Source organism: Haloglomus halophilum, from assembly GCF_024298885.1.
Classification (GTDB): Archaea; Halobacteriota; Halobacteria; order Halobacteriales; family Haloarculaceae; genus Haloglomus; species Haloglomus halophilum.
Genome location: NZ_CP101166.1, coordinates 952,945 through 1,009,624, shown reverse-complemented (window position 1 = coordinate 1,009,624; position 56,680 = coordinate 952,945). Strand labels below are relative to the sequence as shown.

49 protein-coding genes, 3 tRNA genes and 1 pseudogene (2 of these 53 running past the window's edge) are annotated in these 56,680 nt (G+C 69.4%); 25 read left to right on the top strand and 28 right to left on the bottom strand.

Translation table 11 applies throughout. The annotated features are described in order from the left end of the window. Together NL114_RS05000 and NL114_RS04995 are read left to right on the top strand one after the other, a co-directional pair. Positions 1-2,308, top strand: the 3' portion of a protein-coding gene (locus NL114_RS05000) for a PAS domain S-box protein (protein WP_254823698.1). 68 nt of this gene lie to the left of the window's left edge; the window shows 2,308 of its 2,376 coding nt (coding positions 69-2,376); its start codon lies off the left edge, out of view; the stop codon is at positions 2,306-2,308. 138 nt (positions 2,309-2,446) lie between these two features. Further along, a complete protein-coding gene (locus tag NL114_RS04995) occupies positions 2,447-2,863 on the top strand; it encodes a hypothetical protein (protein WP_254823697.1) in 417 nt (138 codons plus the stop codon). Positions 2,864-2,932: 69 nt separating this feature from the next. On the opposite strand, the gene NL114_RS04990 is transcribed toward NL114_RS04995, so the two are convergent. Next, on the bottom strand, positions 2,933-3,100 hold the full coding sequence (locus NL114_RS04990; RefSeq protein WP_254823696.1) for a hypothetical protein: 168 nt from the start codon (positions 3,098-3,100) through the stop codon (positions 2,933-2,935). A 229-nt stretch (positions 3,101-3,329) separates the two neighbouring features. Between NL114_RS04990 and NL114_RS04985 the strand changes: the two genes are divergently transcribed. Continuing rightward, entirely contained in the window at positions 3,330-3,554 is a 225-nt protein-coding gene (locus NL114_RS04985) for a hypothetical protein (protein ID WP_254823695.1), read from the top strand. A 42-nt stretch (positions 3,555-3,596) separates the two neighbouring features. Here NL114_RS04985 and NL114_RS04980 read toward each other — a convergent pair whose 3' ends face one another. Beyond that, positions 3,597-4,658, bottom strand: coding sequence for a zinc-dependent alcohol dehydrogenase family protein (locus NL114_RS04980; RefSeq protein WP_254823694.1), 1,062 nt, complete (start codon positions 4,656-4,658; stop codon positions 3,597-3,599). Positions 4,659-4,834: 176 nt separating this feature from the next. On the opposite strand from NL114_RS04980, the gene NL114_RS04975 reads away from it, so the two are divergent. After that, a complete protein-coding gene (locus NL114_RS04975) occupies positions 4,835-7,081 on the top strand; it encodes a DUF7289 family protein (RefSeq protein WP_254823693.1) in 2,247 nt (748 codons plus the stop codon). Positions 7,082-7,107: 26 nt separating this feature from the next. Here NL114_RS04975 and NL114_RS04970 read toward each other — a convergent pair whose 3' ends face one another. Further along, on the bottom strand, positions 7,108-7,419 hold the full coding sequence (locus tag NL114_RS04970; RefSeq protein ID WP_254823692.1) for a DUF1330 domain-containing protein: 312 nt from the start codon (positions 7,417-7,419) through the stop codon (positions 7,108-7,110). 154 nt (positions 7,420-7,573) lie between these two features. Here NL114_RS04970 and NL114_RS04965 point away from each other — a divergent pair, with 154 nt between their 5' ends. After that, a complete protein-coding gene (locus NL114_RS04965; RefSeq protein ID WP_254823691.1) occupies positions 7,574-8,185 on the top strand; it encodes an SAM-dependent methyltransferase in 612 nt (203 codons plus the stop codon). 97 nt (positions 8,186-8,282) lie between these two features. Here NL114_RS04965 and NL114_RS04960 read toward each other — a convergent pair. Beyond that, positions 8,283-8,353: transfer RNA gene (locus tag NL114_RS04960), tRNA-Pro, on the bottom strand. A gap of 96 nt (positions 8,354-8,449) precedes the next feature. Here NL114_RS04960 and NL114_RS04955 point away from each other — a divergent pair. Beyond that, the gene (locus tag NL114_RS04955; RefSeq protein WP_254823690.1) at positions 8,450-9,355 is read left to right on the top strand and encodes a mechanosensitive ion channel family protein; all 906 of its coding nucleotides are present in this window, start codon (positions 8,450-8,452) and stop codon (positions 9,353-9,355) included. A 76-nt stretch (positions 9,356-9,431) separates the two neighbouring features. Here the strand turns inward: NL114_RS04955 and NL114_RS04950 are convergent, their stop codons facing one another. Together NL114_RS04950 and cmk are read right to left on the bottom strand one after the other, a co-directional pair. Then, positions 9,432-10,409 (bottom strand): RNA-guided pseudouridylation complex pseudouridine synthase subunit Cbf5, encoded by a 978-nt coding sequence (locus tag NL114_RS04950; protein WP_286671098.1) that lies wholly within the window; start codon positions 10,407-10,409, stop codon positions 9,432-9,434. Between the two features lies 1 nt (position 10,410). Beyond that, positions 10,411-10,989 (bottom strand): (d)CMP kinase, encoded by a 579-nt coding sequence (gene cmk, locus NL114_RS04945; RefSeq protein WP_254823689.1) that lies wholly within the window; start codon positions 10,987-10,989, stop codon positions 10,411-10,413. Positions 10,990-11,867: 878 nt separating this feature from the next. Here cmk and NL114_RS04940 point away from each other — a divergent pair. From NL114_RS04940 to NL114_RS21730, 3 genes and pseudogenes are all read left to right on the top strand, one after another. Beyond that, on the top strand, positions 11,868-12,332 hold the full coding sequence (locus tag NL114_RS04940) for a PaaI family thioesterase (protein ID WP_254823688.1): 465 nt from the start codon (positions 11,868-11,870) through the stop codon (positions 12,330-12,332). Positions 12,333-12,415: 83 nt separating this feature from the next. Next, positions 12,416-14,077 (top strand): class I adenylate-forming enzyme family protein, encoded by a 1,662-nt coding sequence (locus NL114_RS04935; protein ID WP_254823687.1) that lies wholly within the window; start codon positions 12,416-12,418, stop codon positions 14,075-14,077. Between the two features lie 133 nt (positions 14,078-14,210). Beyond that, positions 14,211-14,693: pseudogene (locus NL114_RS21730) on the top strand (HTH domain-containing protein). A gap of 17 nt (positions 14,694-14,710) precedes the next feature. On the opposite strand, the gene NL114_RS04920 reads toward NL114_RS21730, so the two are convergent. After that, a complete protein-coding gene (locus tag NL114_RS04920; protein ID WP_254823684.1) occupies positions 14,711-16,534 on the bottom strand; it encodes a threonyl-tRNA synthetase editing domain-containing protein in 1,824 nt (607 codons plus the stop codon). A gap of 85 nt (positions 16,535-16,619) precedes the next feature. Between NL114_RS04920 and NL114_RS04915 the strand changes: the two genes are divergently transcribed. The 6 genes from NL114_RS04915 (at position 16,620) to NL114_RS04890 (ending at position 25,596) form a co-directional block, all read left to right on the top strand. Continuing rightward, a complete protein-coding gene (locus tag NL114_RS04915; protein WP_254823683.1) occupies positions 16,620-17,150 on the top strand; it encodes a 2'-5' RNA ligase family protein in 531 nt (176 codons plus the stop codon). A 48-nt stretch (positions 17,151-17,198) separates the two neighbouring features. Further along, positions 17,199-18,236, top strand: coding sequence for a Glu/Leu/Phe/Val dehydrogenase family protein (locus NL114_RS04910; RefSeq protein ID WP_254823682.1), 1,038 nt, complete (start codon positions 17,199-17,201; stop codon positions 18,234-18,236). A gap of 95 nt (positions 18,237-18,331) precedes the next feature. Continuing rightward, a complete protein-coding gene (gene thrS, locus NL114_RS04905; protein ID WP_254823681.1) occupies positions 18,332-20,257 on the top strand; it encodes a threonine--tRNA ligase in 1,926 nt (641 codons plus the stop codon). 562 nt (positions 20,258-20,819) lie between these two features. Continuing rightward, complete coding sequence (locus tag NL114_RS04900; protein ID WP_254823680.1) at positions 20,820-21,743, top strand: MBL fold metallo-hydrolase; 924 nt, start codon at positions 20,820-20,822, stop codon at positions 21,741-21,743. A 61-nt stretch (positions 21,744-21,804) separates the two neighbouring features. After that, entirely contained in the window at positions 21,805-23,790 is a 1,986-nt protein-coding gene (locus NL114_RS04895) for an NAD-binding protein (RefSeq protein ID WP_254823679.1), read from the top strand. A 111-nt stretch (positions 23,791-23,901) separates the two neighbouring features. Continuing rightward, positions 23,902-25,596: an aldehyde ferredoxin oxidoreductase family protein gene (locus NL114_RS04890; protein ID WP_254823678.1), complete on the top strand. Its 1,695-nt coding sequence runs from the start codon at positions 23,902-23,904 to the stop codon at positions 25,594-25,596. A gap of 416 nt (positions 25,597-26,012) precedes the next feature. Here NL114_RS04890 and proS read toward each other — a convergent pair whose 3' ends face one another. Beyond that, positions 26,013-27,479 carry a proline--tRNA ligase gene (gene proS / locus NL114_RS04885; RefSeq protein WP_254823677.1) on the bottom strand — a complete coding sequence of 489 codons (1,467 nt, stop codon included), beginning with the start codon at positions 27,477-27,479 and terminating at the stop codon, positions 26,013-26,015. A gap of 8 nt (positions 27,480-27,487) precedes the next feature. Between proS and NL114_RS04880 the strand changes: the two genes are divergently transcribed. Then, positions 27,488-27,637 (top strand): hypothetical protein, encoded by a 150-nt coding sequence (locus NL114_RS04880; RefSeq protein WP_254823676.1) that lies wholly within the window; start codon positions 27,488-27,490, stop codon positions 27,635-27,637. A gap of 1 nt (position 27,638) precedes the next feature. Here the strand turns inward: NL114_RS04880 and NL114_RS04875 are convergent, their stop codons facing one another. From NL114_RS04875 to NL114_RS04860, 4 genes are all read right to left on the bottom strand, one after another. After that, a complete protein-coding gene (locus tag NL114_RS04875; protein WP_254823675.1) occupies positions 27,639-27,875 on the bottom strand; it encodes a DUF2061 domain-containing protein in 237 nt (78 codons plus the stop codon). 101 nt (positions 27,876-27,976) lie between these two features. Continuing rightward, a complete protein-coding gene (locus tag NL114_RS04870) occupies positions 27,977-28,318 on the bottom strand; it encodes an AzlD domain-containing protein (protein ID WP_254823674.1) in 342 nt (113 codons plus the stop codon). 28 nt (positions 28,319-28,346) lie between these two features. Beyond that, entirely contained in the window at positions 28,347-29,153 is an 807-nt protein-coding gene (locus NL114_RS04865; RefSeq protein WP_254823673.1) for an AzlC family ABC transporter permease, read from the bottom strand. A gap of 6 nt (positions 29,154-29,159) precedes the next feature. Next, entirely contained in the window at positions 29,160-29,690 is a 531-nt protein-coding gene (locus tag NL114_RS04860; RefSeq protein ID WP_254823672.1) for a cupin domain-containing protein, read from the bottom strand. Between the two features lie 981 nt (positions 29,691-30,671). On the opposite strand from NL114_RS04860, the gene NL114_RS04855 reads away from it, so the two are divergent. The 6 genes from NL114_RS04855 (at position 30,672) to NL114_RS04830 (ending at position 36,782) form a co-directional block, all read left to right on the top strand. After that, positions 30,672-31,793: a pyridoxal phosphate-dependent aminotransferase gene (locus NL114_RS04855; protein ID WP_254823671.1), complete on the top strand. Its 1,122-nt coding sequence runs from the start codon at positions 30,672-30,674 to the stop codon at positions 31,791-31,793. 95 nt (positions 31,794-31,888) lie between these two features. Beyond that, a complete protein-coding gene (locus NL114_RS04850; protein ID WP_254823670.1) occupies positions 31,889-32,134 on the top strand; it encodes an AbrB/MazE/SpoVT family DNA-binding domain-containing protein in 246 nt (81 codons plus the stop codon). 81 nt (positions 32,135-32,215) lie between these two features. After that, positions 32,216-32,569: a PIN domain-containing protein gene (locus NL114_RS04845; protein ID WP_350355414.1), complete on the top strand. Its 354-nt coding sequence runs from the start codon at positions 32,216-32,218 to the stop codon at positions 32,567-32,569. A gap of 103 nt (positions 32,570-32,672) precedes the next feature. Continuing rightward, a complete protein-coding gene (gene gatB / locus NL114_RS04840; RefSeq protein ID WP_254823669.1) occupies positions 32,673-34,166 on the top strand; it encodes an Asp-tRNA(Asn)/Glu-tRNA(Gln) amidotransferase subunit GatB in 1,494 nt (497 codons plus the stop codon). Positions 34,167-34,412: 246 nt separating this feature from the next. Beyond that, positions 34,413-35,039: an ArsR/SmtB family transcription factor gene (locus tag NL114_RS04835; RefSeq protein WP_254823668.1), complete on the top strand. Its 627-nt coding sequence runs from the start codon at positions 34,413-34,415 to the stop codon at positions 35,037-35,039. A 51-nt stretch (positions 35,040-35,090) separates the two neighbouring features. Continuing rightward, complete coding sequence (locus NL114_RS04830) at positions 35,091-36,782, top strand: S8 family peptidase (protein WP_254823667.1); 1,692 nt, start codon at positions 35,091-35,093, stop codon at positions 36,780-36,782. Between the two features lie 67 nt (positions 36,783-36,849). Here the strand turns inward: NL114_RS04830 and NL114_RS04825 are convergent, their stop codons facing one another. From NL114_RS04825 to NL114_RS04800, 6 genes are all read right to left on the bottom strand, one after another. Then, positions 36,850-37,497 (bottom strand): hypothetical protein, encoded by a 648-nt coding sequence (locus NL114_RS04825; RefSeq protein ID WP_254823666.1) that lies wholly within the window; start codon positions 37,495-37,497, stop codon positions 36,850-36,852. A gap of 82 nt (positions 37,498-37,579) precedes the next feature. Beyond that, positions 37,580-39,595 carry a hybrid sensor histidine kinase/response regulator gene (locus tag NL114_RS04820; RefSeq protein WP_254823665.1) on the bottom strand — a complete coding sequence of 672 codons (2,016 nt, stop codon included), beginning with the start codon at positions 39,593-39,595 and terminating at the stop codon, positions 37,580-37,582. A gap of 366 nt (positions 39,596-39,961) precedes the next feature. Then, positions 39,962-40,046 (bottom strand) — tRNA-Leu (locus tag NL114_RS04815). Between the two features lie 162 nt (positions 40,047-40,208). After that, complete coding sequence (locus NL114_RS04810; RefSeq protein ID WP_254823664.1) at positions 40,209-40,550, bottom strand: ferredoxin; 342 nt, start codon at positions 40,548-40,550, stop codon at positions 40,209-40,211. 560 nt (positions 40,551-41,110) lie between these two features. Next, positions 41,111-41,641, bottom strand: coding sequence for a DUF5812 family protein (locus NL114_RS04805; RefSeq protein WP_254823663.1), 531 nt, complete (start codon positions 41,639-41,641; stop codon positions 41,111-41,113). A 72-nt stretch (positions 41,642-41,713) separates the two neighbouring features. Next, on the bottom strand, positions 41,714-42,169 hold the full coding sequence (locus NL114_RS04800; protein WP_254823662.1) for a hypothetical protein: 456 nt from the start codon (positions 42,167-42,169) through the stop codon (positions 41,714-41,716). Between the two features lie 163 nt (positions 42,170-42,332). On the opposite strand from NL114_RS04800, the gene NL114_RS04795 reads away from it, so the two are divergent. Further along, positions 42,333-43,037, top strand: coding sequence for an HAD-IIB family hydrolase (locus tag NL114_RS04795; RefSeq protein WP_254823661.1), 705 nt, complete (start codon positions 42,333-42,335; stop codon positions 43,035-43,037). Positions 43,038-43,289: 252 nt separating this feature from the next. Continuing rightward, positions 43,290-45,146 carry an ABC transporter substrate-binding protein gene (locus tag NL114_RS04790; RefSeq protein ID WP_254823660.1) on the top strand — a complete coding sequence of 619 codons (1,857 nt, stop codon included), beginning with the start codon at positions 43,290-43,292 and terminating at the stop codon, positions 45,144-45,146. Between the two features lie 143 nt (positions 45,147-45,289). Here NL114_RS04790 and NL114_RS04785 read toward each other — a convergent pair whose 3' ends face one another. The 3 genes from NL114_RS04785 to NL114_RS04775 form a co-directional block, all read right to left on the bottom strand. Then, positions 45,290-45,592 carry a putative quinol monooxygenase gene (locus NL114_RS04785; RefSeq protein ID WP_254823659.1) on the bottom strand — a complete coding sequence of 101 codons (303 nt, stop codon included), beginning with the start codon at positions 45,590-45,592 and terminating at the stop codon, positions 45,290-45,292. 68 nt (positions 45,593-45,660) lie between these two features. Then, the gene (locus NL114_RS04780) at positions 45,661-45,891 is read right to left on the bottom strand and encodes a hypothetical protein (protein ID WP_254823658.1); all 231 of its coding nucleotides are present in this window, start codon (positions 45,889-45,891) and stop codon (positions 45,661-45,663) included. Between the two features lie 154 nt (positions 45,892-46,045). Continuing rightward, entirely contained in the window at positions 46,046-46,258 is a 213-nt protein-coding gene (locus NL114_RS04775; protein WP_254823657.1) for a hypothetical protein, read from the bottom strand. A gap of 263 nt (positions 46,259-46,521) precedes the next feature. On the opposite strand from NL114_RS04775, the gene NL114_RS04770 reads away from it, so the two are divergent. Further along, positions 46,522-47,556, top strand: a complete 1,035-nt coding sequence (locus NL114_RS04770; protein ID WP_254823656.1) for a sensor histidine kinase — start codon at positions 46,522-46,524, stop codon at positions 47,554-47,556. A gap of 43 nt (positions 47,557-47,599) precedes the next feature. On the opposite strand, the gene NL114_RS04765 is transcribed toward NL114_RS04770, so the two are convergent. From NL114_RS04765 to NL114_RS04735, 7 genes are all read right to left on the bottom strand, one after another. Further along, complete coding sequence (locus NL114_RS04765) at positions 47,600-48,841, bottom strand: hypothetical protein (RefSeq protein ID WP_254823655.1); 1,242 nt, start codon at positions 48,839-48,841, stop codon at positions 47,600-47,602. Between the two features lie 397 nt (positions 48,842-49,238). Continuing rightward, positions 49,239-49,313: transfer RNA gene (locus tag NL114_RS04760), tRNA-Ile, on the bottom strand. Positions 49,314-49,388: 75 nt separating this feature from the next. Further along, positions 49,389-51,263, bottom strand: a complete 1,875-nt coding sequence (locus tag NL114_RS04755) for a hybrid sensor histidine kinase/response regulator (protein ID WP_254823654.1) — start codon at positions 51,261-51,263, stop codon at positions 49,389-49,391. A gap of 96 nt (positions 51,264-51,359) precedes the next feature. Then, positions 51,360-53,405: a purple acid phosphatase family protein gene (locus tag NL114_RS04750; RefSeq protein ID WP_254823653.1), complete on the bottom strand. Its 2,046-nt coding sequence runs from the start codon at positions 53,403-53,405 to the stop codon at positions 51,360-51,362. 2 nt (positions 53,406-53,407) lie between these two features. Beyond that, positions 53,408-55,597, bottom strand: coding sequence for an alkaline phosphatase D family protein (locus NL114_RS04745; RefSeq protein ID WP_254823652.1), 2,190 nt, complete (start codon positions 55,595-55,597; stop codon positions 53,408-53,410). Between the two features lie 260 nt (positions 55,598-55,857). After that, a complete protein-coding gene (locus NL114_RS04740) occupies positions 55,858-56,376 on the bottom strand; it encodes an FxsA family protein (RefSeq protein ID WP_254823651.1) in 519 nt (172 codons plus the stop codon). A gap of 217 nt (positions 56,377-56,593) precedes the next feature. Further along, positions 56,594-56,680, bottom strand: partial view of a LiaF transmembrane domain-containing protein gene (locus NL114_RS04735; RefSeq protein ID WP_254823650.1) — the 3' portion only. 606 nt of this gene lie beyond the right edge of the window; only the last 87 of its 693 coding nucleotides appear in the window; the start codon falls outside the window, past its right edge — the gene reads right to left on this strand; the stop codon is at positions 56,594-56,596.

The window sequence follows — 56,680 nt, the reverse complement described above, 5'->3', positions numbered from 1 at the left end:
CGTGAACGCCGCGGCCGAGCGGATGGTGTTCGACGTCCACGATGCCGACTCGGGCGAGCACGCGGTGGATCTCGTCAGAGAGGGCGTCGCCGAGGCGATCGTCAGCCGGTACTCGCTGTCGGACGGCGACGGGCTCGAGTTGCTGCGCACTGTCCGCGACGTGGATACCGACATCCCGTTCGTGCTGGTCGCCGCCGACGGCGACGAGCAGGTCGCGAGCGAGGCGGTCGCGGCCGGCGTGGACGGGTATCTCCCGGTGGACGACGTGGATGCCGTGGACGCCGTGGTGGAGCGGGTGACCGAGCTCCTCCAGTCCACCGTGTCGCGGACCAGCGAGGGTGAACGGCGCTATCGGAACCTGCTGGAGGCGTCACCGGCGCCCATCAACGTCTTCGACAGGACGGGCGAGATCCTCTACTCCAACCAGGCCGTCGCCGACCTGCTCGGTATCGACCACCCGGCCGACCTCGAGGGTGATTCGATATTCGACTACATCGAGGTCGCGGACCGCGAGGTCGCCCGGGCGGAACTGGCCAGCGTCATCGAGGAGGGGGAGACGGTCGGGCCGACACAGATGACGGTCTGCCCTGACGACGGGCCCTGCCGGGATATCCAGGTCGCCACGGCGCCCGGTGAGTTCCGCGGGGAACCGGTCGGGCAGGCGGTCATCATCGACGTGACCGAACTCCGGGAGGCCGAGCGGGAGCTGCGGTCGGAGCGACGGTTCATCGAGAACGCGCTCGATACGCTGGACGACGGGTTCTACGTCGTCGACCCGGAGGGGCGGCTCGTCCGGTGGAACCGGGCGCTCGCCGAGACGACCGGCTACACCGAGACCGAACTCGACGGGATGTCCCTCGACCGGCTGATCGTCGGGCGGGACATCCCGGACTTCGAATCCGGGCTGCAGACGGCGCTGGACGAGGGGCAGGACACCCGGGAGCTGACGATGGTGACGAAGGAGGGCGAGACGATGCCGATAGAGGCGCGGACCCGGCGGCTGACCGACGAGGCGGGGACCGTCATCGGTGCCGTCGGCATCTCCCGCGGCATCGCCGAGCGCCGCGAGCGGGAGCGCCAGCTCACCGCCCAGCGCGAGCAACTCTCGATGCTCGCCCAGACCAACCAGCTGGTCAGGGAGATCAACGCGGCCCTGGTCACGGCGGAGTCCCGGGCGGAGGTGGAGTCGCTCGTCTGTGAGCGACTCGCCGGGACCGGGCCGTACCAGTTCGCCTGGATCGGAGCCCCCGACCGGGGCCACCAGCGGATCGTGCCGCGAGCGGCCGCCGGAACGGACGAGGGGTATCTGGACGCCATCTCGATATCGCTCGACGACGAGCAACAGGCCCCCGTCGTGCGGGCGATACGGACGAACGAGGTGCAGACGAACGAGATCACGGACGCGGCGTTCGAGCCCTGGCGCCAGGCAGCGCAGGCCAGGGGTTTCGAGTCGGTCATCACGATCCCGCTGAGCTTCCAGAACGCCCGCTACGGCGTGCTGGCGCTGTACTCGGGCCACCGGAGCGACAACATCGAACTGGAGGAGGGCGTCCTCGGTGAACTCGGCGAAACGGTCGGTGCGGCCATCAACACCGCCGAGCGCAAGCGGGCCCTGCTCGCAGCGCCGGTGGTGGAGCTGGAGCTCGAGATCGCCGACGAGACCGAGTTCTTCAACCGGTTCGCCGCGGCGCTGGACCGGGCGATCACGCTCGAACGCATCACCCCCTGCGAGGACGGTGCTACCACCATGTACCTCTCCGTGGCGTGCCGGGAGACCGACCGGGTCGAGGCCGTCTGCGAGCAGTTCCCCTCTATCGACGACTGGGGCTGGGTCACCGACGGCCGTGACACGTCGATCCTGAAGCTCGAGACCACCGAGGGCGGCGTCGTCGATAGGCTCGCGACACACGGGAGCGTCCTCGAGTCCCTGTCGGCGACCCCCGAGCACTGTACGCTGACCGTGCAGGTCCCATCGAGTACCGACGTGCGGTCGTTCGTGAAGATGCTGGACGACAGCTACGACACCGTGCGGCTGCGGTCGCGCCAGCAGCGGACCGGCCGCTCACAGCCCGCGCTCGGGACGCAACTCGACGACCTGCTGACCGACCGCCAGCAGCAGGTTCTCGAACTGGCCTACGGCGGCGGGTACTTCGAGTCGCCCCGGGTGCAGACGGGACAGGACCTGGCTTCGGACCTGGGTATCTCCGGACCGACCTTCCACACGCATCTCCGGGCCGCACAGCGGCACATCTTCGGCGAACTCCTGTCGTCCGAATCCCACTCGGAGACGGAATCGGAGTCGGAGTGACCGACCGGTCGCCGGCAACGTCGGCTCCGCACCGGGCCGTTCTTCACCTCGGTCTAGCTGGAAAGCCATCCGAGCGGATGGGGGTAACAGGCTAGTGCGCACGAGGATGGGTCGCCGAGCGGAAGGAAGCAGTGCAACATGAGTTTCCCAATCAAGACCTCGACCATCGCGGTCGGTCTGGTCGCACTGGTGGTGGGTGCCGGGTTCGCGGCGGCAGCGGTGACCATCTCCCAGGCCAATCCGAACGAAGTCGCCCCCGGTGAGGGGCAGGTCACGGGTTCGACCAACCTGTCAATCGACTCGCAGAGTCTCTCGTACTCCGGCGTCAACGCGACGGGCGTCACCGTCGATGTCAACAACACCGGCATGACCGACCACACGGGCGACGTTCACATCTCCATCAAGAAGTCGGACGGCACCATCGTGGACAGCAAGACCTACACCGGGAAGACGTTCACGCAGGATTCGGTGACATCGGTCACGTACGACTTCCCGAGCGAACTGCCGATAGATTCGTTCTCGAAACTGGAAGTCCTCGTCGAGCAGACCGCCTGACGACGCTTCCGACGCTGATTCTTTGCGGTCTGCTGTATCGATGTCGTGACGCCGAGCGCCGGCCGGCGCTTACTCGCGGTCCATGTGGACCGCCTCGAAGTGCGCGACCACGGCCTCGAACCGCGACTCGCCGGGATCGGGCTGGACGACCGCACCGCAGAGGTCGCACGTCTCCGTGGCGGGGCCAGGGCCGACATCAGCGGCTGCAACGTCGTCCACGCGGGTCTCTGTCGTCATGATATCGTAACAACGGCTGGAAACTGTGTAGGGGTTGTGGCTTCGGTTGCCGGTGGGTTCTTCTACCGGTCCCCTGTCGGTGACGCTGGCGGTGTCCCCGGGACCGTGCGTTCGGACGGTGGTCGGTGTCCGATACCCGGCACCGGCTCTGCGGATGGTGAGAGACGCGGCACCGCCCCTGCGGGTGGCAGAAAACCATTAGTACCGATACTGCAACAATCTAGCATTCATGACGAGCAGGAGCGAGGCGACCGAACTGGCGGGTGAGCACCTGGACAAGATCGTCGGCGGGAACGTGAGCTACACCATCACCAATACGAAGCACGATATCGTCCGGTATCTGGTCTACGCGGACGTTCGCCACCCTGACGGCACCGTGGACCGCTACCGGGTCTCCGTCAGCAACAGCTCCGTGAACGGGAGCAAGAAGATCGCCTCCGACGTGGACTCGTAGCGTTCCCGCCGGGGTCCGTCTCGCGAGGGCGGGCGTGCCGGTTCAGAACGAGTCGACGACCGGAATCCCCTCGGTCTCGAAGTCGGTCATCGCCGCCAGTTTGTCGCTGACATCCTCCAGCCCGACGGTCTCGCTGACGACGGCGCCCGGGGTGATCTTGTCGGTGGCGACCATCCGGAAGATCTCGTCGTAGCGCGTCGGCGGCAGGCCCAGCGAGCCGACGAACTCGATCTCCTGCATCACCATCAGGTCCGAGGGGATGGAGAGGTCGCCCTGCTCGGCCTCCGTGGTGAGGCCAATCTGGACGTGCGTGCCGCGCTTGCCCAGCCCGAGGATGGAGTTGCGGCAGGTCTCCTCGATGCCGAGCGCGTCGACGGAGACGTGGCAGCCGCCGTCGGAGATACCCTTTATCTCCCGTGGAACGCGCTCGGTCTCGCCGGCGTTGAGGGTCTCGGTCGCCCCGAGTTCGGCCGCCTTCGAGAGCTTGTCGTCGTCGAGGTCGACCGCGACGACGTTCGCGCCGAGTGCGTCCGCGATGTGGACCGCCGAGAGCCCCACGCCGCCACAGCCGTGGACCGCGACCCAGTCGCCCGCGCTGACAGGCGCCTGGTGGGCCAGCCCGTGGAACGCGGTCATGAACCGACAGCCGAGTCCGGCCATGTCCGTCGAGGAGACGCCCTCGGGCAGGTGGACGGCGTTGTGGTCGGCGTGGGGGACGTGCAGGAGTTCGGCGAACGCGCCGGGTGCGCTCTCGACGAAGCCGAGCGGCGTGGTGTTGTCGCAGGTGTTCCCGTGGCCGGTGCGGCACTGCTCGCAGGTGCCGTCGCCGAGATTGAACGGGACCGCGATGTGGTCACCCTCGCGGACCTTCTCGACCTCCTCGCCGACGGCGACGACGTGGCCGGCGGGCTCGTGGCCGAGGATCTGTCCGGGCGACGTTTCGAGGCCGAGCCAGCCCCAGTCCCCCTGCCAGCCGTGCCAGTCCGACCGGCAGATGCCACACGCCTCGATCTCGACGACGACGCCGTCCGGGTCCGGCTCCGGGGGGTCGACCTCGGTCACGTCCAGTGGTTCGCCGTGTTCTCGCAGGACTGCTGCACGCATGGCTGCAGGGTCGGGTGTCGACGACAAAGGGGTTCGGGTGGGTGGGGGAGGGTCCCGCCCGGTCCGGCCGTTGTCACCACGACCTCCGTTTCATTCACCGATGACAGCCCCCGATATAGACGGCCTGGGGGGGAGTGGTCGATTCCCTGTTTATTACGTGCGTCCAACGGCGAGCAATGCCGGATACCGGGGGCGACGGGGGCGGGCGTCGAGCACAGGCTACGGTCCTTGGCGTCGCGCTGTTGCTGGGCATCACGGCGCTCGGCGTCACGCTGGTGGTCGTTATCGGCGCGGCCGGGCTGAACGACATCGAGGGGTCCATCGAGCAGGGGCAGGCCGAGACGGCGCTCACGCAGCTCGACGCGAAGGCGGCACGGGTCGCGCTGGGTGACAGCCAGGTCCAGACGGTGCCCCTGACCCGGAACGGTCGCGGGGGTGCGCTCACCGCGGCGGCGACGGGTCGCATCGTCGTCGAGGCCCAGGACGGGACCGAGTACCTCAACCAGACACTCGGGACTGTCACGCGGGAGACGAGCGACCAGGTCGTCGCGTACCAGGGTGGCGGCGTCTGGCGCGGCACGGGCAACGCGAGCCGGATGATCTCGCCGCCCGAGTTCCACTACCGGGCGGGGACGCTCACGCTCCCCATCGTCGCCGCCACCCCGGGCGAGTCGGGGACGGGCGAGGAGGTCACCATCCAGGCGGCCGGGTCCCGGCAGGGGCTCGGCCCGGGTGTCGTCCGGGAGCAGGTTCTCACGGTCAGCGTCACCAGCGACCACTACGTCGCCTGGGCGGACTACTTCCGCGACCGCATCGACGGCGTCTCGGTCACGGTCCACCACAGCAACCGGACCGTCGAGGCGGACCTCGCGCGCCTCGACCTCGACGGGACGTACCGCGACGGCCTCGTCGCCGACGGCGATATCAGCGTGAAGACCCCGAAGACCGTCGATACGGCCGTCGTCTCGGCGGGGAGCGTGAGCGACAAGCACGGGAGCATCGAGTGTGCCGCCGGGAGCGGTTCGGACTGCACCACGACGAACACCGACACCCGGTGGATGGCCCTCGACGCCGGCATCGGGGTCCTCCTCGACAACGCCGAGGACGACCACCCGGACGCCGACATCGACGGCGATACGACGCTCACCGCGGGGTCGTACTACAGCGAGGGGTTCGGCCTCAGCGGCGACACGCTCACCCTCGACCTCTCGTCGGGCAACGTCACGCTGTTCGTCGACGGCAACATCGGGCTGGACAACGGGCGGATCGCCGTCGAGAACGGCGCCGGCACCGACCACTACGCCCGGGTGTACACGAACGGTGATGTCGCGATGGCGAAGGGCCAGTCCGGCGTGACCGTCGCGTCGGGCAACGCGAGCCGCTTCCAGCTGTACGGGACCTCGGAGATGCAGTTCGCGATGGGGCAGAGCAACAACGGGTTCACCGGGGCCGTCTACGCGCCGCGTGACGAGCCCGCCGAGGGGTCGAACGACGCCGTCGGGGAGTACGGGCTCACCTCGGCGACCGCCGCCTGTCCGACGGACGTGGACACCTGTCTGGGGCAGGGGAGCGGCGAGGTGAACGGCGCCATCATCGGCGGTCCGGCCAGCATCCAGCAGGGGACCAGCTTCGAGTACGGCGACGAACTCCGGGCCGTCGAGCCACGGTTCCCCGAGGGGACCGCGCTCCCGCCGCCGGTCACGTACCTGCACATCTCGGTCAACCGCATCGAGGTCGACGGTGCCAGCGCCACACGCGGAACGGTGCCGCTCCCGGGCCGGACCATCATCGCGAACCTCGCCGTCTCCGAGCGGAGCGACGGCGACGAGTACCGGTTCGACGCCGCCGGGACCACCGAGGCCGACCGGGTCGACGAGTACCGCTGGGACTTCGACGCCGACGGCACCGTCGACGGGACGACGGCCGACCCGACGACGACGGTCGCGTGCGACGCCGGCGTGATCGACTGCGACAGCCTCCCGGACGAGGCCAGTGTGACGGCCGTCGACACGAGCGAAGGCGAGTCCGAGACCGCGACCGCGGACTACCCCGCGTCGGACCCCGGTCCCGGCGGTGACAACGCGCCGACCGTCGACTCGTTCGGCGTCACGGACGACAGCGAGTGCTCCGACATCAATCCCGGACACGGTGATTGCAAGAACAAGGCCGCGACGGATCACGCCGAGTTCGAGATCTCCTGGAGCGTATCGGACGCCGACGGCGACCTCGACTCGGTGACCGTCGAGGTCCGGCGGGACGGGAGCCTCGTCCAGACCTACAGCGGCTACAGCGGGACCGAGACGTACCATCGGGAGGGCGCGTATGGGGACGCGTACTCGTTCACGGTCGTCGCCGAGGACGCCGCGGGCAACAGCGACAGTGACACCATCGACGACCCGGCTGCGGACGGGAGCGACCCGTAGCGGGCCGTGGATTCCCGATCCCCGTCTCAGCCGTCGAACGCCGGGAGCATCGCGATGTCGTTCCACGCGGCCGCCTCGTGGCGTGCACTCATCGCCTCGACGTACTCCTCGTCCTGCATGAACGCGTAGGCGTCGGCTTCGGACGGGAACTCGATGACCACCGTCCAGTTGCCGTCCCACTCCCCCTCGAGTTCTTCGGCCTCCTCGGTCGCCACCAGTACCTCGCCGTCGTGGGCGGTGATGCGCTCGAACGTCGTCGGGATGTACTCGGACTCGTAGGTGTCCCAGTCCTCGACCTGGATCTGTGCGACGATGTAGACGGTCTCGGTCTCGCTCATCGGTCTGTCAGCGGGCGGCGGGGGAATAAAATCGTGGGCTGGCGTCCGGACACCGTTCCGGAACCGAGACGGGGTTCCGCGGACGTTCGGGGTCCCGGAGCGCCTGCCCCTCGACGTCGGGGGATTTACGCTCGTGGCCGCTGCCCACTCAGACGTGTCGGGGAAGGACGAATCCAGCGGCGATGGTCCGGCGGCCTGGTGGGACGAGCGCTACGAATCGGAGGAGACGCCCTGGGACACCGGCGAACCGCAGCCGGCGCTCGTCGATGCGGTCGCGGAGTACGGGCTCTCGGGGCAGGTGCTCGACATCGGCTGTGGAACGGGGACCCACGCGCTCTGGGCCGCCGAGCAGGGCCATCCTGCCGTCGGTATCGACATCTCCGAGCGCGGCATCGAGCGGGCGCGGGAACGGGCGGCCGACCGTGACCTCGATATCCGGTTCCGGGTCGGCAACGCGCTCGACCTCGATGCCGACGGCGAGGCGTTCGAGACAGTGCTCGACAGTGGCCTGTTCCACGCTTTCGAAACCGAGGGACACGCCGCGTACGCCGCGGAGGTCGGCGAGGTGCTCCGTCCCGGTGGCCGGCTGTTTCTGGTCGGTTTCGGCCCGGACGCGCCGACGGATTTCGGCCCGGTTCCGATGGTCCCGGCGGACGTCCGGGAAGCGTTCGCGGACGGGTGGACCGAGCTGGTCTGTCGCGAAGCCGTGTTCGAGACCCAGGCGATGGACGTTCCGGGGCTGCTCGCGGTGCTGGAGCGGGAGTGAGTACGGGCGCAGCGACGAGCACCGTCGGTCCGAGGTGAGAGAACGGGACCGCCGAGAGACTGCGTCTCTCGTGGACTCGTCTCTACAACGGAGAGAACGGGACCGCCGAGAATTGAACTCGGGTCCTACGGACCCCATCCGCAGAGGATACCACTACCCCACGGTCCCTTGCATCCGAGGAAATGCGGGTCCGGGTAAAGAGCGTGTCGTTTCGGTCGCCGGGGCCACTACCATTACGGCCCCGCGCCGAGTTCGCCGGCCCGTATGCTCCCTGTCCTGCCGCTGCAGACACTGGGCCAACGCATCGACACGCTGTTCAACAACCTGATCGCGGGCGGGGTCGCGTTCGCCGGCGACCTGCTCGTCTTCGTCGCGACGGTCGTGGTGTTCTACCTGCTCGGGCGCATCGTCGTCGTCCCCGTCGTCACGCGCCTGCTGAAGGCCCGCAACGTGCAGCCGACGCTGGCGAAGCCGGCCCGGAAGCTGACGCTCGCGGCGGTCGTCTTCGTGGCCGTCGCGGTCGGGTTCGCAATCGCCGGGTTCGGCGACCTGCTCACGTCGCTGGCGACCATCGCCGCGGCGCTGACGCTGGCCATCGGCTTCGCCTCGCAGGACGTCATCGGCAACCTCGTCGCCGGCGTGTTCCTCATCGCGGACCCGAAGGTCCGCATCGGTGACTGGGTCGAGTGGAACGACGAGAAGGGCATCATCGAGGACATCAGCTTCCGCGTCTCGCGCGTGCGGACGTTCAACAACGAACTCGTGACGGTCCCCAACTCCGAGCTCGCGAACACGGCCATCACCAACCCCGTCGCGAAGGACAAGCTCCGCGTCCCGTTCACGTTCGGTGTCGGCTACGGGGATGACCTCGACCACGCGCAGGACGTCATCATCGAGGAGGCCGAGCGCCACGACGATATCCTCGACGAGCCCGCGCCCTCGACGCGCGTGACCGAACTCGCGGACTCGTACGTCGGCATCCAGTCGCGGTTCTGGATCGACAGTCCCTCGCGCTCGGACTGGGCGAAGGTCCGCTCGGAGTACGTCCAGGCGGTCAAGGAGCGCTGTGACGCCGAGGAGATCGACATGCCGTACCCCCACCAGCAGCTGCTGGGCGGTATCGACGTGGAGATGCAGGGGGGCGAGGTGGAGGCACCCGCCGACGACTGAAGAGATAATCCGGATACTTCGAGCAGCCATCGCGAACATCCCTATCTCGCGACGAAACTCGGTATCCGACAGAGAATCACACGAGTACGCGTTCGAGGTCGACCACGACGCCACGCTCTGCGTCGGGGGCCCCCACGAGTCGGCCGAGGCAGACGGCCGTGCCGCTCGGGACGTAGCCGGCCACGAGCGGCGCGTCCTCGCCGTCGCCGGGCGCGGGCATCTCGCCGGCATCCGGGCCCTCCGCGGGCGGATCGATGCCCAGCACGCCGGGTGCGTAGACGGGCGCGCCGGTGGCCACCTGCTGGGCGGCACTGGGCGCGACCGTCACGCGCGGGAGGTGCCGGAGCGTCCGCTCGGCCGGCTGGACGACCTCGCGGATGGGGCCCTCGTGGCCGTCCTCGCGCCAGACCGCCAGCGCGTCGACGTAGTCGTGGAGCGTGACGAGGTCGGTGTCGTCGAAGGTGCCGGTGGCGGTCCGGCGGAGGTCGCCCATGTTCGCGCCCGTCCCCAGCGCCAGTCCGAGGTCGTGACAGAGCTTCCGGACGTAGGTGCCGGCCTCGCACTCGATGCGCAACAGTGCGCGCCGGTCCTCGCGTTCGAGGAGGTCGAGTTCGTGGACCGTCCGCGTTCGGAGCCGCCGGCTCACGGCCGATTTCCGCGGCGGCTTCTGGAGCAGCGGCCCCTCGAACTCGGCGACGGTCCCCTCGAGGTCTGCCGGGGCCGGGCGGTGGAGTTCGAGGACGGTGACGTACTCCTTGTCGGCGTCGTCGAACGCCTGTGCGAGGCGGGTGGCGTCGCCGAGCATGAGCGGCAGGCAGCCCGTCACCTTCGGGTCGAGCGTGCCCGCGTGGGCCGCGCGGTCGACGTGCGTGTCGGCGTCCGCGGCCGCGAGCGCGTCGTCGGCGAGGTCGCGCGTCCACGCCGCGACCTGGTGGGCGGAGGGGCCGGGCGGCTTGTCGAGGTTGCAGACGCCGAACGCGAGCAGTTCCGGGACCGACCGCTCGTCGGGCGCGGGCCGGAGGTCGATGTCGACGGTCGCGTCGGCGTCGTCCATCTCAGAACTCGTAGCGGATGCCCTCGACGGGGGTCTTCCCCTCGTCGCCCTCGGGCGTGTACGCCTCGACGACGGCGCGGAGCGCGCCGACGACGCCGTCGGGGTCGAGCCGGGAGGTGTTCAGCACGAGGTCGTAGATGGAGAGGTCCTCGATGTCGATGCCGTAGTACTCCCGGTAGCGCGAGGCTTCGGACTCGGCGCGGGCGCGGGTCTCCTCGCGGGCGCGGTCGACGGCCTTGTCCTCGCGCTCGGCGATGCGCTGGGCCCGGACCGCGAGCGGCGCGTTCAGCCACATCTTGAAATCGGCGTGTTCGCCCGCCATCCAGCCCGCGAGCCGCGACTCGAGGACGAGGTCGTCGCGCTCGCTGGCGGTCTCGCGGAGCCGGCGGTCCAGATCGCGGTCGATGGCGTCGTCCTCCTCGGCCGCCCGGTTCAGCTCGAGCGGCGTCATCCCGCGCTCGTCGGCCAGCGCCCGGAAGATGTCACCCCCGCTGACGTGCTCGTAGCCGAGCGCCTCGGCGAGTCCGGCCGCGGCAGTGGATTTCCCACTGCCCGCGGGGCCGGAGATGGTAATCAACATGTGCTCTCTGGGTCGGTGGCGTTCAAAATCGTTGTCCTTGCCGGGGCAGTTTGCGGGCCTGTGGCGGGGTGGCACTGGAGCACGACCGGCCCGACGAACTGGCACAGGCCCGCCCCGACGATCACGACAACGGAGCCACCTACGAAGCCCTCGCGCTCTCTCACGGTGACAGCGACTACAACGGAGCCACCTACGAAGCCCTCACGCTCTCTCACGGTGACGGCGACTCCAACGGAGCCACCTACGAAGCCCTCACGCTCTCGACCATCCGGGACTCGCTGCGCTCCTCGCTCCCTTCGGTCGCTGCGGTGCTTGCGTCGTCCGGGATGGGTCGAGAGCGCTCGCCCTTCGAGTCCGCCAGGATTCGGCTGTTCCACGGGCGCTGTGGCCCTGCCCTTCCCCGGGTCGCGCGGGTTCGGCCGCGAGGGCCTCACCACGCGCTCCCGGCCGAAGAGCGGTTGGTCGGCGGGCTGGTTCCGGGACCAGGAAGCGCGCGGGCGCCATCCCCGTGGAGACCGCGAGCGGAGCGAGCGTGTCGGAACACTCGCGGCGCCCGCGCGGGGAGGTGTGGGGACACTAGCACTCCGCTGGAACCACTACGCGCGAACGCTCGGTGCGGCGGGCAACAGGGCGGGACTGAAAGGGGCCGCCCGCCTCGACCCGCCCCGGAGGAAGCAAGCACCGCAACGAGCGACCGAAGGGAGCGACGTGAGGAGCACAGCGACTCCCGGGCGGTCGAGCGGGCGGGGGCTTTCTATCCGGCTTCGTCGTCGGTCAGGTCGTCACAGGGAGGGGACGCGAGAAGTTCGCAGCAATCCCACCCGTGCCATCGCCCCGGTCCCGGCACCGTTTTCCCCGCGCCCGCCACCCGACACGGTATGACCGACGAAGACGACACGAGCGGCCCCGACCCGGCCCACTTCCGCGCACTCGAGGAGATGTACCACCAGGCCCCCTGCAACGACCGCCTCGACCCCACGCTCAGCATCGATACGGCCGAGGCGACGCTCGAGTTCGACGTGGACGAGTCCACCCACCACGCGGCCGGCGGGATGCACGGCTCGTACTACTTCAAGGCGCTCGACGACGCCGCCTTCTTCGCCGTCAACTCGCTCGTCGAGGACGTGTTCGTCCTGACGACGGGCTTCGATGTCCACTTCGAACGCCCGGTGAGCGAGGGGACCGTCCGCGCCGAGGGGGTCGTCGTGAACGCGAACCCGAACCAGCTGCTCGCGAGCGCCATCGCCGAGGACGGCGAGGGCAACGAGATCGCACGGGGTACGGGCCGGTTCGCCCGGAGTCGCGTCGAACTCGACGAGAGCGTCGGCTACGTGCGGGAGTAGCCGGTGCGATGGCCGTTGGTTAAAACGGCACCGGCAGAACAGGGGTCAGAGTTTAGTCGGGGGGCTCCGCGTCACCGTGGCACATGAAGTACCACCAGCAGGAGCCGCTTCGCCACGTCGGAGCGATTCCGGCGATGGGGGCCGACCGATACGGCGAGAAACGGGCACTGGAGTACCGCGGGGAGGAGTACTCCTACGCCGACCTCGACCGGCGAGCCGACCAGGTGGCGTCGGCGTTAGTGGAGCTGGGCGTCGAGCCGGGCGACCGCGTGGCGATGTACGTCGCCAACTCGCTGCAGTTCCCGGAGACGTTCTTCGGCATCGTCCGCACGGGCGCCGTCGCGGTGCCGCTCAACCACCGGATGGACAAGGGCCGGCTGGAGTACATCCTCGACGACGCCGGCGTCGACGTACTGGTGGGCTCGGAGGTGTTCCCGTCGGTCGTGAAGGACCTCTCCGCGCACGTCGAGACGACGCTCATCCCCGGCGGCAACGAGGACGCCGGGCTGCTGAACTACGACGAACACGTCGACTCCGCGAGCGACGAGTTCGACCGGCCCGAACGCGACTTCGAGGACGTCTGCCTGCAGTGCTACACCTCCGGGACGACGGGCGACCCGAAGGGCGTCCTGACGACACACCGGAACGTCATCTCGACGGCCCAGTCGTACACGGAGACGGGCGCGGGCGACCCGGAGGAGGACACGACGCTGCTCGTGCTGCCGCTGTTCCACATGTACGGGCTGAGCGTCGTCCTCATCAACGGGCTCTACAACGGTATCGACATCGTGCTCAAGACCCTGCCCGTCGCGTCGGCGCTGCTGGGCGCCATCGACGACGAGGACGTGACCCAGTTCGCGGGCATCCCGGCCATCTTCATCGAGATGCTCAACGAGTACGAGTCCAACCCGGAGGCGTACGACCTCTCCAGCATCGAGACCGTGGGGTCGGGGGCCGCGCCGCTCGCGGACGACACCCGCGACCGCGTCGAGGAGATGTTCGGCGCGCAGCTCATCGAGGGCTGGGGGATGACCGAGACCACGCCCGCGGGTACGACGAACTCCGTCCGGGGCGTCATCAAGGGTGCCGGCTGCATCGGCCGGCCGAGCCCGGACATCGAACTCAAACTGGTCGACCCGGTGACCGGCGAGACCCGCGTCGAGGCCGAATGGCTCGACCCGCAGGCGCCCGTCGATATCGAGGAGCACGTCGACTTCGATGACGAGGAGTCCTACACCGGCGAGATGGCGGTCCGTGGACCACAGGTGTTCGAGGGCTACCACAACCTGCCCGAGAAGAACGAGCAGGTGTTCGACGACGAGGGCTGGTTCTACACGGACGACATCGCGCGCGTCGACGAGGACCGCTTCCTCTGGATGGTCGACCGCGCCGACGACATGATAATCGTCGGCGGGGAGAACGTCTACCCCGCGGAGGTCGAGAACGCGCTGTTCGACCACCCCGCCGTCGCCGAGGCCGCGGTCGTGGGCGCCGACCACGAGGTGAAGGGGCAGGCCCCGGTCGCGTTCGTCGTCCTCGCGAACGACGCGGACCCCGAGGAGATAACGGAGCGCGCGCTCCGCGAGTTCGCGCTCGACCGCGTCCCCACGTACGCCCACCCCCGGCGGGTGTTCTTCGTCGACGAACTCCCGCGCTCGGGCACCCGGAAGGTCCAGCGCTACAAACTGGAGGACGAGGCCGCCGACCGCCTCGGCGGGCCGCTATCCTCCAGCGAGGAGCTGTAGGCGCCATCCCTCGCCAGGGACAGCGCCCCCGAACGCCGCTGGGTGGTGGGTAGCGGGCTCTCCCACCACCCCGTGTGGGTCGGTGTCGAACACGGAAGAAACGGTTAAGCTACCGCCTTTGGTACTGTATCACATGAACCTCTCCTCGAGCCAGGCGTCCGGTACCGACCGCACGGCGGTGACAGCTGTCCACCTGTTCGTCCGCTCGCTCTCGCCCGACGGTGACGGCGGGCGCGTCGAGGAACTCGTCGCCCGACTGGACGACCTCGCCGAGCCCATCGATACGACCGTCCACATCTGGGGCGATGCGGTCGGGCTGGAGGGCCCCCTTGCCGAGGCACCGTCGGGCCGGTTCATCCTCTAGGAGGTCGCCGACTTCCGCGACTGGGCCGCCCGTAACGGGGCCGGACTGGTCGGCTTCGAGACCCACGAGACGGCCTGTGCGTTCACCGACCGGGAGTGCCGGTTGCTCTCGCTCCCGACGGTGGCCCTGGCGACCACCCGTGGCGACGACCTCGTCGGGGTCGCGCCGGTCCGGGTCGGCGACGACCTCGTCACCGTCGAACACCTGCTCGATGCGGTGGTTCCGTCCGGGAAGCGACTCGCCGCGCACTGACGGCCGCGGAGCCGACCCTATCCCTCCCGGTTCGCTCGTTCCGTTCCTCTGAGCGGCCCGTCCGCGACGAGAAACGGCAGGTACCGCTCCCGTCGAGGGGCCCCATCGACCGCGTTCTCGACGCGGGCCACGAGCGCTTCGACCGACAGCGCACGCTCGGTCCCCGCCCGACGGTCCCAGACCTTCAGCGGCGGCTCGTCGACCGTCGCCTCACGGTTCCCGACCACGACCACGAACGGCACCCGGTCGCGCTCGGCCCGGTCGAGCCGCTCGTCGACGGGCTCGGGGCGGTCGTCCACGTCGGCGCGGAGGCCGGCCTCGGTCACCTCGCTCGCCAGCGCCGTCGCCCGGTCGCGGTGGTCGGCGGCGACCGTGACGAACCGGACCTGTGTCGGGGCGAGCCAGGCCGGCGGCGATTCCCAGAGCGTCGTGTGCGCGATATCGAGACTCCCGAGCGGCTCGCAGTCGACGATGACCGGGTGGTCGTGGCCGTCCTCTGGCTCGCCCCCGGCTCGGTCGAACGCGATTCCCGCCCGCTCCGCGAGCCCGGGGCTCAGTCGGACGTGGGGTACGTCGCCCGGGTCGCGCCGGCGGTCGTGGAACTCGAGGCGGACGGTTCCGGATGCGGCGGCCGCCTCGTCCGCGAAGCGGTGGACCAGCAGCGGGCGGTCGAGCGCCGCGGCGAGGTCGTCGAGGCGGGCCGGTGGAACGGCCTCGCCGGCGTGACAGACCGGCACCGCGTCAAGTCCGCAGTCGCGGTTCAGGCCCGTGACGAGCGCCGCGAACTCGGCGAGCGACTCCCACGCCGTATCGCGGCCGGCCGTCACCGCGTGGGCGGTCGGGACGGTCGCCGCGTCCCCATCCCGGGCGACGAGGCCGGTCTCGGCCAGCCGGAGCGGGCAGTCCCCGGGCCGGAGGTCGGCGTCCCGGAGGAAGGCGAGGGCCCCGAGCCGTGCGGATGGCCGGAGCCGTGCGCCCCGCTCCGGGTACGCGTCGACCGTCCCGAGCGCGCCCAGCAGGCGCGCCGTGTCCGGGTCCGAGGGGTCGTACGTGACGGCGGTCTCGACAGGAGCGGCGCCGGCGTCGAGCAGGCGCTCGTGGACCCGGTCGGTCAGGAGGTCCTGTACGAGGCGCCCGGCCGGGAGCAGGCGGCGGCCGCCGAGGCCGTCGGACTCGGCGAGCGAGGAGTGCCCGCCGTCCCGGTCACCTCGCGCGATGCGGTGGTCGACGGTGGGGCCGTCCATCGCCAACTCGAACGCCTCGCGCGTGTGCTCGTCCAGGTCCGGGCGCACAGCGTCGAGGTCACGGCGCTCGCCGTCGACGACGACGGTCCACTCGGACTCGACCGCTTTCACCTCGACCGTGCCCGTGAAGCGGTTCACCGACTCGGCGAACGGGTGGCCAGCGCTCTCCAGCGTGAGCGCGTGGTGCCAGCCGACGGGCGCCCGGAGCACGTCGAGGCCGTCCCCGTCGCCGTCCCCTCGGTCGTCGAGCGCCCGCGCGAGCGCCCGACAGCACGCCACGCTCGTCTCGTTGTCGCTCGCTCGCTCGCTGAGTGCGGGACACGGGTACACGAGCAGCCGCGAGAGCCGCAGGTCCTCGGCCCGGTCGGCGAGGTGGTCGGCAACCTCGGCCGCGACGGCGTCGGGGTCGTGTGCGTCGTCGCCCTCTATGGCGACGAAGGCGACGAGGCAGTCGTCGAAGCCCCCCTCGCTCGGAACCGGTAGCGTGTCGTCGGCCGGGTCGGGGGTCGGCTCCTCGGGGTCGGGGGCGTCCTCGGCGGGCGGTGCGGCGACCCTCTCGAACGAGCAGTGGTCGGCGTGGACGTCGAGGACGCGCATGGGGGCCGGTCGGCCGGTCGCGGCAAAGCGATTGTGGGTGGGTCCGGGAGGCGGGATTTTTGGGCCCGCGCCGTGCCGGTCGGCCATGGCCATCATCGTCGGGCCGACCCTCCCCGAACCGTACTTCGAGCGCGTCGAGGCCGTCTGGGACGAGTTGGCCGACCGGTTCGGCATCGACCGCTACCCCAACCCGTACCCGCACGCCACGCTGTACGGACTGGCCGAGTCCGCCGACGTGGACGCCGTCGTGGCCGCGGTCGAGCGCGTCGCCGCCGAGCACGACCCGTTCACCGTCCGGACCAGCGGGCTCGGCGTCTTCCCCGGCGCGCACGTCTATGTTCCGGTGGCGAAGTCGCCGGCGCTGCTGGACCTGCATCGGGATGCCGTCGACGCGCTCGCACCGCTCGGCGACGCGCCGACGGACTACTACGAACCCGAACGGTGGTTCCCGCACGTCGGCCTCGCGCTCTCGCTGGAGGCTGACCTCGCGGGCGAGGTCGTCGCCCACCTCGCAGAGCGGACGTTCGCGTGGGAGTTCACCGTCGACAACGTCTCGGTCACGCGGCCGCCGGCCGACGGCGACGAGCACCAACTGGTCGCCAGTGTCGAGTTGTGACCGCCCCCCGCCCCCGCGATTAAGCCACCACCGTGCGTGGCGTCTCCCATGACCCTCCGCGAGATGGACGAGGCCGGTCACGAGCACGTCGCCTTCTACCGCGACGAGTCGACGGGCCTGCGCTGTATCGTTGCCGTCTACGACTCCCGGCGCGGCCCGGCCGTCGGCGGCACCCGGATGCTCGACTACGACGACGAGGCCGACGCGCTCGCGGACGCGCTCCGGCTCTCGGAGGCGATGGCGTACAAGACCGCGGCCGCCGAGTTGCCGCTCGGCGGCGGGAAGGCCGTCATCGTCGGTGACCCCGGGGAGAAGACCGACGACCTCCTGCGGGCGTACGGTCGCGTGGTCGACACCTACGGCGGTCGCTTCGTCACCGGCGAGGACGTGAACATCGACGTGGCGGACCTGCGGGTCATCCAGGAGACGACCGGCAACGTCGGCGGCGCGGGCGGCGGCGAGGGGACGGACGTGACCGCGGCGGGCGTCGTTCACGGACTGCGGGCGTCGTTCGCCGAGCAGGACGGGGACGACTCGCTGGACGGGCGACGAATCGCGGTGCAGGGCGTCGGCAAGGTCGGACGGGCGCTCGTGGAGCGGCTCGTGGACGAGTGGGCGAACGTGGTCGTCGCCGACGTGGACGAGGAAGCGGTCGCCGCGGTCGAGGAAGAGTTCGATGTCGAGTCGGTCGCGCCCGACGCCATCTACGAGGAGCCCTGCGACGCCTTCGCGCCCTGCGCGCTCGGGGGCGTGCTGGACGACGAGACGATTCCGCGCCTGGAGTGCGACATCGTCTGCGGGTCGGCGAACAACCAGCTCGCCGAGCGCCGGCACGCCGACGCGCTGGCCGAGCGCGGCATCCTGTACGCGCCCGATTACGTGGTGAACGCCGGCGGCCTGGTCGCGGGCGTCACGGAGATGGAGGGCGGCGGCACCGCCGAGGCGCTGGAGCGGGTGGCGGCCGTCCGCGACCGGCTGGAGTCCATCTTCGAGACGGCGCGGGCGGAGGGCATCACGCCGCTGGCGGCGGCCGACCGCTTCGCGGAGGCGCGGATGGCCGAGGGTGGCGAGTCGACGTTGTTCTGAGCGCACCCGGCCGAGCGATGCCCGGCTTGCGGGTGTGTGCCAACCCCTCCCGCCGTCTCTAAAGCTTTATCCGGCGCTCCCGACTCCCTCGTGGTATGGTAGCCGTCACGCTCCCCGACGGGTCCGTCCTGGACCTGGACGACGGGGTCACGGTCGAGGAGGTCGCCTACGAGATCGGACCGGGACTCGGGGCGGCCACAGTCGCCGGCGTCGTCGACGGCGAGCTGGTCGACCGGCACACGCCGCTGCACGAGGACTGCAAGCTGGAGATCGTCACGGAGGACTCCGACGAGTACCTGCAGGTCCTCCGCCACTCCGCCGCCCACGTCTTCGCGCAGGCGCTCCAGCGCCTGCACCCCGAGGCCAAGCTCACCATCGGCCCGCCGACGGACCAGGGCTTCTACTACGACATCACGAACGTCGACCTCGACGAGGACGACCTCGCGGCCATCGAGGACGAGATGGCCGACATCGTCGAGGCCGACTACGCCATCGAGCGCGTCGAGCGCTCCCGCGAGGAGGCGTTCGAGGTCTACGAGGACAACGAGTACAAGCGCGAGATCCTGGAGACCGAAGCCGCCGACGCGGAGGAGGTCTCCTTCTACGTCCAGGACGACTGGCAGGACCTCTGTCAGGGCCCCCACGTCGACAGTACGGGCGAGGTCGGCGCGTTCGAGCTGCTCGACATCTCGGCGGCGTACTGGCGCGGCGACGAGGAGAACGACACGCTGACGCGGGTCCACGGGACGGCGTTCCCCTCCGAGAAGGACCTCGAGCAGTTCCTCGAACGGCGCGAGGAGGCGAAGAAGCGCGACCACCGCCGCCTCGGGAGCGAACTCGACCTGTTCTCCATTCCGGACACGACGGGGCCGGGCCTGCCGCTGTACCACCCCGCCGGGAAGACGGTACTCGACGAGCTGTCGGGCTACGTCCGCGACCTGAACGAGCGCTACGGCTACGAGTACGTCGAGACGCCCCACCTCTTCCGCACGGAGCTGTGGAAGAAATCGGGGCACTACGACAACTACCGGGACGACATGTTCCTCCTCGACGTGAACGACGAGGAGTACGGGCTGAAGCCGATGAACTGTCCCGGCCACGCCACCATCTTCGAGGAGGGCTCGTGGTCGTACCGGGACCTGCCCGTCCGCTACGCCGAGGACGGCAAGGTGTACCGGAAGGAGCAACGCGGTGAACTCTCCGGGCTCTCGCGCGTCTGGGCGTTCACCATCGACGACGGCCACCTGTTCTGCCGGCCGAACGACATCGAGCAGGAGGTCGACAACATCATGACCGCCATCAACGAGGTGCTGGAGACGTTCGACCTCGACTACACGGTGGCGCTGGCGACGCGGCCCGAGAAGTCGGTCGGGAGCGACGAGATCTGGGAGCGTGCCGAATCACAGCTCCGTGACGTGCTGGAGAACTCCAGCCTCGACTACCACGTCGAGCCCGGCGACGGGGCGTTCTACGGCCCGAAGATCGACTTCGGCTTCGAGGACGCGCTCGGGCGGGAGTGGGACGGCCCGACGGTCCAGCTCGACTTCAACATGCCCGAGCGGTTCGACCTGAGCTACATCGGCGAGGACAACGAGGAGCACCGCCCGGTGATGATCCACCGGGCGCTGTACGGCTCCTACGAGCGGTTCTTCATGGTGCTCATCGAGCACTTCGACGGGAAGTTCCCGCTCTGGCTCGCGCCCGAGCAGGTCCGCATCCTCCCCATCTCGGACGACAACCTCGGCTACGCCCACCGCGTCAAGAACGAACTGGACGACGCCGGTTTCCGGGTGGAGGTCGAGGACCGCGACCAGACCATCGGCCGGAAGATCCGCGGTTCCCACGAGGACCGGCTCCCGTACATGGTCATCGTCGGCGACAACGAGGAGGAAGCGGGGAACATCTCCGTCCGTGACCGCAAGGAGCGCGAGGAGCAGGACATCGAACTGGACGCGTTCCTGTCGCACCTGGAGGACGAGCGGGCGGAGAAGCGGACGGAGCCTGACTTCCTGGAAGAGTAAGACGTAGTGGATATAACAGCTTCATTCTGTTTTTATATTACCCATAATTGTGAAATTCGGCCTGTTAGTGATGGGGGCGCTGTCCCCGAAGCCCTCGCACTCTCTGACGACAACGGCGACCACGACAGTGGGGACACCTCCGAAGCCCTCGCGCTTCGATTCCGCCAGGGGGACGGTTACGGGTCGAGCGGCGCGCGGCGGTTCCAGCGGAGCGCGGGGTCCCCACACCTCCCCGCGCAATCGCCGTGAGTGTCTCACCCCCTCGGCCGAGGGCCTCGGGGTTCGACACGGGTGGCGATTGCGCGCTTCCTAGACTCGGAACCGGCCGGCCGACTAGCCGCTCGACTGGTGCGTGCGAGCTCGTCAGTCCAGCCGCCGCTACACGTGCGAGGGACGAGAAGCGCAACGAGCGCAGCGAGTGAGCATCGCAGGCGGTTGGGGAGGCGTGAGGCCCACACTCTCCGACTGACCAACAGCGGCCGAGGGCTTCGGGAGACGGTTCCACCATCGAGAACGAATCACACCCAACCGAACTAAGACGCTCGCACCCGCATCCGCGCCAATGACCATCGGCGACGTCGAACCCGTCGAGAACGTTCCCGACTGCTACTACGTCGACACCGGGATGTACGGCACCGAGAAGTACGGGGCCGTCTACATCTTCGACACCGAGCGCCCGACGATGCTGGACACGGGCATCGGCACGAACCACGACCTGCTGCTGGACGCCCTCGACGAACTGGACATCGACCGCGAGGCCCTCGAACTGCTCGTCCCGACCCACGTCCACCTCGACCACGCGGGCGGGGCGGGCTTCCTGGCGGAGGCCTGCCCGAACGCGGAGGTCCTGGTCCACGAGCAGGGCGCGCGCCACCTCATCGATCCCGAGCGGCTGTGGCAGGGGACGAAGGCGGCGGTCGGCGAGCAGATCGAGTTCTACACCGAACCCGAGCCCGTCCCGGACAGCCGCGTGGCGCCGCTCGTCGACGGTGACACCGTCGACCTCGGCGACCGGGAACTCGACGTGTACGAGGCGCCCGGCCACGCCCCGCACCAGCACGTCTTCCACGACGCCGAAGCTGACGCCGTGTTCGTCGCGGACGCCGCGGGAATCTACGTGCCACAGCTCGACGCCATCGAGCCGACCTCGCCGCCGGCGAACTTCGACTTCGAGCAGTGCATCGAGGACGTACGCCTCATCCAGCGACTCGACCCCGAGACGCTGTGTTACGCCCACTTCGGCCCCGCGCCCGCTGACGGCCTGCTCACGGAGTACGCCGACGTGCTGACCGACTGGGTCGAGGCCATCGCGGAGGCCCGCGTCGAACTCGCGGACGACGAGGCCGTCATCGAGCACTTCGTCGAGCGGACCGAGATGGACGAGGTGTGGAGCGAGCGGAAGGCGGCGGCCGAGACGGCGATGAACGTGCGGGGGGTGCTGGGGTATCTCGACCGGCGGACGGCAGCCGACGAGGCGGGTGAGTGAGGCCCTGATATCCAGGCCGAGACAGGAGACTTAAGCAACCGACGCGAGACGACCCGACCGTATGGCAGCCGGAGCGAGCACTGGGCTCTATCTCGTCGCGTCCATCATCGGCATCGGTGTGGTCGCACAGGTGCTGTCGGACCGCTTCGAGGTTCCCAGCATCATCTTCCTCATCGCCGCGGGCATCGCGCTCGGTCCGGAGGGACTGGGGCTGGTCACGCGGTCGACGTTCGCCGGGGCTCTGCCCTCCATCGTCGGCCTCTCCGTGGCCATCATCGTCTTCGAGGGAGCCTTCCATCTCCGGCTGGAGAAGTTCCGCGAGACCCCCGCCGCGACGACTCGACTGGTGACGGTAGGCGCGGCCATCGCGCTGTTCGGGACCGCCGGCGCGGTCAAATTCGCGTTCCCGCAGACCTCCTGGGAGTTCGCCTTCCTCATCGGTGCCCTCCTCGTCGCGACCGGGCCGACGGTCATCACGCCCATCATGGAGGTCGTCCCCGTGCGCGACCGCGTGGAGGCGGCCCTGGAGACGGAGGGCATCGTCAACGACGTGACCGCCGCCATCCTCGCTGTCGTCGTCTTCGAGGTCATCGTCACGGGCGGGTCGACGCCCGCGGAGTTCCTGCAGCTGTTCGTCGAGCGGCTGGGCACCGGCATGGTCATCGGGACCATCGTCGCCGGCGTGCTGTACTACGCGCTCCGGTACGTCGACCTGTCGCCGGGGAACGCCCCACAGAACGCCCGGCTGCTGGTGCTTGCGGGCGCGCTGATCGCGTTCGCGGCCGCCGACTTCGTCTTCGCCGAGGCCGGCGTCGCCGCGGTCGCCGTCGCCGGTATCGTCCTCGGGAACCTCGACATTCCCTACGAGGAGGACATCTCCGAGTTCAAGGGCGACATCACGCTGCTGGTGCTCTCGTTCGTGTTCATCGCCCTCGCGGCGCTGCTGCGGTTCGAGGACCTGCTCCGGCTGGGGCTGGGCGGCGTGTTCGTGGTCGTGGCGGTCGCTCTGGTCATCCGCCCGGCGCTCGTGTTCCTCACGACGGTGGGTGACCGCTTCACCTTCGAGGAGCGCGCCTTCATGTCGTTCGTCGGCCCGCGCGGCATCATCCCGGCCTCGGTCGCGACGCTGTTCGCGGTCGAGTTGCAGTCGGAGGCGGCGGCGCTGCGTGCGGAGGCGGCCGAACTCGCGGGCGGCGGCGCCGAGGCCGCAACGGTCTGTACGACGGGGGGCCTCGGGGCGGAGGCGGCGGCAGCCTGCGCGCGGGCGGCACAGCTGGATTCCGGTGCGACGCTCCTGGTCGGGACGGTGTTCCTGGTCATCCTGGCGACGGTCGTGTTCGAGGGCGGCCTCGCCCGGTACATCGCGGAGTTCCTCGATGTGATACCCATGCGTGTAATCGTAGTCGGCGGCGGCCAGGTGGGACGCACCCTGGCCGACCGCCTCGAAGACAGAGGGGAGAACGTCGTCATCGTGGAGGTCGACGAGGATGCGGTCGAGACGGCCCGCAATCAGGGTCACACGGTCCACATCGGCGACGGGACGGACACGGATGTTCTCCGGTCGGCCGGGGCGGACAACTGCCGTATCCTCGTCGCCGCCACCGGTGACGACGACGCCAACCTCCTCACGGCACAGCTCGCGAAAAGCAAGTTCGACATCGAGACGGTGATGGCCCGGGCCAACAACCCGAACAACGTCGAGGCGTTCGAGGACCTGGGCGTGCGGACCATCTCCTCGGCCGTCGCGACCGCCCAGGCCATGGACAACGCCATCGAGCGCCCGGCGCTCGCCAACTGGATGGGCGAGATCGGCCGCTCGGGCGACGTCCAGGAGATCGAGGTCACCTCCGGCGAGATGGTCGGGCGGCCCGTCCACGAGGTCGGCCCCGAGCTCCCGGGTGGCGTGCTCATCGCGCTGGTCGCCCGGAACGGCGAGACGCGGGTCCCCGATGCCGACTTCACGCTGGAGAAGGGCGACCGCATCACCCTCATCGGGAACCGCGACGATGTCCGTGAGGCGATGGAGTTCTGCCACCCCGGGGAGTGACCCGTCGGCGGCACGTCGTTCCGTTCCTGTGAACGGTTCGTGCCCGGCCTATCAATCGGCCCGGGCTCCGTGGCACACCGTTTATGCCGGTGGCACCGTTCCTGTGAGACGATGATTCACAACCGCGGCCCGCTCCTCAGCATCGACGTGGGGGAGCGGACGACGCAGGAGGAGGATATCAGCGAGGTGAACGAGCAGTTCATCGGCGGGCGCGGCGTGGGCACGCGGCTCGCGCACGAGCGTATCCCGTTCGACGCGGACCCGCTGGGGCCGGAGAACAGGCTCGTCTTCGCCACCGGCCCGCTCCAGACCGCGATGACCTCCTTTACGGGCCGGATGTCCTGCACGGGCCTCTCGCCGCTCACGGACGGCCTGCTCTCCTCGAACGCCGGCGGCTACATGTCGCGGCCGTTCGCCGCAGCCGGCAACGCCGCCGTCGAGATCAAAGGCGCCAGCGACGACCTCGTCGGCGTCCACGTCACGGACGAGAGCGTCGAGTTCGAGGACGCGAGCGACCTCGAGGGCGCCACGACGAGCGAGACCATCGAACATATCGAGGAGCACCGCGGGCTCGACGAGGGCCACACGGCCGTCGTCGGGCCGGCCGGCGAGAACGGCGTCCGGTTCGCCGGCATCATCACCAGCGAGTCGCGCGCGTTCGGTCGGGGCGGCCTCGGTGCCGTCCTCGGGAGCAAGAACGTGAAGTTCCTCACCTTCGACGGGGACTCCCCGCCCGAGATCGAGCTGGACGAGGAGCTCGGGATGGAGATCCACAAGGAGGCCTCCACCTCCGGCAGCCCGATGAAGGACGCCGGCACGGTGTCGGTCTCGGACTACGCGAACGCGGTGAACGCGCTCCCCACCCGCTACTTCGAGGACCAGTCGTTCGAGCACCTCGACCAGATCGGGTCGGGCGCCGTGATGGAGCACAAGTACAAGAAGGGCACCTGCTCGCAGTGCGCGTTCGCCTGCAAGCTCCCCACCAAGGACGAGGAGAGCGGCATCGTCACCGAGGGACCCGAATACGAGACGATGATGTCGTTCGGCTCGAACGCCGACAACGACGACTTCGTCGCCATCATGGAGGCCAACGAGCTGTGTGACGAGCTCGGGATGGACACCATCTCCTGTGGCGACGTGGTCTCGGCCTACCTGAAGAGCGAGGGCGAACTCGGCAACGAGGAGCTGATGGTCGAGACGGTCCGGAAGATCGCCCACCGCGAGGGCATCGGCGACACGCTCGCCGAGGGCATCGACCGCTGCCACGAGGAGCTCGGCGTCGAGAACTGGACGATGAAGGGGATGGAGTTCGCCGCCCACGACGGCCGCGCGCTGAACGGCCAGGGGCTCTCCTTCGCCACCGCGAACCGCGGCGCCGACCACATGTACGGGGAGATGTACCAGCTGGAGTACCCGCTGGTCGCGCCCAACGACGCGCTCGACAAGGAAGGCGTCGAGGGCAAGTCCGACCGCCTCATCGAACAGGAGAACAAGAACGCCGTCCACGACTCCGGCGTGCTCTGCAAGTTCTCGTCCTCCAGCTTCGACCACGAGCGCTACGAGCAGCTGTTCGACGCCTCCTGGGAGGAGCTGATGGATGTCGGAGGCCGCGTCGTCGAACTGGAACGGCACTTCAACTCGAAGCGCGGCTTCGACCGCGCCGACGACGACGACCTGCCCTACGAACTGGAGGGCCTCGACGAGGAACTCGACAACTACTACGACCTGCGCGGCTGGAACGAGGACGGCACCGTCCCGGACGCGAACGTCGGCGATAGCGGCGGCGCGGCGCCCGCCGACGACTAACACGCACCTTTTACTCGCCGGGTTCGCGGGCTTCGCCCGCGAACCGCTCCTCGCAAAAACTTGCGGAAAAACGCTGCCGGCCTTCGTTCGCTTCGCTCACTCCGGCCGGTGAACGGCGCTCGCTTCGCTCGCGCCGATGCAAACATATTCATATTTAAAATGCCCTATTTAATACTAATTGAAGAAATTATGAATTCATACTACATATAATATATTTGTATTGGGTAATAGAACAACTGTTGGGCGGGCGCTGTTGGACTGGAATATATCGCTGCATACGCGCGCCGCGCGCGCGTTTCACCGCTCCGAGCGGAGCGAGGAGCGGCTTTTTTGGTACAGATTTTTTCGGGGAGTGGTGCCCGCAGGCGGGCGGCCTCGCCGCCCGCCGAGGAGCACCCGAACCGAAAAAAGGTGCGTTAGTAGTTCTTCGCGAAGTACGCCGTCTCCTCGGCGTCCTCCCCGCAGACGCCACACGTCTCGTGAATCGGTTCCTCGTCGCGGTCGAGCGGCACCATCACGATCTCGGCGGCGATCTGGTCCTTGATCTCGGCCTCGCAGTCCTCGTCGCCACACCAGCCGGTCTTCACGTAGCCGCCGTGCTGGCCGAGCGTCCCGAGGATCTCGTTGCGCCCGTGGGCTTCGCGGATGTTCTCCTCCATGTTCTCCTCGGCGGCGGCGTACAGCTTCGCGTACACCGTGTCGAGCGCGTCGCCGACTGCCTCGGTCAGCCCGTCGCGGTCGGCGACCTCGTTCTCACCGTCGGGCCGGTGGACGAGCGTCGCCTCGCCGTCCTCGACCTCGTTGGGGCCGACCTCGATGCGGAGGGGGACCCCCTTCAGCTCCCACTCGTTGTACTTGAAGCCGGGGTTGCGCTCGTCGCGGTCGTCGAGGTGGACGCGGAACTCCTCGTCCAGTTCGGCGGCCAGTTCGGCGCTGTACTCCAGCACCTCGTCCTCGGTGTCCTCCTGCCAGATCGGGACGACGACGACCTGCTGAGGGGCGAGCGCGGGCGGCAGGACGAGCCCCTGGTCGTCGGAGTGGGTCATGATGAGCGCGCCCATCGCGCGCCACGAGAGGCCCCACGAGGTGGTGTGGGCGACCTGCTCGTTCTCGTCCTCGTCGGTGAACGTCACGTCGTACGCCTCGGCGAACGACTGCCCGAGGTAGTGGGAGGTGCCGGCCTGGACGCTCTTGCCGTCGGGCATCAGCGCCTCGATGGTCGTCGTCGTGTGCGCGCCGGGGAACTTGTCGTGGTCGGGCTTCCGTCCGGTGAGCCCGGGGATGGCCATGACCTCCTCGTAGAGGCGCTCGTACTGGCCCAGCCGGGTCATCGTCTCCTCCCAGGCGCCCTCCTCGTCGGCGTGGGCGGTGTGGCCCTCCTGCCAGAGGAACTCCTTGGTGCGGAAGAACGGCTTCGTGTCCGTGGCCTCCCAGCGGACGACCGAACACCACTGGTTGAGTCGCATCGGCAGGTCGCGGTGGCTCCGGACCCACTGGGCGATGAACGGCGTGATGATGGATTCGCTGGTCGGCCGGACGGCCAGGCGCTCCTCCAGTTCCTCGTGGCCGGCTTTCTCGACCCACGCCACCTCGGGGTCGAACCCCTCGACGATGTCCTTCTCGCGCTCCAGGTAGGACTCGGGGATGAACATCGGGAAGTAGGCGTTCTGGACACCGGTGTCCTTGAACCAGCCGTCGAGATGCTCCTGGATGCGCTCCCAGATGGCGTACCCCCGCGGTCGCGTGACGATGAACCCGCCCATCGGGGCGTAGTCCGCGAGTTCGGCCTTCTGGACGACCTCGGCGTACCACTCGCCAGGCTTGTGTGATTTGGACTCGGTGATGCCGAGCTCCTGTCCGTCGCCGTCGTCGGCGTCGCTCATACCCGTAGGTGTCGGAGGGGCGTCTTAAACACGGTGCGTTCCGGGTCGCGGGCGCGACGGGTCGGCCACGCCGTGCTACACCGACACGGCCCGACGGCGCCTCCGAGGAGATGCGACACCTCTACCGGCCGCGCGAGGACGAGTCGACGTTCGAGTGACTCAGACGCCCCAGGCGATTCGGTCCCAGAGCCGCTCGTAGCCGTAGTACGTCGCGGTCTTGACGACGTTCGTCACGAAGCCGATACTGAGCGCCGCGGAGGCGTCGCCCACCACGAGATAGGCGACGAGGACCGTGATACAGACCATCACCATACGGTAGAGCACCGTCTTCACGACCGCGCGGGAGAGGGCCTGGTGTGGCCGGTCGCTGACGAGGCCTCCGAGGGTCGACTCCATACCGGTCGTTCGGTGTCGGCCGGGAAGAAACCACTAGAAGGTACAGATATCGTCTGGGGTACCGAATCCGGTTACGTCGCGTGCAGGTTCCGCCCGCATCATCACACGAACGTCCCGGCCGCGCCGAGGGCCACCAGCGCGACCATCCCGACGACGATGGTCGCGAGGACGCTCTCGGTCCGCCAGGCCACCAGTGCCGCGAGCGCGCCCGCGAGGAGGCGGTCGTTGCCGAGGACCGTCGCGGTGCCGTCGGGCGCGACCAGTGCGGGGACGACGAGCGCCGCCAGCACCGCCGCCGGGACGTAGGCGAGTGCCCGCTCCAGTCGCGGCGGGACGCCGCCCATCCGCTCGAACAGGAACAGGAACGAGGCCCGGATGAGGAACGTACCCAGGCCGGCGGCGACGATGGCGAGCCATACCTGCGGGCCGGGCGGGGGACTCACGCGCTCTCACCTCCGGGGGGACGACCGCTCACGCGTGCCCACCTCCGGGGCCGTCCCCGTCCCTCCCCACCGCGTCGGGACCGACGACGCGCTCGGCGACGAGACCCGCCAGCACGCCCGCGAGTGCGCCGGCCATCAGCCCGGCCTCCAGCGGCAGGCCCGTCCCCACCGTGGCGAGTCCGCCGCCGACCAGGGCGGCGATGCCGGTCGCTCGCCCCTCGATGGCCGGAACGAGGAGCGCGAGGAACGTGAGAGGAACTGCGAAGTCCAGCGGGAGCCAGGGCGGGACCCGCGCGCCGACGACGGCCCCGACGACCGTGCAGACCTGCCAGACGACCCACAGCGGCGCCGCGACCCCGAGGTAGAACCAGCGCCGGCTCGTCCCCGGCGCGCGCTCGAAGCGGGTCACCGACAGCGCGTACGCCTGGTCGGTGAGCAGATACGCCTCCAGCGTCCGCCAGCGCCGCGGCTCGTCGAGCAGTTCGGGCGCGATGCTGGCGCTGTACATCACCATCCGGAGATTGATGACGAGGACCGTCACGACGACCAGAGCGAGCGGTGCGCCGTCGCCGAACAGGCCGATGGCCGCGAGCTGGGAGGCCCCGGCGAAGACGACGACTGACAGGCCGACGGCGTCCAGCAGTGTCAGCCCCGCGTTGACGGCCGCGGCGCCCGCAACCAGCCCGAACGGGACGATGCCGACGATGATGGGTGCGACGGCCCGGATCCCTGCGAGGAAGGCATCGCGTGGTGACTCGCTCACGTCGGCGGCTCCGGGGCCGGGCGCGACGTGTCTTGCGATTCGACGGTCGTGGCTGTCGGACCGCCCGGGCATGTGCCCTCAGGCGACCTGGAGTTCCGTGCCACAGACGTTGCAGTAGACGACCATCCCGTCCTCCGGCGCGCGGACGCCGTGGCTGGTGATGCCGTCGCAGTTGCCGGCACAGGGGGCGAACGACTCCAGCGCCTCCCACTCGTGGCGCGTGTCCGGGGCGGCGATGACGAGGCCGACCACCGTGTCGTCGGACTTGTTCCGGCCGCACTGGAACTGCCCCGGTGGGAAGCTGATGACCTCGCCAGCCGCCACCTCCACGGCCTCGGTGTCGGGGCGCTCCTCGGCGTGCCCCTCCGCGTGGTCGTCGTCGGGTTCCGGCCCCACGTCGAAGGTGGCGGTGCCCTCGAGGATGTAGAACAGCTCCTCCTGGTCGTGGTGGGTGTGGAGGCCACCGGAGAACTGCTCGCCCGGGTCGAGTTCGTACCGCACGACGGTCACGTCCTCGCCACCCAGCGCGCCCGTCACGTCGCGGCGGTCGCTGTTGACGCCCATCGGGTGGGGCCACTTCTCGATGTCGTCGATATCGACGTGGTTCATGTCGTGGTCTCCCGTGTGGGTGGTCGGCACGTAAGGCTGTTCGTGGGTGGTTGCCGGTGTGACCGACCGCTACGTTGTCGACGGGCCCGACGTTCTCGCGCTCTCGACCGTCCGGAAGTCGCTGTCTCCGAAAATCGGAGATTTTCGGGATGACGAGAGAGCTTCGCTCTCTCGAACCACGCTCCTCGCTCCACTCGCTTCGCTCGTTCCGTTGTGGTGCTTGCTTCCTCCGGGACGGGTCGAGAGCGCTCGCCTTCCGCTGGACTCGCTTCGCTCGCCCAGCGACGTTCGCCTCGCTGTGCTCGGCTCACCTTCGAGTCCGCCAGGACCGGGTATCGGTCAGTCGGGCCCGTGGGCCTCACACCTCCCCAGCCGCCTGTGGTGCTCGCTTCGCTGCGCTCCTCGCCCCTCGCGCGCTTAGAGGCTGGCGGCGCCCGCCGCTGGTGCTCGCGGCATGAAGCCGCTCGCGGAGGGCGGGCGCCGCCAGCCAGCGCACGCCGGTGTGACTGACAGGCGTGCGCGACCCGCCACAATCCACGGGCCGGGAGCGGGTGGTTCGCCCCTTGCGGGCGAACCCCCGCGACCTGGGGAAGGGCAGGGGCTCCGCTCCGTGACACAACCGAATCCTGGCGGACTCGAAGGTGAGCCGAGCGAAGCGAGGCGAACGTCGGCAGAGCGTGCTCTGCCGGAAGGCGAGCGGGCTCCGGGGCAGCTGACGACGCAAGCACCGCGAGCGAGTGAGGCGCGCAGCGAGTGAGGCGCGCAGCGAGTCAGGGACCCCGGAGCGTGCGAGGGCTTCGTAGGTGGTCTTCGAGGTTCGTTCGAATTAGCTGGCACTGCCGAATTCACTTTGAAATGCCGTTGTTAATCAGTATTGGCTAGTATAAGTATAGGATAGCAGGTATAATTGGTAAATGGCGCCGTTGACCACTATGTTCCGGACCACGAACAGTTACCACCCCGCCCCTCCACACGACTCCCATGACCGGGTTCTCATCGCGAGTCGAGCAGGTCTCCATCAGTGGCATCCGCGAGGTGTTCGAGGCGGCCGGCGAGGACGCCATCAACCTCGGACTCGGACAACCCGACTTCCCGACGCCCGAGAACGCCAAGCAGGCGGCCATCGAGGCCATCCAGGCGGGCGACAGCGACGGCTACACCTCCAACAAGGGCACCCTCGAACTGCGCGAGGCCATCGCCGGCAAGCACGCCCGGGACAACGACCTCGACGTGGACCCGGAGAACGTCATCGCCACCGCGGGCGGGAGCGAGGCGCTCCACATCGCCCTCGAAGCCCATGTCGACCAGGGGCAGGAGGTCGTCTTCCCGGACCCCGGGTTCGTCTCCTACGAGGCACTCACGCACCTCGCCGGCGGCGACCCCGTCCCCGTGGAACTCCGCGAGGACCTGACGATGGACCCCGCCGCCGTCGAGGACGCTATCACCGAGAACACGGCGGCGTTCGTCGTCAACTCGCCGGCCAATCCGACCGGCGCCGTGCAGTCGACCGAGGACATGCGCGAGTTCGCACGCATCGCCGACGAGCACGACGTGCTGTGTATCTCCGACGAGGTGTACGGTCGCATCGTCTTCGAGGGCGAGCACCGCTCACCCCTTGAGTTCGCCGAGTCGGACAACGTCGTCGTGGTCGACGCCTGCTCGAAGACCTACTCGATGACCGGCTGGCGGCTGGGCTGGGTCACGGGGAGTCACGAGCGCGTCGAGCGGATGCTCCGCGTCCACCAGTACTGCCAGGCGTGTGCATCGGCACCTGCCCAGTACGCCGCCGAGGCCGCCCTCTCGGGCCCGCAGGACCCCGTCGACGAGATGGTCGCCGCGTTCGAGGAGCGACGCGACGTGGTGCTCGACGGACTGGAGGACATGGGTCTGGACGTGCCCACCCCGCAGGGCGCGTTCTACGCGATGCCACGCGTGCCGGAGGGCTGGGTCGACGAGGTCATCGACCGCGGCGTCGTGGTCGTGCCGGGCGAGGCGTTCGGCGCGAACGGCGCCGGCCACGCGCGCATCTCCTACGCGACGGACATGGAGACGCTGAAGGAGGCGCTGGCGATCATGGACGAGGCGACCGAGGCGGTGCGGTAGGCACCGTCGCGTCGTCCGGGGGGCCGCTTCATCGACGCGACCCGGTAGTGTGGGCGCACACTGGTTTTATCAGCGAGACCGCACTCGTTCCGTGTATGAGCAGCGAGCGCGTCGACTCCGAGAGCACGGTGTCGGGGAACCAGGCGAACATCCCCGCCCGCATCCGTCGCGAACTCGATATCGACGACGGCGACACGCTCCGGTGGCAGATCGAGGACGACGGCACGCTCCGTGTCCACGTCGTCCAGCAGCGGAGCGGCACCTTCGGCGACTTCGACGGCTACGACGGGGAGGAGGGAACCGAGGTCACGACCGAGCACGACGCGTGGGGCGTCGACTAGATGCCCCGTGCGCTCGTCGACACGACGGTTCTCTTCGCTGCGGCGTACCGCCGGGACGGGGCGCACTAGGAGGCCCTTCCAATCCTCACGGGTATCGACTCGGCGGACCTTCCGGAGGCGGTGGTCCTCGATTACGTCCTCGGGGAGACGCTCAACGGGTTGACGACCCACGCCGGCCACGACGCCGCCGTCGACTTCCTCGACCGACTCGAGGAGAACGCGCGCTTCCATATCGACTCCCTGACCGCGGACACGTTCGCGACCGCGAAGGCGCTCTTCCGGCAGTACGAACGGTTCTCCTTCGTCGACGCGGCCATCGTCGCCTACATGCAGACCGAGGGACTGGGCTACCTCTACGCGTTCGATGATGACTTCGACGCTGCCTCGGATGTCTACCGGCTGGATACGGCGACGAACCCGTACCAGCCGGAGTGACGAGCCTCGCGTCACCGTTCTGTGCCCTCGGGAGCGAGGGCGCCGATGAGTGAAACGCTCGTGTCCGTCAGGCTAAAGCACCAGCCCTCCCGAAAGTGGTCCAATGACCGCACAGACCGCGCAATCGCGCGACCTCGCGACCGTCATCGGGCTGGAGGTCCACGTCCAGCTGGAGACGGACACGAAGATCTTCTGCGGGTGTTCGACCGACGCCGCGGACGACGAGGAGCCCAACACCCGGACGTGTCCGGTCTGTCTGGGGCTGCCCGGCGCCCTGCCCGTCCTGAACGAGGGTGCCGTCGAGGCGGCCGTCAAGATCGGGAAGGCCATCGATGCCTCGATTCCGGAGGAGACCCAGTTCCACCGGAAGAACTACTACTACCCCGACCTGCCGAAGAACTTCCAGATAACGCAGTACGACGCGCCCGTCTGCCAGGACGGGACCCTGGAGTTCTCCGTCGAGGGCGAGGACCGCTCGGTGAACATCCGCCGGGCCCATCTGGAGGAGGACCCCGGGAGCCTGCAGCACGTCGGCGGCGGCATCGACACCGCCGACTACACGCTGGTCGACTACAACCGCGCGGGCACGCCGCTGATGGAGATCGTCACGGAACCCGATTTCCGTTCGCCGGGCGAGGTCCGGGCGTTCCTGGCGAAACTGGAGGAGGTCCTCGAATATCTGGGCGTCTTCGATGCGACCCGGGACGGCTCCCTGCGCGTCGACGCCAACCTCTCGATGGTCGACGCCGACGAGGTCGCCGACGACGGCGCCATCGACGAGGCCACGCTGGAGAACGCCAACCGGACGGAGGTCAAGAACATCTCCAGCCACAAGGGCGCGGAGAAGGCGCTGGCCTACGAGCAGTCCCGGCAGAAGAACGCCATCCAGCGCGGTGCCGATGTCGAGCAGGAGACCCGCCACTGGGACGAATCGAAGGGCGTCACGCTCTCGATGCGGACGAAGGAGGAGGAGAAGGACTACCGCTACTTCCGGGAGGCGGACCTGCCGCCGCTGCGCGTCTCGGACTGGAAGGAGCGCATCGCCATCCCCGAACTCCCGGCGGCGCGGCGCGAGCGGTTCCGCGAGGAGTACGGGCTCTCACGGGAGGCCGCCGACAAGCTGACCAGCACGAAGCAGGTGGCGGACTTCTTCGAGGAGGTCGCCGAGGCGTTCGACCCGGACCTCGCGGCGACGTGGGTCGCCGACGAGCTGCTGGGCGAGCTGAACTACCGCGATATGCACGTCACGGACATCGAGGGCCGGCTGGACGAGGTCAAGCGCCTCGTCGAACTCGTCGCGGCCGACGAGATAACCGCGAAGAACGCCCGCGAGACCGTGCTCCGCGGGATGCTCGACGACGGGGACGCCCCCGACGACATCGTCGAGCGCGAGGGGCTGGGCAAGACCGGCGACGATGAGGTGGCGGCGGCGGTCCGCGAGGCCATCGACGAGAACCCGGACGCGGTCGAGGACTTCCATGCCGGCGAGGACGGCGCGCTCAACTTCCTCGTCGGGCAGGTGATGCAGTCGACGGGCGGGAGCGCGGACCCCGGGACGGTCAACGAGCTGCTGCGCGAGCAACTCGCCGAGGACTGACCGGCCCGCCACGCGCCGGGAGCGGGGGTGCCGCACTGGGGATGGAAGCACTCGCACCGGGGGCAGAGATTGCGGCTTCCGATAGCCGTCTTCGGTGGGGAAGTTGCAATCCAACAACCGAATCCGTTCTTCGATGCTCATCTGGGTACATCGAACCGGGGAGAACGGACGTTCAGGGTATCACCGGGTCGTTTCCCGGCAGGGGTATCCTCAAAGCTTAAACGCGCGGGGCGGCAACCACCGACAATGTCCGAACTGCTGTCCTCCGACTCGGACGCTGCGTCGGGGGATATCGCGAGCGAGTCCGCAGCGCGCGAGGGCGAGGGGGACCTCCAGACGCTCTGGCTCGACTCCGAGGAGGCTGGGGACCTGCTCTCGTCGCTGGCGTCCGACACCGCCCGGTCGGTGCTCACGGCGCTCCACGACGAGCCCGCGACCGCCTCCGAGGTCGCCGACCGGGTGGACACGTCGCTCCAGAACGCCCGGCACCACCTGAACAGCCTCCAGGACGCAGACCTCGTCGAAGTGGCGGAGACACGCTACTCCTCGAAGGGACGCGAGATGAACGTCTACGCGCCCGCCCGTGACCCGACGGTGGTCTTCGTCGGCTCGCGCGAGCACGACGGTGGCCTGCTCGAGTCGCTTCGCAGTCTCCTCCCGGCGGTGGCCGTGCTGGCGGTCGCGAGCCTGCTGGTCCAGTGGCTGGTCGTCCCCAGCATCGGCACGGCCGCGAGCGGTGACCTCCCGCGCATCGGCGAGAGCCTCGGTGGCGGCGGCCCGCTCGCTCTCCCGGTCGGCCTCGTCTTCCTGGCTGGCGGCCTCCTCGCGCTGGGACTGGCCCTCGCGGTGTCCCGGTGGCAGGCCACCACATAGGCGGGCGAACGTTCTTCACCCGTCCTCCGGAATCCCGCACGACCGCACACAATGAACCGAGAGACCGGCCTCAGGCTGCTGCTCGCCGTGGTGTTACTGGCGACGCCGCTCCTGCCGGTCTTCACCGTCGACCTCGGCCCCTCCGAACGGACGACGTTCGGTGACAGCAACAGGGCCGTCGAGGAGCTGGAGCAGCTGTTCCGCGGCGGGGCGTCCGAGCCCGAACCCGTGGACCGGGAGGTGCTGGTGACGGTGAAACTCCGCGAGGCGGGGGCGCTATCCGATGCCGGGCTCGACGTGCGGCGCCGGTTCGTCAGACAGGGGGCCCACCACGTCGAGGGATACGTCCCGCTGTCGGCGGTCCGGGACCTCTCGTCGGACCCGGCGGTCCAGGCTGTCCGGCTGCGTGCCAGCCGTGACCTCGGGGGGCGCGTCGCGGCCGGCGTCGACCGCATCGGTGCGACCGACCTCCACGAACGGGGTCTGACGGGCGAGAACGTGACCGTCGGCATCATCGACGGCGGGTTCCGCGTCTCCGACCCCGAACTCGCGGGGCACGTCGGGGCCTACCGCTCGTTCGGCCCGCCCGGTGACGCCGACCACGGAACGGCCGTCGCCAGTGTCGTCGCAGATACGGCTCCGGACGCGGACCTCCACGTCGCAGCCGTCGGGGACGCGACCTCCGCGGCGGAGTACCGCGAGGCGGTGGCGTGGCTCCGCGATTCGGGCGCCGATGTCATCGTGGACTCGGGGAGCTACTTCGGGAACGCCGGGGCCGACACGGATGCGCTGTCTGCGGTCGCCCGCAACGCCTCCGAGGATGCCGTCTTCGTCACCTCGGCGGGCAACTACGCCCGGCGCCACTGGGCGGGCACCCACGAGCCGGACGACCGCCGCTGGGTCACGTTCAGGCCGGGTGCCGAGGGGAACGCGCTGGCCGACGGCGAGGTGTTCGCCGGCCGGGTCCGGGCCAGCCTGGAGTGGTCGCCGACCGGTGCGAACGCGACTGCCGATGCGTACGAACTCTACCTGTTCCGGCGGGGCGTGGGCGGACAGCGCCTCGTCGCCTCGTCGGGGGGCGGTGGGAACGGTACGGCCTACCTCGACGCCACGGTCCCTCGCGGGCACTACTACCTCGCCATCGAGGCCGAGAACGTCTCCCGGGCGCACGAACTGGAGCTGTTCGCCACCCGTGACCTGACCTACCGGACGGCTGCTGGGAGCCTCGCCACCCCCGCGACCGCGCCCGGTGTCCTCGGCGTCGGGGCGTACGATTACGAGGCCGAACAGGTGGCCGACTTCAGCTCCCGCGGCCCGGTCGGGAACCGGACCGGTGTGGGGCTGGTCGCGCCGGATACGGTTGCTGCCCCTGGAACCGACGCGTCGGCCGGTACGTCCTTCGCGGCCCCGTACGTCGCGGGGACCGCCGCGCTCATCGCCCAGGCCAACCCGAACGCCACGGCGGCCGACATCCGGGCGGCGCTCACCGACAGCGCCCGTGACGTCGCGGCTCCCGGGCCGGACGCCGCCGCCGGTGCCGGCCTGCTCGATGCACGGGCCGCCGCGACACTGGCGTCGGCACGGCTCGGAACGGCCAGCCCGAACGCGGTCACCGCCGAGGACGTGACCGTCGCTGACGGGTCCGCGGAGACGCCAGCCTCACACGAGACGCCTTCGTCTGACGAGGGTGGCCTCGGGGACCCGTCGGTGATCGAGACCCCTGCCCCCGTGGCCCGGTCGTAGTCCTGGCTCGTGGCCGATGCTGCCGGATGTCGCGAATCGGTGCTGCTGGCGTCGGCTCCGGGCGGTCTCAGTTCGACTCCCGGGGATCCTCGTCCGTGTCCGGCCGCTCGAGCGTCAGGCTACCGAACGTGTCGTCCGGCCGCTCGATATCGGGGTCGCCCCGGAGCAACAGCCCGATGACGACGAGCCCGGCCGCCTCGAGCGTGACCGAGACGATGCCGAGCAGCGTCCGGCCGGAGCCGGGGGTTCCGGAGCCGGCGGCCCCGAGCGTCGCCAGCAGCGGCTCGACGTAGTGCGAGAAGAGCGTGGCCAGCACGCCGCCGTGGGTGTGGGTCGTCTCGGTCGGGCCGCCACCGGTCAGCGCGAACCCGTGGTCGAGGACGGTGTGCCAGGCGAGCCAGCCGACGAGGTACGCCGCGAGCATCGCCGCCCCGAGGAGGTACGCCCGTCGGAGGTCGAGCCGGCCGCGTGCGGTCGCGAACAGCCCGACGAGGATGGCGCTCCCCGAGAGCGTGAACAGGAGGGTTCGTGGACGCTCGAAGACGAACTCCGTGAGGTAGGTCACGAGCAGGCCGTTGACGAGGATCTCGATGAACCCCGTCAGCCCGACCACGAGGTGGACGACCGCGACCGCGCCGACGAGTTGGACCGCCAGGAAGCGGAGCTTCCGGGCCTCCGACGGCGACAGGTCCCGCCCCAGCGAGGCCAGTTCCATGCCCGTGCTCGGGGATGCGCGCACAAGAGCGGCGCGGTCGGCGCGCGGTCGAGCGCACACCGGGTCGCCCGTGGCCCACGGCTCAGGCGTCGATGTGGATGTCGAACCGGGCGCCGCCGGCTGCACTCTCGCCGACGGTGACCTCCCAGCCGTGCGCCTCCGCGACCGTCCGGACGATGGCCAGCCCGAAGCCGGTCCCCGTCTCGGTGGAGTAGCCCCGCTCGAACACGTCATCGCGCTCGGATTCGGGGATCCCGGGGCCGTCGTCCAGCACCGCGAAGCCCGTCTCGGTCCCCCGGACCACGACCTCAAGCTGGTCGTCTCCCCCGTCCGTCGTCGCGTTCCCATCCGTGGCGGACGCCGCCGTCTCCGTGTCGTGCTCCACGGTGTCCTCGGGAGCGTCAGCGACCGAGGGCTCGGAAGCTCCGCTTCCGGCGTCGCCGGACTCCGTCCGGCTGCTTGTGGAACCGTGTTCCACACTGTCCTGCCGAGTCTGCGAGGCAGGGCTCGTGGAGCCGTGCTCCACGGCGTTCTCCAGCAGGTTCGCGACGAGCTGTTCCAGCCGTGTCGGGTCGGCCTCGACGGTCCCGGGGTCCTCGACCGCCAGCGTCGCGCCCGTCGTGTCGAGGGTCTCCCAGACATCCCGGACGACGGCCGACAGCACCACCGGCTCGCGGTCCCCGACCGTATCACCCTGCTTGGCCAGCGTGAGCAGGTCCTCGGTCATCGTCGTCATCCGGTCCGTGGCCTCGGAGATGGCCTCGAGCTGTGGCAGCAGGTCCTCGCCGCTCGCCCCCTCGTCGGCCAGCTCGCGGGACAGCGCGACGTGGCCGCTCACGACGCTGAGTGGGTTCTGGAGGTCGTGGCTGACGATCTCGGCGAACGCCTCCAGCTGCTCGTTCTTCTGCTCCAGCTCCCGCTCGCGGGCCCGGCGCTCCGAGATGTCGTGGACGACGCCGACGGTGCCCGCGAACGACTCGTCCGGGCCGGTCGGCTGGAGCGTGAGCGTCAGCTCCCGCGGGACCACCGCCCCGCTCGCGCGCTTTGCCTGCACCTCGATGGTGACCGAATCCGCCTCGCCGTCGAGCAGCGAGCGGATGGCCGTCTCCGTCCGGTCCAGCCCCGACTCGGTCATCACCTCGCTCGCGTCCATCCCCTGCAGTTCCTCGCGGCTGTACCCGCTCAGCTCCACCATCCGCTCGTTGAACATCTCGAAGCGCCCCTCGGCGTCGAGCGCGTAGACGCCGTCGCCCATCGCCTCGACCAGCTGCCGGTAGCGCTCCAGCTCCTGCTGGCGCTCCCGGTGTTCGGTCACGTCCTGGACGACGACCTGCACCGCCCGCTTCCCGCCGTGCTCGATGGCGCTTCCGGCCACGAGCGCCTGCTTCACCTCCCCGTTGGCGTCGACGTACTGCTCCTCGATGGACTCGGTCGTGGTCTCGTCGTCGAGGAGCCGCCCGATCCGCTCGCGGGCGACCGCGCGGTCGTCGGTCTCCAGGTACTGAATCGGGTCGTCCCCGACCAGCTCCTCGGGGTCGTCGACGGCGAGGAACTCGGCGGCGGCCCGGTTGGCGAAGACGATCTCGTCGCCGTGGTGGACGGCGATGGGGACCGGCGCGGTCTCGACGAGCCGCCGGTAGCGCTCCTCGCTCCGCTCCAGGCGCTGCTCCGTGCGGTACTTGTCGACGACCGTCGCGATCCGCTCGGCCAGCACCTCGTACTCGCTGGTATCGGTCGGTTTCCGGAAGTAGTCGGTCGCCCCCGCGGAGAACGCGTCGCTGGCGATCTCCTCGCTCCCCTTGCCCGTGAACAGGATGAACGGCAGTTCGGGGGCGAACTCCCGGAGCTCCGTCAGCAGCTCGAGCCCGGTCTGCCCGGGCATATCGTAGTCACAGAGCACGCAGTCGAAGGGCTCCTCGGCCAGCCGCTCGAGCCCCTGCTCGGGGTCGGTCTCCGTCGTCACGTCGATGGAGGGGTTACACCGCTCGATGTGGGGCTTCGCGATGTCCGCGAAGGCCGCGTCGTCGTCGATGTGAAGCAACCGTATCTCGCTCGTCTTCCCATCGGTCGCCAGCGGCCCACCCCCGTGCTCTGCCATTGTCGCCTCTCCTGAACTGTGGTTGCGTTGGTAATGAATGTTGGCTCGGATTCGGACCACGGCGACGGGCCCGACGGCGCCGCCGGTCCCGATTGGTGGTGGTAGACGACTCGCACTCACTGTGCGTTCGAGCCCGCGAGTGCGGGGGGAAGGGATTCGAACCGGAGGAAGACGTGCTCGCTCACTTCGTTCGCTGCGCGCGACTTCCCGGGTTCGAATCATACGTCCGCATTCACGGCTCACTAGCGATGCGGGGGAAGGGATTCGAACCGAAGGAAGACGTGCTCGCTCACTTCGTTCGCTGCGCGCGACTTCCCGGGTTCGAATCATACGTCCGCACTCACGGCTCACTGGCGTTCGCCGGAGTGCGGGGGAAGGGATTCGAACCCTCGAACCACTACTGGAGCGGATCTTAAGTCCGCCGCCTTTGTCCGGACTCGGCCACCCCCGCGCGTCCCTCAGTCGGCGGGGGCGCCGTTTGTCGGTTTCGGTCGCTGCGGTGCGTATGCTACCCGGAGCAGCGCTCGATTTCTACCGAAGACCCGGTATAAATCCGATACCATCTCGAACATCTGCGTGACAATTCGAGAAATTACAAAATTTGAGAGAAAAACTACCAGTCGACCGAGAGCGTGCCGTCCCCGTGCGGGTCGGGGGCGATCTCCTCGTTGGTCCGGCGGTCGACGACGTGGATGACGCCGCGGTCCTTCTTCGCGGGGCAGACCTCGGCCGCCCGGACGTTGTGGTCGAGCTCCGACTCGTCGAAGAAGTACGTCTCGGGTTTTCCCAGCCCGGATTGCAGGTCCATCTCCCAGTTCGCGGAGACCTCGGCGCATTTGCCGGCCGCGATGCACTTGTTCGCCTCGAAGATTATCTTGTACGGCTTCTCCTCGACTGCCGGGGCATCGGTCTCCCCGATCTCGGCCGGGTCGACCGGCTCGTCCGCGTCGCTCATACACCGGGGTTCGTCGCGCACCGGTTAAGCGGTGTCGGTGGCCCGCCAGCCGAGCCGAGGGCTACGCAGGCCACGAGCGGCGTGTCCCCACTCCCCCGGTCGGTCGGGAGCGTCCGCATCGCGCCGGCTACGGCGCACCCTGGACGAACGCCCACCCCAGGCCGATGGCGGTACCGACGAACAGCACCGCCAGGATGGCGAGGTAGACGAGCTTGCGTTTGAATCTCTCGCGCGCGGTCGTCCCCATGGGCACCGCTTCATTGCACGCCCACAAAAGTTGCTAGCAAGTTTCATTTCACTATCTGGTGACTGAACTGTCTCGTCGGCACCGGTCTCCGCCTCCCGGACGACCCGGTCGGGAGCGAGGTGGCGGACGGTGCCGCTGCTCGCGGTGTAGAGTCATGGCAGCACTACGGCGACGCCCGATTCGGACCACTGCGGTCGTCGAAAGGCGGGTGGCGCCGGTTACTGCACACCATCCGGTACGTGCGACCGGGTGATAAGTGGTCCGGGACGGCGCTCCGGGCTGATTCCGGTGCCCGAGCGCTGTTCACGCCCGGTTACGGGAGGTACCGGACGCTGAGGACGCCCTCCTCGTCGTCCAGTCGCAACTCGACCCGGCGGGCGCCGGCGCGGGCGGCGACGGTCCGGGTGGCCTCGTCGGCGGCCACCTCCGCGGCCGCGTCCGCGACACTCCCCGGGTCCAGCGTCAGCACGTGGAGTTCGCCCTCCCCGGCCCGCTCCCGGCGGGTCACCTCGCCGACGGGCTGGTCGGCGGCGATATCGTAGGCCAGCTCGGTCGGCGGTTCGGGACTGCGCTCGATGCTGAGCGAGCGCTGCGAGGCCACCTCGACGACCCGCCAGGTCACCTCCATCGGCGGCTCGGGCGTGAGCGTCGCCTCGACCACGTCGTCCTCGGCCAGGTCCGGGTTCGACGCGAGCGTGTGGACCTGCCCGCCGTCGACGGCCTTCAGGACGGCGCTGTCGTCGTCCGCGTGCGTGACCACGAACTGCCCGCGCTCGGCGTCCGCGGGACCCTCGGTCCCGGCTCCGGTTTCGTCGTCCCCGTCGCTCGTCGGCTCGTCGTTCATACCGGTGACTGGCGCTCGCGACTGTTCACCGTTTCGTGCTCGGGCCGGCGGTCGGGCCGACGACCGGCCGGTCTACAGTCGCAATCGGACCGTCTCGACGAACGCGGTGGCGTCCTCGTCGTCGGGGAGCCGCCAGTCGTTCGTGGCCTCGAGTCCCGCGGTGCCCTGGAACTGGTAGTACGGCTGGTTCGACTCGGTCCAGCGGTAGAACCCGTACACCGCGAGGACGGCGAAGCCGGCGGCGACGGCGGACGCGGGCTCGACGGGGACGGCCGCGACGCCCATCAGGAGCGCGGGGACCAGCGTGGCCAGCAGGACCGCCGAGAGTGCGGCGACCAGGTAGCGGGTGTCGCGCCCGGCGACGCGGCCGACGCGCTCGATATCCTCGTACGGGAGGGTCTCCGGGTCCGCGTCCGTCGTCGCCGCCGGCACGCGGAGCACGCGCCGGTCCGTACAGCACCACACCCAGTCCCCGTCGTAGCGGGCGTGGACGGCCTCGTCGCCCCGGAGGTGACGCTCTATCGGCACGGGGGGAGTGACTCGTTCCGGTCGCATAAATCCGTTCGAACGGGCCGCGTCGGCGCGGTCAGGTCCCGTCCGCCCGGTTCCGGGGCAGCCCCGGGCGCTGGCCACGTTCCGGTACCACACGGGAGACAGGGGCTTGATACCCTCGGCGGGCGGAGGGCCGGGCGTGCTTCCGCCGCTGGCCGTGGACATCGACGGGACGCTGACCGACGACGAACGGGCGCTCGACCCCCGGGTACTGCCCGCACTCCGGGAGTGGGCCGCCGAGGCCCCCGTCGTCGTCGCGACGGGGAAGGCGCTCCCGTACCCCGTGGCGCTCTGTGAGTTCCTGGGCGTGCCCAAACGCGTCGTCGCGGAGAACGGCGGCGCCGTCTACGTCGACCACGAGCGGGAGGGCGACGGCGAGCTGCGGTTCACGGGCGACCGCGAGGCCGCCGCGGCCGTCGCCCGCGAGTACGAGGCCGAGGGGTACGACGTGGGCTGGGGACCGACGGACTTCGTCAACCGCTGGCGGGAGACGGAGTTCGCCGTCGCGCACGACTCCCCGCTGGAGCCGCTGGAGCGCATCGCCGACGACCACGGGATGCACGTCTTCGACACCGGCTTCGCCTACCACGTCACCTCGCCCGACGTGGACAAGGGACGGGGACTGGGAGCCGCCGCGGCCGCCCTCGACCTCGAGCCGGACGCGTTCGTCGCGGTCGGTGATTCGGAGAACGACGCCGCGATGCTGGCGCTCGCCGGCCGCTCGTTCGCGGTCGCCAACGCCGACGCCGCGGCCCGTGCCGCTGCCGACACGGTCTGTGCGGGTTCGTACGCCGACGGCTTCCTCGAGGCCGTCGAGACGGTCCGCGAGTCGTTCACCGAGTGAGGCGTTCGCGGGGTGTCGACCGGGTGCGCGTTCGACGGGGGGTCTCGCACGGCGCGTTCCCCGTCAGCGGCGCGCTGGTTGGTGAAATCGGTCTTTTATCGTGCGCCAGCTATAACGCCCCGGAGGCGCTCGCCCCGAGCGTACGGTCCCCAGACTCGGGGCGAGGCACCTCGACCACCCTCCACGCGTCGGGCTCCCACATCGCGTCCACGCCTCTCCCCGTCAGCAGCGGTGTGAGCGACAGCAACGAACATGTCAGAGACAGATGACCGACTCTCCAGACGGCGATTCCTGCAGGCGACCGGCGGTGCCGCAGCGGCGGCGACGGTCGCCGGGTGTAGTTTGAACGACGACGGCGGTGACGGCACCGGCGGCGATGCCACGCCGACGATGTTCGAGACGGGTACCGAGCCCAGTGACGGTGATACAGGTGGCACCCTCCAGCTCATCAACGACACCATCACCACCTTCGACCCCATCGCGGCGACGGACACGGCCAGCGGCCGGGTCATCCGGCAGCTGTTCGAGGGGCTGACGAAGTACCCCAACGGCGAGCAGAAGCCGGTGAACCAGCTCGCGACGAACATCGAGGTGAGCGAGGACTTCACCACCTACACCGTCTCCATCGCGGAGGGGGTGACCTTCCACGACGGGTCGGAGCTGACCGCTCAGGACATCATCTACTCCTGGGAGCGGCTGGCCCAGTCCGAGAACTCGAACCGGCAGTACTTCATCCTCGACAGCCTCGGCGTCGCACACGAGACCCAGGACGGGAGCTACGTGCCCGGGAGCATCGAGGTGACGGCGACCGGTGACTACGAACTCGAGATCCAGCTCGCCGAGCCGTTCCACGACTCGCTGCAGATGATGGCCTACTCCTCGTTCGCGGTGGTCCCGGAGGGGATTGTCGGGGATATCGAGGGACATCAGGGCGAGATGAGCCAGTCCGAGTTCGCCACCTCCAATCCGGTCGGCACCGGGCCGTTCCAGTTCGTCGAGTGGACGGAGGGTGACCACGCCGAGGTCGAGGCCTACGGCGACTACCGTCGGGACGGGCTCCCGTACCTCGACGGCATCTACTGGGCCGTCATCGAGGAGGACCAGCCCCGCTACACCTACTCGACCAACAAGAACGCCGACATCCTGGAGATCCCGACCTCGAAGTACAGCCGGGACAAGGTGACGGTCGTCGAGGAGACGGACGCCGGCCAGGAGCTGGGGTTCTACGGGCCGCTGGACTCCGGTGAGGCCAGCGGCGAGAACGTCCGGTACGTCCGGTCGCCGACGCTGACGACCTACTACATCGCGTTCAACGCCAAGCAGACACCCAAGCCGGTCCGGCAGGCTGCCGCCTACGCCCTCAACCGAGAGGATGTCGTCGAGAGCGTGTTCAAGAACCGCTACCAGACGGGATTCAACCTGACGCCACCGGGTATCTACCCGGGCGGTGCGAGCGCCTACAACAGCGACGTGGAGGAGAACTACCCGTACGGTGTCGGCGAGACCCGCATCGCCGACGCCAAGCAGGTCATGGAGGACGCCGGTTACGGCGAGGACAACACGTTCGACCTGACGGTCAACGCGTACAACTCCGGGGCGTTCCAGCAGCTCGCCAACGGGCTGCGCGACAAGCTCTCCTCGGCGTACATCGAGATCTCCGTGGAGCCGACGGACTTCTCGACCATCATCGAGAAGGGAAACCAGGGGACACTCCAGTGTTACACGCTGGGGTGGCTGGCCGACTGGCCCGCGCCGGACAACTTCCTCCAGCTGATGGCGCCGTCGCTGACGGACGTCGACGAGTTGGGGTCGGCGGCGACCACCTACACGGACTGGGACGACGCCGACACCCAGGCACGCCGGGACGCCCAGGCCGCCTGGGAGAAGATCCAGAACAACCAGGGCCCCACCGAGGAGGCCCAGCAGGCCCGCGACGAGGCCGCCGTGACGATGGAGCAGGCCAACTGGGAGGACGTCATCCTCCTGAACGTGGCTCACGCCGCCGACGAGCGCTTCTGGTACCCGAACACGAACGTCGCGCCGTTCGGCGCGATGGGGTCGTCACGACAGGTCCACGACACCACCTGGAAGGAGGGCGGCGGCGAGTAGGTGCCCGCCCGGCCGAGACGGCGCTGCCACCGAGCCCTCCGCCGCTCGCTCGGCCAGCTACAGCACGTCGATTCACCGTGTCAGGCGCGTCGCCCCCCGCGACGCGTCACTTCCGCTTCCGACCGCTCGCCGCCCAGCGGCGCCTACATCATGCGGGACTTCTCGCTCACGTCGAACCGGTGGAGTTCGACATCGCCGGCGACGAACTCCGGGATGCGGCCCTGGAACGCCTCGAAGTGGTCGCTCCCCATGTGTGACTGGACGGCCTCGTCGTCCTCGTACTGCTCGAAGATGCGCAGCGTCGTGTCGTCCTCCACGTCGAGCGCGACGCGGTAGTCGATGACGCCGTCCTCCTCGCGGGACTGCTGGGCCAGTTCGGTGGCGGCCTCGACGGCCGTGTCGCGGCTGTCGGGGTCGATGGGGATGCTCGCGTTGAGTACGATCATGCGGCTATCGGGTCGACTGGGGCGACCAAAAAGCTACCCCGCGCGGAGACACGCCACGAACCGCGGCGTCAGTCGCTGATGCCCTGTTCGTCGCTCTCGACGGGTGGTGCGGACCGCGCTGCGACGCCGGTCTGCTCGCCGGCCTCGTGTGGCGCGCCCGCCCGCCGGATATGCTCGGCCTCGAAGTGCGCCACGGATGCCTCGTAGCGCGACCGCTCGGCGGACACCTGGATGTCGGTACCACAGTACTGGCAGGTGATCGACTCGCCGGCGGTGTCGCCCATGCCTGTCTCCATCATGTGGACTCGCAAAGGGATGGTGCCGGTACGCCCCGGGGGTATTTATGCAGCGTCAGACGCCTGTGGAACGATGCTGTGTCCGACCGTCTCGGGGGTTCGCGGGTCCGTTCCCGTGTCCCGGTTCCCTGTCGGTTCTCCGTGTCCCGGTTCCCTGTCAGTTCCCCGCGTCACGGTCCCCTTCCGTTCGGGAGTGCGACCCGGCGGCGAGCTCACCGGTCGCTCGCTCGCGGGACACAGCGGGCCGGTCCCGGATGTGCTCGGTCTCGAAGTGCGACGTGAACACCTCGAAGCGGCTTCGCTCGGCGGGAACGTCGACGGCGGTGCCACAGTAGTGACACGGGACCGTCTCGCCAGCACTGTCTCCCATGTCACTCCGTACCGAGCATCGAGGCAAAGGGGTACTGCCGGTGCCGTCCGGGGGTATTTACGATGGGCGCGCCGCGTGGAAGGAGCGCTCGTCCCGCCGGTGCCATCCGACGGCCCGATTCCCCGTGGTGACCGGCAGCGGCGGCGATGGACCGGTACCGTGCCCGGTGGTCGCGGCGCCCCAGTGTTACACGGGCCCACGCCAGTTTTTATATCGACAGCGGGTGTCGTCGTGGACGACGGGACCAGTTCCCGGTATCATCGATGGCTCCCTCGACCGCCTCGCTCTCCGACACCGCGCTCCAGCGGGCCTCCGTCGCGGGGCTCGGCTTCCTGCTATTGTGTCTCTCGCTGGCCAACATCGTCGTGAGTTCGGCACCGTTCTGGCTCCGACTGGTCGAATCCGGGCTCCCGGTCGGGCTGTCGCTGTTCTTCCTCGCCTTCGGCGTCGTGCTCTGGGAGCGCGGCACCGACCCCGAGGATATGCTCCTCATCAGCGCGTGGGGGTTCAGCGGCGCCGTCGTGACGGGCGCGCTCGCGGTCTGGTTGCTCGCGGTGCTCACGTTCCAGCGCGAGAGCGTCACGGACCCCATCTTCATGGTCGCTTCCTCGGCGACCGTCGGCGCCACGTTCGGCGGCGCCGCGGGCTACTACCACGCGCAGCTCCAGCAGACGACCGCCGAACTCCGCCAGCGCAACGTCCGCCTCGACGAGTTCGCGTCCATCGTCAGCCACGACCTCCGCAACCCGCTCGGGGTCGCCAGCGGTGGCCTCCAGCTCGCGAAGGAGACCGGCGACGAGGCGGACTTCGAGCGCGTCGAGCAGGCCCACCGCCGGATGGACCAGATGATCGGCGAACTGCTCACGCTCTCCCAGGAGGGGCGCGACGTGACCGACCTCAAGCCGGTCTCGCTGGAGCGGACGGTCGAACGTGCCCGCAACACCGTCGACGCCGACATCGAGGTGGTCGTCAGCGACGAGACGAAGCTCCGCGCCGACCCCGAGCGCCTCACGGCCCTCTTCGAGAACCTGCTCCGCAATGCCCACGAGCACGCCGGTGCCGACCCGACGGTCACGGTCGGCACGCTCCCCGGCGACGAGGGCTTCTACGTCGCGGACGACGGCCCCGGCATCCCGCCCGACGAACGCGACGAGGTGTTCAACCAGGGGTACACGACCGCTTCCGGCGGAACCGGTATCGGCCTCGCCATCGTCCGGCGCATCGCCGACGCCCACGGCTGGCAGGTGGAGGTGGCCGGGGGCGAGGACGGCGGAGCGCGGTTCGAGTTCCGGGTGTAGGTCGGGAGATGCGGCGCTTCGTCGACGACCGTCCGGTCGTCGGTCAGGGGACCACGTCGCCCTGTGGCTGGACGGGTGGCTCGCTCGGCGGGTTCTGGACCATGTCGATGACATCCTCGGCCGTCACGGCCTGCGGGAGGCCGTTGTAGTCGTACTCGCAGGGGCCCAGGGGGTCGTCGGCGGAGGGTGCCGACGCGTTCTGCAGTTCGCACCGCGAGGTGACCGTGAAGCTCTTGCCGAAGACCGCGGTCTCCAGCTGCCCGTCGACGACGCGCTCCTCGACGAGGACGAGCCCGAGTCCCTTCAGGTAGAGGTACTTCGAGGTCCGGCCGTCGGTGGCCTTGAGCCGCTCGCCGGCGCTGATCTGCTCGCGGTTGGCGACGATGCCCGCGAGCAGCGAGCTACTGGGTCCGCCCCGTTCGAGGAAGGCCAGCGAGCCCCCCGCGACCTGGACGCCGTCCTGGCCGGCCTCCACCTGGCTCAGCTCGGCGACCGCCTCCGGGTCGTTCGGCGGCTCCGTCGGGTCGATCGACGGGTCGTGCGGGTCGTACACCGTACAGGGGCGCGGCGCAACCGCGAACGCCAGCCCCGTCACCGTCTCGGGTGTCAGGAGGCTGGCCGGCACCCCGGGCACGTCGAGTTCCACCGGGAGGTCACTGGGAGCCGGCGCCCGCTCGAGCGGGAGGTCGTCGGACCGGACCGGGAGCGTACACGCGTCGAGTCGCCCGGACGCGTCCGAGCCGTACGGCGAATCCTCCGGCTCGACCGGCGCGCCCTCACCGGTCACCGGCAGCCGGTCGGTGGGGAGCGGGCCGACCGGGAGCAGGCCCGTGCCGACGCCGCGCTCCAACCGGTCACCGGCGAGCGGCTCGGCGGCCGCGTCGGCGGTGGTCGCGTCAGCGTCGGTCGCCTCACCGGTCGAGGTGACGGCGTCCGAGACCGTCCCGGCCGGGCCGGCGCCCCCCTCGGTCACGCCGTCGGTCGGCGCGGTACCATCCGTAACGCCCGCTACCGGCGCCGTGGCCGAGTCGACGGTGTCGCCGACGGCGTCGGTACCCGTCGCGTCGTCGACCTGCCCGGTAGTGGTATCCACCGTGTCATCGACCACGTCGGTGGCGTTGCTTCCAGCCTCGGACTCGTTGGCCCCTCCGAGCAGCCCACCGTCGTCGCCACCGAGGAGACCGCCCTCGTCCGGAGCGGCCGCGACCGGGGCCACCGTGGTCGAGAGGAGGACGGCGAGTGCGAGCGTAACCTGTGCCATCGTCGAACGATTGGTCAGACCCATCCACCCCGACACAGAGCGGACACCCACTTCGGACTTCTACCGGACGACGACGGCCATTTATGACAAGATATAGATAAGAAAGAACGGATGGTCGGACAGGTACGGCTATCGTATATTGGGCATTTCAGGCCCAAAAGAGCGTGTCGGTTGTTGCCGACCTTGAGAATAGATAGTGTATTTGATATGAAGGAGGGCGGACGAACGAAGCGATACACCGCCGACACGAACGCTGCTCGCGTCCCTCGTCTATCGACGCTCCCAGCGTCACGACGCTCCGGGGCCGAGACCGGGGGCCGGAAGATGAGTACTGCCGCTGTTCGGTGTAACGTCCGAGATGAATTGGCTGGGGAGGTCTGCGCCTTGTTTAGCCACGGACAGGCATCGGGTGCCTGGCCCATGGGCCAAACCGGATTTGAACCGGTGACCTCCCGGTTATCAGCCGAGCGCTCGTACCTGACTGAGCTATTGGCCCAGGTAGGCGCACTCGGTGGTACTGCCGTCGATTGTTTAAGCATTACCTTTCGGTGCGGTTTCCCCCACTCACCGGTCAGTCGAACCCGACGTTCCGGACCTCGACCCGGACGCCGCCGGCCTCGCTCTCGGCGAGCGTCAGGTCCCAGCCGTGGGCGTCGGCGATGCGCCGGACGATGGTGAGGCCGAACCCGGTCCCGATCTCGCTCGTGGAGTAGCCCGGGTCCAGGACGGCCTGGCGCTCGTCGGCCGGGATGCCGCAGCCGTCGTCGGCCACGTAGAAGCCCGCATCCTCCGGCAGGCAGCCGACGGTGACGGTGATGTCGGCCGCCGTGTCGTCGTCCGTGCCGTGTGTCACGGCGTTGCGGACGAGGTTCTCGAGGAGGCGCTGGAGCCGGGGGCTGTCGGCCCGGACGTGTCGGTCGGTCTCTACGGTGAGCGTCGCGTCCCCCGTGTCGACGTGCTGCCAGCCCGCCTCGGCGATATCCGCCAGCGGGACCGGAGCGGGGTCCTCGACGGACTCGCCCTCGCGGCCGAGTGTCAGGAGCTCCTCGATGAGTGCGTGCATGCGGTCGTGGGCCCGCTCGACCGGGTCGAGGTGGTCAGAGTCGCACTCCTCGCGGGCCAGCTCCAGGTGGCCTGCGGCCACGTTCAGCGGGTTGCGGAGGTCGTGGCTGACGATGGACGCGAACTCGTCGAGACGCTCGTTGCGTGACTCCAGTTCGCGCTCGTTGCGGCGGCGCTCCGAGATGTCGCGTGCGATGCCACAGAAACCCCAGGGCTCGCCGTCCTCGTCGGTGAGCGCCCGTCCCCGGAACTCGTAGGGGACCGTCGAGCCGTCCGCCATGACGAGGTCGGCCTCGACGTGTGAGCGGCCGGTCTCGTAGATCTCCTGGATGGAGTCCGCGACGCGCTCGGCGTCCTCGTCCGCGATGAAGTCGAGCGGTCCCATCTCGGCCAGTTCCTCGTCCGTGTAGCCCGAGACGACCGTCGCCCGGTCGTTCCACTCGATGAAGTTCCCCCCGTGGTCGAAGACGTAGACGATGTCGTCGAACGCGTCCATGATGGTCTCGGTGAACGCGCGCTGTTCGCGGAGTTCCTGTTCGCGCTCCTTGGCCTCGGTGATGTCGGTGATGAACCCCTCCAGCGCCACCGTGTCGACGGCCTGGCTGCCGGCTCCCCCGTTGTCGAACTCCGCGGGGTCAGCCCACGGTGCGTTCGTCACATCGACAGCTCGGCCGCGCTCCCATACCCACCGTACCTCGCCGTCGGCGTCGACGATGCGGTAGGTGAGTTCGAACGCTTCGCCGGACGTGATGGCGTCCTGGACCGTCTCCCAGGCCACCTCCCGGTCCTCGGGATGGATGATATCCTCCCCCCACGAGATGTCGCCGCGCTCGATGGCGTCGGCGGGGTAGCCGACCAGCTGTTCGCACTCGCCGGCCACGTAGCTCATCGGCCAGCCCGGCGCGTTCTCGCAGCGGTAGACGATACCGGGGAGGTTGCTGATGAGCGTCTCCAGCCGACGGTTGCGTTCCTCCAGCGCCTGCTCGGAGCGGTAGCGCTCGACGGCCTTCTCGATGCGGTTGGCCAGCAGTGCGAACCGTTCGGTGCCGCCCCCCTTCTGCAGGTAGTCGGTGACGCCCGCGGTGATGGCCTCGCTGGCGACCTCCTCGCTCCCCTTGCCCGTGAACAGGACGAACGGCAGGTCGGGGTGGCGCTCGCGAACCCCTTCGAGGAACGTCAGCCCGTTGGCGCCGGGCATGTCGTAGTCGCTCACGATACAGTCGAACGACTCCCGGTCGAGGGTGGCCATCGCCTCGTCGACGCCCGTCGCCGTCGTCACGACGAGGGCGTCGCTCTCGCGTTCGAGGAACTCCGCCGTCAGCTCGAGGAACGCCTGGTCGTCGTCGACGTGGAGTACCCGTCTCGGGTCGCTCGGCGAGTCCATCGCAGGTATCCGTACGGTTCCCCGTCGCCGCTGAAATACCTGTGGGCGGGGAGGTCGGCTACCGGCTTCCCGGCCCCGGAGCGCGGCCGAACAGCCTCAGAACAGCCCCTGCGTGCCGACGCCGACCACGCGCTCGGTGCTGGTCGTGCCCGCGACCGCGGTCCAGCCCGAGTCCCGGTACTGCTCGGTCCCGCGTGCCTGGACCGGCCCGAAGGTGTACTCGCCCGTGTCGTCGGTATCGCCGGGCGCCTCCACGAAGTAGTCCGCGCGGAGTCGGACCGCCTCGTCGTCGGGCGCCGACGGGTCGAGGTAGACGTACTTCGTCCCGGTCCCCTCGGGACCGGATTCGACACGCTCGACCTCGCCGCCGACCACGGTCCACGCCGCCGGAATCCGGTCGCGCAGCTCGACCGTGTCGTTGGCCTCGGTGACCTCGACGGTCATCTGGTTCGTGCTGCCGGCGGTGAAGAGGCGGCCGTCGTCGGTCCGGCGGCCGGTGACCGCGAGCTGTCGTGGCGTCGTCGGCCCGCTGGGGGTCCCCTCGACCTGTGTCGGGCGGCCGCGGCTGTCCTTGACGATGGAGAACTCGTCGACGACCCGGACCGCGTCCCCGGTCGGGTCGAAGTCGTCGGTCAGGGGCGTGGATTCGTCCAGGTCCTGGGCCGCGAGCGGCGGCGCCGCGACGTACTGCACGTCGATGGACGCCTCGTCGATGTCCAGCCGTGTGACGCCGAAGAACTCGGCCGCCGTCGTGTCCATGTACAGCTCGCGCACGCCGAGCGGGTAGTGGCTCACGCCGCCGGTCCCGTTGACGATGAAGGTCGTCCCGTGCGGGTCCTCCTCGTCGAACGGCAACTCGAGGCCCTCGGCGGCCTCTGCCGGCGGGGGGGCGCTCTCCCCGGCGGGCGTCCGCGCCGGGGCTCGGCGCTCCGAGTAGGTCAGCAGGTCGTCGGTGTGCCGGATGGGTTTGGTGCGCTCGTAGACGTGGTTGTCCCCGTGGAGCACGAGGTCCACGTCGTACTCGTCGAAGATGGGCCCCCAGCGCTCCTGCAGGTCGCGCCGGGGCTCGTGGTCCGGCGAGGTGGTCCAGAGCGGGCCGTGGAAGGTGACGATCTTCCATTTCACGTCCTCGTCGTCCTCGGCGCGCTGGAGCGCCGACCGCATGTACCGCTCCTGGACCGCCCCGTAGGTGAGTCCCTGCTCGGTCTCGCAGCGGGGGTCGTACAGCGGGACGAACTCCTCGGCCCGCGCGAGGTCGCCGCAGGCGTCCGCGGTCGTGTTCAGCCCCATGATGAAGGCGTTCTCGTAGACGATGTCCCACCACCGCTGCTTCGAGACGGCGTCGATGTCGGGGTCGTAGATGGGCATCGCGTCGTTGAGCCGGCGGTCGTACTGGACCATGCCGGTCCCGACCTCGGCCTCGTGGTTGCCCGGGACCGTCATGAACGGGGTCGCGGGGCGGTCCGCGGTCCCGCCGTAGTAGTCCTCGTGGACGTCGAAGTACAGCTCCCACGTCGAGGGCTTCCCGTTGGAGTAGGAGATGTCACCCGACAGCAGCTGCATATCGGGGTCGAGCGCCTCGGCGATGGCCATCACCATCCGCGGGTGGGCGTCGCCGGGCCGCTGGCCGGGGTTGTCGGGGTCGGCGGCGCCGTGGTCGCCGACCTGCGTGATGGTGAACCCGTCCGTCCCCGCGTCGCTGTCGTAGCTGGGTGCAGTGCGGACGGCCCGCCGTTCGGAGACCGTCCCGTTCAACTCGACCTCGTAGGCGTACGCCGTGTCGGGCGCGAGCCCCGTCAGCGGGGCCGTGTACGCCATCGCGTCCCTGCCGGGGACGGGCCGGCCGGTCGCGCTCGTGGTCGTGTCGAGGTCGCCCGGCTCGCCGTAGCGCACGGTCGCCCCGGTCGCTGCGGGCGCGCCGGTGAACGCGACGGTCATCATGCTTGTCGGCTCCTGCCCGCAGGCGACGTGGATGCCCTGCGGCCCGTCGCCGATGCCGGCCTCGGCCGCCCCTGCAGCGCTGGCGATGATGGGCGCCGCACCCAGTGCCGCGCTGCCCCGCAGGACGCCTCGGCGCGAGAGCGCGCTGCCGTCGTCCCCACTCTCCCCTGCGTCGTCGGTCGCTGTCGTGTCACGTGTCATGGTCAGAGTCCCCGCTCGAACGCGTCCTCGATGTGGTCCGGGATACCGCTCCCATCGCCGTCGCTGCCGGTAGTGCTGCTGCCGGTGTCGTCCGGGTCGCTATCCGTGCCGTCGGCACTGCTGGCGCTCCCATCGTCGTCGCTGCCACCGTTGCCCCCACTGCTGTCGTCGCCCTCGTCACCGGTCACGGCGTCGACGGTCCCGTCGACCGGACCCGCTCCGGTCGCCACGTCGGGGCCGTCGTTCGCGGTCCCCCCGGCGAACGAGGCCGCGACCCGGTCGCCGATGGTCCCGTCGAGCGTCGGCGAGCGGACCGCCTGCAGTTCGTAGCGCCCCTCGGGCACCCGGTAGCTCCGCAGCAGTGTCTTCGGCGCGTCGGCCGCGTCCACCGACCGGTCCACGTCGTACGCGGTGTACGTGAGCGACCCGTCGCTGATGTGGACCGTCGTGTACCCCCAGCGCGAGGAGTTGAACCACTCGATGTGGGGGTTCTGGGTCTGCACCGCCTCGTCGATAGCGTCCTCGGTCGCGTTCGCGGGGAGGCCGCCGGCGCTGGCGAGGTTGTTGCTGGAGATGCCGGGCGTCATGAACTCGACGCCGACCCGCGGGCCGCCGACGTACTCGGACTGCTCGGGGTCCTTGTAGTCCTGCTTCAGGTAGCCCGCGACGTAGCTGTGCATGTCGCCCGTGAGCGTGACGTAGTTGTCCACCTCGTCACGGGCGAGCCGACCCATGACGAGGTTCCGCTCGGCCTCGTAGCCGTCCCAGGCGTCGTAGTTGAGATACAGGCCGTCGACGCCGGCGTTGGCGGCCTTCAGCGCGGCACACAGCACCTCGTTGCCGTGGAGCTTCCACGTCGCGTCCGTCCCGGTGACGCCGTCGGTGTCGGGCATCGACCCTGGATTGGTGCCCCCGTCGAGGAACCAGCGGTACTGCTCGGTCCCGAGCATCGTCCGGTCGAGGTCGGCCTGGTTGCGCTCGGGCGACGGCGGCGCGAGGTCGCGACCGCTCGCCGCGGTCGGGTCGTCGTCGTCCTTCGGCGGGGGCGAGCGATACAGCCGCTCGTCGGTCATGAACAGCTCCGCGAGGTCGCCGAACTTGAACGAGCGGTAGAGCCGGAAGTACTGCCGTGCGCTGCTCTCCTCGACCGGCTCGTCGGCCTCGTAGGGGTCCTCGTACGCCACCCGGAGCGGGAGGTACTCCAGCATCGCCTTGATGCCGCGGGCGTACAGTCGCCGCATCCGCTCGGGGTCGCCGCCGAACGGGTGGCTCCGCGTGTCCGGGAACCCCGTCCCCGCGTCACCGACCCACCAGCGGTTGTTGATGATCTCGTGGTCGTCCCAGGTGTGGATGAGCGTGTGACGCTCCATCGCGGCCTGCAGGTGGTCGTCGCTCCGGTACGTCCGGTGCAGGTGCCGGTAGTCCGCCAGCGTGTGCGTGACGCTCTTCCCGCTGGGCAGTTCGATGTCGCGGCCGGGCTGCTGGCCGCCGCCGGCGTACTCGTAGAGGAAGTCCCCGAGCGAGACGTGGTAGTCCGCGTCCTCCTCGGCGATGTGGGCGAACGCTCCGTAGTAGCCGTGGAGGTAGTTGTTGCAGGAGCTGACCGCCAGCCGCACGTCGTCGACGGAGGCGTCGGGGGCGGGCATCGTGTGGAGTCGCCCGACCGGGCTCGCCGTCGACGGCGCGTCGCCGCCGGTCTCGTAGACGAAGCGGTAGAAGTAGTACGTGTTCGAGTCGAGTTCGCCGTCGAGGTCGACCCGGACCGTGTGGTCCTGCGCGGCCGACAGTGCCGTCGCGTCGTCGCGTCGTCCGGCCGTCGGAACGGTGAACGTCCGCGCGTCCGTGAAGTCGGCGTCCGCGTTGGTGGCATCGCCGTCCGTCTCGTCCGCGGCCACCTGCAGGTAGAGCTGTCCGTTCGTGAACGCGGCCAGTTCCTCGTCCAGCCGGGTCCAGACGATGGCCCCGCTCGGCGTCGGCCCCCCACTCCCGACCGACTGCGGGAACGCATCGTAGTCGTCGGTCCGGAACTCACCGGGGACGCTCCCGCCCTGGCTCGGGTCGGTCGGTTCCGCGACCGCGCCCGTGCTGAGCAGCGTCGCGGCCGCGGCGCCTGCGGACGCCGCGCCCGCCGCCTTCAGGATGCCTCGTCGTGTCGTGCTGTGCTCGGCTTCGTCACCACGCCGGTCTGTCATCACTCCAGCACGACGGCCGTGTTCTGATAACATTTCTAGCATGAGTGTCCAAAAATATAGTGGGGTGTTGTGGGGTGTATCGCTCCGCCGCGACGGGATGTGTACCGTCCACAGCGCGATAGCTATCGAGCGGTACGGACGGGCAAGACTGCTATATAGTCGAGTCTCGCCCCGATAGCGCTCCCGCTCGGTTCCGGGTGGAACTCGACACGTTCGAGAATCGGTCCGCCACGCCGGTCCGCTACGTCGCCGGGGCCCCGTCAGTCCTGGGGCGAGTCGCTCCCACGGGGGTCGCCCGGGTCGTCGTCGCCGTCGTCGAAGCGGTAGTCCGACTCGTCCAGTTCGACCTCGGTTCGGGGGGGTCCGCCCTCGTACACGTCGCCGGTGACGAAGCCGCCCGTCTTCGCGTCGAGATACGGCGTCACGACGAACTTCCTCGTCGCCAGCCGGAACGGGTAGCGCGTCGGTGGCAGCACCAGCAGGAGCCCGAACAGGTCCGTCAGGAGGCCCGGCGTGAGGAACAGCGCGGCCGAGACGAGGACGAGCGCGCCGTCCAGTAGCTGGTCGCCCGGCAGCTCGCCGTCGGCGAGGTTGCGCTGTATCTTCCGGAGCGTGTGTCGTCCCTCGGCCCGGACCAGCAGCAGGCCCACCAGCGACGTGATGACCACCACGAGCACGCCGTGGGCGATGGTCAGCGGCCCGACCGCCACCAGCCCGACGAGGAGCAGGAGGTCCAGCACCGGGACCAGCAACAGCACGGCCACGAGACGCAGGTCCATACCTCCGGTAGCCGGGGCGGACTCAAAACCCTTGACCTTGCTGCGTCCGCGTCCCAGCGGTGGCCACGCGGCGGCTCGCTCCTACCTCCTGGCGGCCGTCGTCACTGCTCGGATGATGACGGTTCTCCGAGAAACGCTCCTCGACCGGTTCGAAAGTGGTGTATGATCGATGGAAGATATCCATATATGTGGAAAATCTCGCGTAGTGTGAAAATCCTCAATCACTGACCGAGACGCCACCGAACGCGGCGAAGCCGGTGACGATGAGGTCGACCGCCTCGTTGGTGTTCTCGCGGCGGGGGCG

What these genes read in the sequence shown, in the direction of transcription:
- NL114_RS04995 (WP_254823697.1), top strand. Translation starts at nt 2,447, where the DNA reads ATGAGTTTCCCAATCAAGACCTCGACCATCGCGGTCGGTCTGGTCGCA.
- NL114_RS04990 (WP_254823696.1), bottom strand. Translation starts at nt 3,100, where the DNA reads ATGACGACAGAGACCCGCGTGGACGACGTTGCAGCCGCTGATGTCGGC.
- NL114_RS04985 (WP_254823695.1), top strand. Translation starts at nt 3,330, where the DNA reads ATGACGAGCAGGAGCGAGGCGACCGAACTGGCGGGTGAGCACCTGGAC.
- NL114_RS04980 (WP_254823694.1), bottom strand. Translation starts at nt 4,658, where the DNA reads ATGCGTGCAGCAGTCCTGCGAGAACACGGCGAACCACTGGACGTGACC.
- NL114_RS04975 (WP_254823693.1), top strand. Translation starts at nt 4,835, where the DNA reads ATGCCGGATACCGGGGGCGACGGGGGCGGGCGTCGAGCACAGGCTACG.
- NL114_RS04970 (WP_254823692.1), bottom strand. Translation starts at nt 7,419, where the DNA reads ATGAGCGAGACCGAGACCGTCTACATCGTCGCACAGATCCAGGTCGAG.
- NL114_RS04955 (WP_254823690.1), top strand. Translation starts at nt 8,450, where the DNA reads ATGCTCCCTGTCCTGCCGCTGCAGACACTGGGCCAACGCATCGACACG.
- NL114_RS04950 (WP_286671098.1), bottom strand. Translation starts at nt 10,409, where the DNA reads ATGGACGACGCCGACGCGACCGTCGACATCGACCTCCGGCCCGCGCCC.
- cmk (WP_254823689.1), bottom strand. Translation starts at nt 10,989, where the DNA reads ATGTTGATTACCATCTCCGGCCCCGCGGGCAGTGGGAAATCCACTGCC.
- NL114_RS04940 (WP_254823688.1), top strand. Translation starts at nt 11,868, where the DNA reads ATGACCGACGAAGACGACACGAGCGGCCCCGACCCGGCCCACTTCCGC.
- NL114_RS04935 (WP_254823687.1), top strand. Translation starts at nt 12,416, where the DNA reads ATGAAGTACCACCAGCAGGAGCCGCTTCGCCACGTCGGAGCGATTCCG.
- NL114_RS04920 (WP_254823684.1), bottom strand. Translation starts at nt 16,534, where the DNA reads ATGCGCGTCCTCGACGTCCACGCCGACCACTGCTCGTTCGAGAGGGTC.
- NL114_RS04915 (WP_254823683.1), top strand. Translation starts at nt 16,620, where the DNA reads ATGGCCATCATCGTCGGGCCGACCCTCCCCGAACCGTACTTCGAGCGC.
- NL114_RS04910 (WP_254823682.1), top strand. Translation starts at nt 17,199, where the DNA reads ATGACCCTCCGCGAGATGGACGAGGCCGGTCACGAGCACGTCGCCTTC.
- thrS (WP_254823681.1), top strand. Translation starts at nt 18,332, where the DNA reads ATGGTAGCCGTCACGCTCCCCGACGGGTCCGTCCTGGACCTGGACGAC.
- NL114_RS04900 (WP_254823680.1), top strand. Translation starts at nt 20,820, where the DNA reads ATGACCATCGGCGACGTCGAACCCGTCGAGAACGTTCCCGACTGCTAC.
- NL114_RS04895 (WP_254823679.1), top strand. Translation starts at nt 21,805, where the DNA reads ATGGCAGCCGGAGCGAGCACTGGGCTCTATCTCGTCGCGTCCATCATC.
- NL114_RS04890 (WP_254823678.1), top strand. Translation starts at nt 23,902, where the DNA reads ATGATTCACAACCGCGGCCCGCTCCTCAGCATCGACGTGGGGGAGCGG.
- proS (WP_254823677.1), bottom strand. Translation starts at nt 27,479, where the DNA reads ATGAGCGACGCCGACGACGGCGACGGACAGGAGCTCGGCATCACCGAG.
- NL114_RS04875 (WP_254823675.1), bottom strand. Translation starts at nt 27,875, where the DNA reads ATGGAGTCGACCCTCGGAGGCCTCGTCAGCGACCGGCCACACCAGGCC.
- NL114_RS04865 (WP_254823673.1), bottom strand. Translation starts at nt 29,153, where the DNA reads ATGCCCGGGCGGTCCGACAGCCACGACCGTCGAATCGCAAGACACGTC.
- NL114_RS04860 (WP_254823672.1), bottom strand. Translation starts at nt 29,690, where the DNA reads ATGAACCACGTCGATATCGACGACATCGAGAAGTGGCCCCACCCGATG.
- NL114_RS04855 (WP_254823671.1), top strand. Translation starts at nt 30,672, where the DNA reads ATGACCGGGTTCTCATCGCGAGTCGAGCAGGTCTCCATCAGTGGCATC.
- NL114_RS04850 (WP_254823670.1), top strand. Translation starts at nt 31,889, where the DNA reads ATGAGCAGCGAGCGCGTCGACTCCGAGAGCACGGTGTCGGGGAACCAG.
- gatB (WP_254823669.1), top strand. Translation starts at nt 32,673, where the DNA reads ATGACCGCACAGACCGCGCAATCGCGCGACCTCGCGACCGTCATCGGG.
- NL114_RS04835 (WP_254823668.1), top strand. Translation starts at nt 34,413, where the DNA reads ATGTCCGAACTGCTGTCCTCCGACTCGGACGCTGCGTCGGGGGATATC.
- NL114_RS04830 (WP_254823667.1), top strand. Translation starts at nt 35,091, where the DNA reads ATGAACCGAGAGACCGGCCTCAGGCTGCTGCTCGCCGTGGTGTTACTG.
- NL114_RS04825 (WP_254823666.1), bottom strand. Translation starts at nt 37,497, where the DNA reads ATGGAACTGGCCTCGCTGGGGCGGGACCTGTCGCCGTCGGAGGCCCGG.
- NL114_RS04820 (WP_254823665.1), bottom strand. Translation starts at nt 39,595, where the DNA reads ATGGCAGAGCACGGGGGTGGGCCGCTGGCGACCGATGGGAAGACGAGC.
- NL114_RS04810 (WP_254823664.1), bottom strand. Translation starts at nt 40,550, where the DNA reads ATGAGCGACGCGGACGAGCCGGTCGACCCGGCCGAGATCGGGGAGACC.
- NL114_RS04805 (WP_254823663.1), bottom strand. Translation starts at nt 41,641, where the DNA reads ATGAACGACGAGCCGACGAGCGACGGGGACGACGAAACCGGAGCCGGG.
- NL114_RS04790 (WP_254823660.1), top strand. Translation starts at nt 43,290, where the DNA reads ATGTCAGAGACAGATGACCGACTCTCCAGACGGCGATTCCTGCAGGCG.
- NL114_RS04785 (WP_254823659.1), bottom strand. Translation starts at nt 45,592, where the DNA reads ATGATCGTACTCAACGCGAGCATCCCCATCGACCCCGACAGCCGCGAC.
- NL114_RS04780 (WP_254823658.1), bottom strand. Translation starts at nt 45,891, where the DNA reads ATGATGGAGACAGGCATGGGCGACACCGCCGGCGAGTCGATCACCTGC.
- NL114_RS04775 (WP_254823657.1), bottom strand. Translation starts at nt 46,258, where the DNA reads ATGGGAGACAGTGCTGGCGAGACGGTCCCGTGTCACTACTGTGGCACC.
- NL114_RS04770 (WP_254823656.1), top strand. Translation starts at nt 46,522, where the DNA reads ATGGCTCCCTCGACCGCCTCGCTCTCCGACACCGCGCTCCAGCGGGCC.
- NL114_RS04765 (WP_254823655.1), bottom strand. Translation starts at nt 48,841, where the DNA reads ATGGGTCTGACCAATCGTTCGACGATGGCACAGGTTACGCTCGCACTC.
- NL114_RS04755 (WP_254823654.1), bottom strand. Translation starts at nt 51,263, where the DNA reads ATGGACTCGCCGAGCGACCCGAGACGGGTACTCCACGTCGACGACGAC.
- NL114_RS04750 (WP_254823653.1), bottom strand. Translation starts at nt 53,405, where the DNA reads ATGACACGTGACACGACAGCGACCGACGACGCAGGGGAGAGTGGGGAC.
- NL114_RS04745 (WP_254823652.1), bottom strand. Translation starts at nt 55,597, where the DNA reads ATGACAGACCGGCGTGGTGACGAAGCCGAGCACAGCACGACACGACGA.
- NL114_RS04740 (WP_254823651.1), bottom strand. Translation starts at nt 56,376, where the DNA reads ATGGACCTGCGTCTCGTGGCCGTGCTGTTGCTGGTCCCGGTGCTGGAC.